49 protein-coding genes and 1 rRNA gene (1 of these 50 running past the window's edge) are annotated in these 57,671 nt (G+C 42.3%); 27 read left to right on the top strand and 23 right to left on the bottom strand.

What is annotated here, in order from left to right; translation table 11 throughout:
- Window positions 1-1,473: the 3' portion of a T9SS type A sorting domain-containing protein gene (locus ACILP5_RS01585; RefSeq protein WP_395616896.1), read on the top strand. It extends 714 nt beyond the left edge of the window; only the last 1,473 of its 2,187 coding nucleotides appear in the window; the start codon falls outside the window, past its left edge; it ends in the stop codon at window positions 1,471-1,473.
- Here ACILP5_RS01585 and ACILP5_RS01580 read toward each other — a convergent pair.
- The 8 genes from ACILP5_RS01580 to ACILP5_RS01545 all read right to left on the bottom strand — a co-directional run bounded on the left by ACILP5_RS01580 (window position 1,454) and on the right by ACILP5_RS01545 (window position 8,238).
- Entirely contained in the window at window positions 1,454-2,227 is a 774-nt protein-coding gene (locus tag ACILP5_RS01580; protein ID WP_395616895.1) for an SDR family NAD(P)-dependent oxidoreductase, read from the bottom strand. The two genes, ACILP5_RS01585 and ACILP5_RS01580, sit on opposite strands and share 20 nt — an antisense overlap.
- A 62-nt stretch (window positions 2,228-2,289) precedes the next feature.
- Window positions 2,290-3,981, bottom strand: a complete 1,692-nt coding sequence (locus ACILP5_RS01575) for a tetratricopeptide repeat protein (RefSeq protein ID WP_395616894.1) — start codon at window positions 3,979-3,981, stop codon at window positions 2,290-2,292.
- A 157-nt stretch (window positions 3,982-4,138) separates the two neighbouring features.
- A complete protein-coding gene (locus ACILP5_RS01570; RefSeq protein ID WP_395616893.1) occupies window positions 4,139-5,044 on the bottom strand; it encodes a PstS family phosphate ABC transporter substrate-binding protein in 906 nt (301 codons plus the stop codon).
- On the bottom strand, window positions 5,019-5,261 hold the full coding sequence (locus ACILP5_RS01565; protein WP_395616892.1) for a hypothetical protein: 243 nt from the start codon (window positions 5,259-5,261) through the stop codon (window positions 5,019-5,021). Before ACILP5_RS01565 ends, ACILP5_RS01570 begins: the two co-directional genes overlap by 26 nt.
- Window positions 5,262-5,329: 68 nt before the next feature.
- On the bottom strand, window positions 5,330-6,148 hold the full coding sequence (locus ACILP5_RS01560; protein WP_395616891.1) for a TonB family protein: 819 nt from the start codon (window positions 6,146-6,148) through the stop codon (window positions 5,330-5,332).
- A gap of 34 nt (window positions 6,149-6,182) precedes the next feature.
- Window positions 6,183-6,701 (bottom strand): ExbD/TolR family protein, encoded by a 519-nt coding sequence (locus ACILP5_RS01555; RefSeq protein WP_395616890.1) that lies wholly within the window; start codon window positions 6,699-6,701, stop codon window positions 6,183-6,185.
- A gap of 32 nt (window positions 6,702-6,733) precedes the next feature.
- Window positions 6,734-7,333 carry an ExbD/TolR family protein gene (locus ACILP5_RS01550; protein ID WP_395616889.1) on the bottom strand — a complete coding sequence of 200 codons (600 nt, stop codon included), beginning with the start codon at window positions 7,331-7,333 and terminating at the stop codon, window positions 6,734-6,736.
- Window positions 7,334-7,401: 68 nt separating this feature from the next.
- A complete protein-coding gene (locus tag ACILP5_RS01545) occupies window positions 7,402-8,238 on the bottom strand; it encodes a MotA/TolQ/ExbB proton channel family protein (RefSeq protein WP_395616888.1) in 837 nt (278 codons plus the stop codon).
- A gap of 346 nt (window positions 8,239-8,584) precedes the next feature.
- Here ACILP5_RS01545 and ACILP5_RS01540 point away from each other — a divergent pair, with 346 nt between their 5' ends.
- The 5 genes from ACILP5_RS01540 to ftsZ all read left to right on the top strand — a co-directional run bounded on the left by ACILP5_RS01540 (window position 8,585) and on the right by ftsZ (window position 14,471).
- Window positions 8,585-8,917, top strand: coding sequence for a DUF721 domain-containing protein (locus tag ACILP5_RS01540; protein ID WP_395616887.1), 333 nt, complete (start codon window positions 8,585-8,587; stop codon window positions 8,915-8,917).
- Window positions 8,918-9,134: 217 nt separating this feature from the next.
- Window positions 9,135-10,040 carry an LD-carboxypeptidase gene (locus tag ACILP5_RS01535; protein ID WP_395616886.1) on the top strand — a complete coding sequence of 302 codons (906 nt, stop codon included), beginning with the start codon at window positions 9,135-9,137 and terminating at the stop codon, window positions 10,038-10,040.
- Window positions 10,041-10,081: 41 nt separating this feature from the next.
- Window positions 10,082-11,605 (top strand): YifB family Mg chelatase-like AAA ATPase, encoded by a 1,524-nt coding sequence (locus ACILP5_RS01530; protein ID WP_395616885.1) that lies wholly within the window; start codon window positions 10,082-10,084, stop codon window positions 11,603-11,605.
- A 53-nt stretch (window positions 11,606-11,658) separates the two neighbouring features.
- Window positions 11,659-13,140 (top strand): M20/M25/M40 family metallo-hydrolase, encoded by a 1,482-nt coding sequence (locus ACILP5_RS01525; RefSeq protein WP_395616884.1) that lies wholly within the window; start codon window positions 11,659-11,661, stop codon window positions 13,138-13,140.
- Between the two features lie 53 nt (window positions 13,141-13,193).
- Window positions 13,194-14,471: a cell division protein FtsZ gene (gene ftsZ / locus ACILP5_RS01520; protein WP_395616883.1), complete on the top strand. Its 1,278-nt coding sequence runs from the start codon at window positions 13,194-13,196 to the stop codon at window positions 14,469-14,471.
- On the opposite strand, the gene ACILP5_RS01515 is transcribed toward ftsZ, so the two are convergent.
- On the bottom strand, window positions 14,457-15,221 hold the full coding sequence (locus ACILP5_RS01515) for a copper homeostasis protein CutC (protein WP_395616882.1): 765 nt from the start codon (window positions 15,219-15,221) through the stop codon (window positions 14,457-14,459). The two genes, ftsZ and ACILP5_RS01515, sit on opposite strands and share 15 nt — an antisense overlap.
- A 151-nt stretch (window positions 15,222-15,372) precedes the next feature.
- Here ACILP5_RS01515 and ACILP5_RS01510 point away from each other — a divergent pair, with 151 nt between their 5' ends.
- Window positions 15,373-15,594 (top strand): DUF2795 domain-containing protein, encoded by a 222-nt coding sequence (locus tag ACILP5_RS01510; protein WP_130895915.1) that lies wholly within the window; start codon window positions 15,373-15,375, stop codon window positions 15,592-15,594.
- Window positions 15,595-15,596: 2 nt separating this feature from the next.
- On the opposite strand, the gene ACILP5_RS01505 is transcribed toward ACILP5_RS01510, so the two are convergent.
- On the bottom strand, window positions 15,597-17,123 hold the full coding sequence (locus ACILP5_RS01505) for a glycerol-3-phosphate dehydrogenase/oxidase (RefSeq protein ID WP_395616881.1): 1,527 nt from the start codon (window positions 17,121-17,123) through the stop codon (window positions 15,597-15,599).
- 133 nt (window positions 17,124-17,256) lie between these two features.
- Between ACILP5_RS01505 and ACILP5_RS01500 the strand changes: the two genes are divergently transcribed.
- The 4 genes from ACILP5_RS01500 to serS all read left to right on the top strand — a co-directional run bounded on the left by ACILP5_RS01500 (window position 17,257) and on the right by serS (window position 21,096).
- Window positions 17,257-17,934, top strand: coding sequence for a tetratricopeptide repeat protein (locus ACILP5_RS01500; RefSeq protein WP_395616880.1), 678 nt, complete (start codon window positions 17,257-17,259; stop codon window positions 17,932-17,934).
- A gap of 70 nt (window positions 17,935-18,004) precedes the next feature.
- On the top strand, window positions 18,005-18,481 hold the full coding sequence (ribH, locus tag ACILP5_RS01495; RefSeq protein ID WP_395616879.1) for a 6,7-dimethyl-8-ribityllumazine synthase: 477 nt from the start codon (window positions 18,005-18,007) through the stop codon (window positions 18,479-18,481).
- Between the two features lie 11 nt (window positions 18,482-18,492).
- Window positions 18,493-19,812 (top strand): aspartate kinase, encoded by a 1,320-nt coding sequence (locus tag ACILP5_RS01490; RefSeq protein ID WP_395616878.1) that lies wholly within the window; start codon window positions 18,493-18,495, stop codon window positions 19,810-19,812.
- Between the two features lie 12 nt (window positions 19,813-19,824).
- On the top strand, window positions 19,825-21,096 hold the full coding sequence (gene serS, locus ACILP5_RS01485; RefSeq protein WP_395616877.1) for a serine--tRNA ligase: 1,272 nt from the start codon (window positions 19,825-19,827) through the stop codon (window positions 21,094-21,096).
- On the opposite strand, the gene ACILP5_RS01480 is transcribed toward serS, so the two are convergent.
- Complete coding sequence (locus tag ACILP5_RS01480) at window positions 21,093-21,794, bottom strand: response regulator transcription factor (RefSeq protein WP_395616876.1); 702 nt, start codon at window positions 21,792-21,794, stop codon at window positions 21,093-21,095. The genes serS and ACILP5_RS01480 overlap by 4 nt on opposite strands.
- Window positions 21,778-23,472, bottom strand: coding sequence for a sensor histidine kinase (locus tag ACILP5_RS01475; RefSeq protein ID WP_395616875.1), 1,695 nt, complete (start codon window positions 23,470-23,472; stop codon window positions 21,778-21,780). Before ACILP5_RS01475 ends, ACILP5_RS01480 begins: the two co-directional genes overlap by 17 nt.
- Window positions 23,473-23,595: 123 nt before the next feature.
- Between ACILP5_RS01475 and ACILP5_RS01470 the strand changes: the two genes are divergently transcribed.
- The gene (locus tag ACILP5_RS01470; RefSeq protein ID WP_395616874.1) at window positions 23,596-24,375 is read left to right on the top strand and encodes a T9SS type A sorting domain-containing protein; all 780 of its coding nucleotides are present in this window, start codon (window positions 23,596-23,598) and stop codon (window positions 24,373-24,375) included.
- A 61-nt stretch (window positions 24,376-24,436) separates the two neighbouring features.
- Here the strand turns inward: ACILP5_RS01470 and ACILP5_RS01465 are convergent, their stop codons facing one another.
- Together ACILP5_RS01465 and ruvB are read right to left on the bottom strand one after the other, a co-directional pair.
- Window positions 24,437-26,539: a prolyl oligopeptidase family protein gene (locus tag ACILP5_RS01465; protein WP_395616873.1), complete on the bottom strand. Its 2,103-nt coding sequence runs from the start codon at window positions 26,537-26,539 to the stop codon at window positions 24,437-24,439.
- 9 nt (window positions 26,540-26,548) lie between these two features.
- Complete coding sequence (gene ruvB / locus ACILP5_RS01460) at window positions 26,549-27,574, bottom strand: Holliday junction branch migration DNA helicase RuvB (RefSeq protein WP_395616872.1); 1,026 nt, start codon at window positions 27,572-27,574, stop codon at window positions 26,549-26,551.
- Window positions 27,575-27,662: 88 nt separating this feature from the next.
- On the opposite strand from ruvB, the gene ACILP5_RS01455 reads away from it, so the two are divergent.
- Together ACILP5_RS01455 and glpK are read left to right on the top strand one after the other, a co-directional pair.
- Window positions 27,663-28,364 carry an MIP/aquaporin family protein gene (locus tag ACILP5_RS01455; protein WP_395616871.1) on the top strand — a complete coding sequence of 234 codons (702 nt, stop codon included), beginning with the start codon at window positions 27,663-27,665 and terminating at the stop codon, window positions 28,362-28,364.
- Window positions 28,365-29,861, top strand: a complete 1,497-nt coding sequence (gene glpK / locus ACILP5_RS01450) for a glycerol kinase GlpK (protein WP_395616870.1) — start codon at window positions 28,365-28,367, stop codon at window positions 29,859-29,861.
- 98 nt (window positions 29,862-29,959) lie between these two features.
- On the opposite strand, the gene ACILP5_RS01445 is transcribed toward glpK, so the two are convergent.
- A complete protein-coding gene (locus ACILP5_RS01445; RefSeq protein WP_395616869.1) occupies window positions 29,960-31,414 on the bottom strand; it encodes an arginine decarboxylase in 1,455 nt (484 codons plus the stop codon).
- 103 nt (window positions 31,415-31,517) lie between these two features.
- Here ACILP5_RS01445 and murC point away from each other — a divergent pair, with 103 nt between their 5' ends.
- Complete coding sequence (gene murC / locus ACILP5_RS01440) at window positions 31,518-32,888, top strand: UDP-N-acetylmuramate--L-alanine ligase (RefSeq protein ID WP_395616868.1); 1,371 nt, start codon at window positions 31,518-31,520, stop codon at window positions 32,886-32,888.
- On the opposite strand, the gene ACILP5_RS01435 is transcribed toward murC, so the two are convergent.
- The gene (locus ACILP5_RS01435; protein WP_395616867.1) at window positions 32,874-34,148 is read right to left on the bottom strand and encodes a DUF349 domain-containing protein; all 1,275 of its coding nucleotides are present in this window, start codon (window positions 34,146-34,148) and stop codon (window positions 32,874-32,876) included. The two genes, murC and ACILP5_RS01435, sit on opposite strands and share 15 nt — an antisense overlap.
- A gap of 120 nt (window positions 34,149-34,268) precedes the next feature.
- On the opposite strand from ACILP5_RS01435, the gene ettA reads away from it, so the two are divergent.
- Genes ettA through ACILP5_RS01415 form a run of 4 tightly spaced genes read left to right on the top strand, consistent with a single transcriptional unit; the run spans window position 34,269 to window position 39,582 of the window.
- A complete protein-coding gene (gene ettA / locus ACILP5_RS01430) occupies window positions 34,269-35,933 on the top strand; it encodes an energy-dependent translational throttle protein EttA (protein WP_395616866.1) in 1,665 nt (554 codons plus the stop codon).
- A gap of 1 nt (window position 35,934) precedes the next feature.
- Entirely contained in the window at window positions 35,935-36,894 is a 960-nt protein-coding gene (locus ACILP5_RS01425; protein WP_395616865.1) for an AAA family ATPase, read from the top strand.
- 53 nt (window positions 36,895-36,947) lie between these two features.
- On the top strand, window positions 36,948-39,125 hold the full coding sequence (locus ACILP5_RS01420; protein ID WP_395616864.1) for a glycosyl hydrolase family 28 protein: 2,178 nt from the start codon (window positions 36,948-36,950) through the stop codon (window positions 39,123-39,125).
- 1 nt (window position 39,126) lies between these two features.
- Window positions 39,127-39,582 (top strand): DUF1569 domain-containing protein, encoded by a 456-nt coding sequence (locus tag ACILP5_RS01415; RefSeq protein ID WP_395616863.1) that lies wholly within the window; start codon window positions 39,127-39,129, stop codon window positions 39,580-39,582.
- A 1-nt stretch (window position 39,583) separates the two neighbouring features.
- Here ACILP5_RS01415 and ACILP5_RS01410 read toward each other — a convergent pair whose 3' ends face one another.
- Window positions 39,584-42,274, bottom strand: a complete 2,691-nt coding sequence (locus ACILP5_RS01410) for a glycoside hydrolase family 2 TIM barrel-domain containing protein (RefSeq protein WP_395616862.1) — start codon at window positions 42,272-42,274, stop codon at window positions 39,584-39,586.
- 86 nt (window positions 42,275-42,360) lie between these two features.
- Here ACILP5_RS01410 and ACILP5_RS01405 point away from each other — a divergent pair, with 86 nt between their 5' ends.
- Window positions 42,361-43,386, top strand: coding sequence for an NAD(P)H-dependent glycerol-3-phosphate dehydrogenase (locus ACILP5_RS01405; protein WP_395616861.1), 1,026 nt, complete (start codon window positions 42,361-42,363; stop codon window positions 43,384-43,386).
- On the opposite strand, the gene ACILP5_RS01400 is transcribed toward ACILP5_RS01405, so the two are convergent.
- The 4 genes from ACILP5_RS01400 to ACILP5_RS01385 all read right to left on the bottom strand — a co-directional run bounded on the left by ACILP5_RS01400 (window position 43,378) and on the right by ACILP5_RS01385 (window position 47,990).
- Window positions 43,378-43,773: an HIT family protein gene (locus ACILP5_RS01400; RefSeq protein WP_395616860.1), complete on the bottom strand. Its 396-nt coding sequence runs from the start codon at window positions 43,771-43,773 to the stop codon at window positions 43,378-43,380. The two genes, ACILP5_RS01405 and ACILP5_RS01400, sit on opposite strands and share 9 nt — an antisense overlap.
- Window position 43,774: 1 nt before the next feature.
- On the bottom strand, window positions 43,775-45,736 hold the full coding sequence (locus tag ACILP5_RS01395; protein WP_395616859.1) for a KUP/HAK/KT family potassium transporter: 1,962 nt from the start codon (window positions 45,734-45,736) through the stop codon (window positions 43,775-43,777).
- A gap of 197 nt (window positions 45,737-45,933) precedes the next feature.
- Window positions 45,934-47,298, bottom strand: coding sequence for a hypothetical protein (locus tag ACILP5_RS01390; protein ID WP_395616858.1), 1,365 nt, complete (start codon window positions 47,296-47,298; stop codon window positions 45,934-45,936).
- Window positions 47,295-47,990: a helix-turn-helix domain-containing protein gene (locus tag ACILP5_RS01385; RefSeq protein ID WP_395616857.1), complete on the bottom strand. Its 696-nt coding sequence runs from the start codon at window positions 47,988-47,990 to the stop codon at window positions 47,295-47,297. The genes ACILP5_RS01390 and ACILP5_RS01385 overlap by 4 nt, the downstream gene beginning before the upstream one ends.
- 85 nt (window positions 47,991-48,075) lie before the next feature.
- Here ACILP5_RS01385 and ACILP5_RS01380 point away from each other — a divergent pair, with 85 nt between their 5' ends.
- The 3 genes from ACILP5_RS01380 to ACILP5_RS01370 are packed head-to-tail and all read left to right on the top strand — an operon-like array spanning window position 48,076 to window position 50,958.
- Window positions 48,076-48,768, top strand: a complete 693-nt coding sequence (locus ACILP5_RS01380; protein ID WP_395616856.1) for a phosphoadenylyl-sulfate reductase — start codon at window positions 48,076-48,078, stop codon at window positions 48,766-48,768.
- 3 nt (window positions 48,769-48,771) lie between these two features.
- On the top strand, window positions 48,772-49,686 hold the full coding sequence (gene cysD, locus ACILP5_RS01375) for a sulfate adenylyltransferase subunit CysD (RefSeq protein ID WP_395616855.1): 915 nt from the start codon (window positions 48,772-48,774) through the stop codon (window positions 49,684-49,686).
- Window positions 49,687-49,707: 21 nt separating this feature from the next.
- Window positions 49,708-50,958: a sulfate adenylyltransferase subunit 1 gene (locus tag ACILP5_RS01370; protein WP_395616854.1), complete on the top strand. Its 1,251-nt coding sequence runs from the start codon at window positions 49,708-49,710 to the stop codon at window positions 50,956-50,958.
- A 1-nt stretch (window position 50,959) separates the two neighbouring features.
- Here the strand turns inward: ACILP5_RS01370 and ACILP5_RS01365 are convergent, their stop codons facing one another.
- Window positions 50,960-51,397: a sterol desaturase family protein gene (locus ACILP5_RS01365; RefSeq protein WP_395616970.1), complete on the bottom strand. Its 438-nt coding sequence runs from the start codon at window positions 51,395-51,397 to the stop codon at window positions 50,960-50,962.
- Between the two features lie 97 nt (window positions 51,398-51,494).
- Here ACILP5_RS01365 and ACILP5_RS01360 point away from each other — a divergent pair, with 97 nt between their 5' ends.
- Genes ACILP5_RS01360 through ACILP5_RS01345 form a run of 4 tightly spaced genes read left to right on the top strand, consistent with a single transcriptional unit; the run spans window position 51,495 to window position 57,359 of the window.
- Window positions 51,495-54,119, top strand: coding sequence for a valine--tRNA ligase (locus ACILP5_RS01360; protein WP_395616853.1), 2,625 nt, complete (start codon window positions 51,495-51,497; stop codon window positions 54,117-54,119).
- On the top strand, window positions 54,119-55,132 hold the full coding sequence (locus ACILP5_RS01355; protein WP_395616852.1) for a hypothetical protein: 1,014 nt from the start codon (window positions 54,119-54,121) through the stop codon (window positions 55,130-55,132). Before ACILP5_RS01360 ends, ACILP5_RS01355 begins: the two co-directional genes overlap by 1 nt.
- Window position 55,133: 1 nt before the next feature.
- Window positions 55,134-56,942 (top strand): ABC transporter ATP-binding protein, encoded by a 1,809-nt coding sequence (locus ACILP5_RS01350; protein ID WP_395616851.1) that lies wholly within the window; start codon window positions 55,134-55,136, stop codon window positions 56,940-56,942.
- Window positions 56,943-57,359: a Fur family transcriptional regulator gene (locus ACILP5_RS01345; RefSeq protein ID WP_395616850.1), complete on the top strand. Its 417-nt coding sequence runs from the start codon at window positions 56,943-56,945 to the stop codon at window positions 57,357-57,359.
- 189 nt (window positions 57,360-57,548) lie between these two features.
- On the opposite strand, the gene rrf is transcribed toward ACILP5_RS01345, so the two are convergent.
- Window positions 57,549-57,660: ribosomal RNA gene (gene rrf, locus ACILP5_RS01340) — 5S ribosomal RNA — on the bottom strand.
- Window positions 57,661-57,671 lie beyond the last annotated feature (11 nt).

The raw sequence follows: 57,671 nt of genomic DNA, 5'->3' as shown, positions 1-57,671 counted from the left end.
TGTGTCAAATCAGGCTGCGAGGGACCTTTGTCCACAGGCGTAAAAACAGTCCTATTCGCTATACCGTCCCCACCCATCAACACCTCAGCTACTTATTTTTGCTCAGGTATCAACTTTATATTACAAGCCAGTGGAGGGCTTAATAACATATGGTATGCATCTGAAACTGCCAAATCGAGCCTAAGTACGGCAACAGCATTCGTGATAAATGCAATTCATAATAGGAGCGCAAAAGATTCCATCCTAGTACGGTTCGCTTCCGTTAAAATTAATGACTGTGAGAGCGACCGCATACCCATTACCGCTCGGATTAAACCACATTTGAAACTCCTACCCCTTTCGCCTATTTCGCTAACGGGTGAAAGAACACTAACTGTACCTGAAGCCCAAACCATAAATGGTACACCACCCTATAAAATCTCCTACAATTCAACAGCTAAAAGTCTTTTTGGTCCATTTACCACCAATGGATTCTTTTTTAGAACCGTTACCGATTCACTCGGCTGTAATACAAAAGATACAACTCTGGTAAATTATGTACGAAATGGCCCTATCATATATCATTTAACGGCTCAATCTGAAACCAATTGTCTAAAAAACAACTACCAAATTCGAATTACAGGCTGCCAATTAAAAACCTCTGCCACCGCAGGAAGCAAACGTTTCGAATCCCCCTTAGCAGAGTTCATCCTGTCTGGCGGAAACTACACTTTCTTCTGCAACGATGGTGAGACGGACACGCTCCTTTTAAACCTACCTGTTTTAAAGCAACCTAGTTCACTACTTTACAAATCATTCACTGGTCAAATTTGTGAGGCGGATAGTGTGACACTTAGCCTCTCAATTGACTCAACTGTGCGCTTTGTTGGCTGGGAGAAAGACAGCCATCTTTTTTCTCAAGACAAGACAATTACAGGCTTATTGCCAGCTGGAGAGTATCAACCTATTTTGGAAGAAAATGGCTGCTTTTATCGTTCAGATAAAACAATTCTGGAGAGAAGACCCAATCCTCCAACCCCTAAACTAGAAAAAATGGGAGCCTATTTTATCAAGTCACATTCCCTAGGCATATCCGAATGGCTCATCGACAAAAGTCGATCGACAGATAGTATGTCTATTCGAAAGATTACAGATGGACGCGAATTCTATGTTCGGGCAAAATGGATGTATAAGAGTCTTAACTGCTATTCTCCCTTCTCAAATGTGTATTATGTGGAACAACCTGCTACTTACGAATTTACTACTTACCCCAATCCTTTATCGGGTATTTTGACTATCGAAATAGCTTATGAAATTGAAAATGCCTTGCTTTATTTATTCGATTTAAAAGGGGAATTAGTTGCTTCAACTGAAATAAAAAATTCCAGCAGGATAATGAATTGGGATATTTCCCGATTCCCCGCTGGAACTTATATTCTAAAGCTATTATCCGATGGAGTTAGCCAAGAAAAAACTATTCGTAAATCCCCTTAGCTATCTTTTCAGAAATAGCCTTAGGTGCTAACCAAGCTAGAAAAGCGCCTAACTTGTTTACGAAACCGGTAATCACTTCTTGCTTTTTAGCAAACATGCCATCCACAGCCATTTTCGCTACTACCTCAGGGGTCATCGTGATCTTCTCCGCTGCTTTACTCGCTTTTGCCGGCAAGTTTGCTCGATCGTTAAAATTCGTCGTAGTAGCGCCTGGGCTAACGGCTGTAACGGTAATTCCTTTAGCTTTCCATTCGTGAAACAAGCCACGAGAGAAGTTCAAAACGAATACTTTAGAGGCTGCGTAAACACTCATCAAAGGAATCGCCTGATAAGCAGTCGAACTGGCAATATTTAGTACATAAGCTTGTCCTTTGCCAGAAAGCATCGGATAGAATCGGAAACAAGATTCCACTAAGGCATTCATGTTAACTTGCATCATTTTTTGAGTTTCCTCGTAGGAATAACTCTCAAACTCCCCCACTAAGCCATATCCGGCATTGTTAACCAAAATACGAAGATCTATCTGCTTAGCTAACACCCACTCATACAGCGTATTTACAGCTGTAGGATCTGCTAAATCTGCTACTAAGTAATCAACCTCCAGCGAATACTTTTTCTGAATTTCTTCTTTTACCTGCTGAAGCTCATAAGAATTACGTGCAACTAAGAATAGATTATACCCTCTCTGCGCTAATTGTAAGGCAATCTCTTTGCCAATTCCTTTACTTCCTCCTGTAATAATTGCGTATGACATAGTAGTATTGTAAATGAAAAAAGCCGCCCGATGAGCAGCTTTTTTCGATGATAATTTTTTATTTATTTTTTAGGAGCCGCGGCTGCTGGAGCTGCTGGATTCAAATAATCATTGATATCCTTGTCATCCGCCTTAATCTCCTGAGCCTTTACGAAATAATCTTTCACCTTAGCCTCATCTTTGGTTACGGTTAAATGATATCCGCCTAGAAATTTATAGGCCTCGAATAATTGATTCTTATCCTCCTTAAATGCCGTAGATTTTTCTTCTTTCAACTTAGCCGCTATTTCTAAGAACTTCTCATAATAAGGTACTCCTAACCACTTCGTACCCGTGTAATCAATTAAGTTGTTCGTACGAGCACGGTTAAGGTAGAATGGAGGCCATTTATCATTTACAGTGATCGCCTTTGCAAACAACGTATCAGACTTCATTGCGATTAATGGACGATTTAAGGTATCTGCTTTCGGTGTAAATGCAGCCACAAAGTAATAATCCATCGCAGCTTTAAAATAATCACCTGAACCTACCGCTTGATTTTTCTTTTGTTTCCACTCAATACTTTTCAAAGCCGCCGCAGCTGCATCATTATAACGCTTTTGCTTGTAGCGAATATCATGAATAATATTATATACGTTGTTATTTGTGTCAAGAGGTGCAGCACGCTCCAAGTAATTTAAAGCAACAGAATCTTTACCTAGACCTTGATATCCCTTTCCGAAATACAAATCATCCATGTAATAAGGCTTCACACCTGAACGAACCATGCCTTCTAGGTTATCAATACCCTGCTGGTAATTCTTCATTTCTACGTTTGAATAACCACGCATACGGAAAATGTCATTATCCTTAACACCCTTCTTATCTGCCTCATCCGTGTATTTCATCGCACCCTCATAATCTTGAGATAAGAACAACAACTTAGCTGTTTCTAAGGTAACTTCAGGAGTAGCTTCAGCTTTCTCTAAATACTTTCTAAAATAACGAGATGCATTTTTGTATTGGCTTCCTACAATCAAATACTCACCATAACGCTTGTGTGCTGGCGCAAAGTTTGAATCCAAATCAATAGCCTCTTTGTAACGAGCTTGAGTCTCACGGTAGTTTTTACCACGTAAAAATACAGTACCGATTTTTACCTTAGCTTTCACGTTTCTAGGATCTTGCAATAAAGCTTGCTCATAAGATGAAACGGCATTACCACCATCATTTTTAATTAAGAAAGCGTCTCCACGAACGATCATCTGCTCTGCGTTTGGACCTTTCTTCGTCTTTTCTAACATCAAGTCAATTAAACGAATTGCCTCTGCCGGGTCGTTATTATTCGCATTAAACTCAGCATCACGACCTAATTTATAGAACATAGAATAGGCTTCTGCAATACGATGAATAACATCGCCATTTTTGTATTTTGTTTCCTGTAGGATACGGTCAAAATCTACTTTCGCTTCATTGACTTTGTTTTGGCCTACTTTGATAGAGGCAAGACCTACTTGATTCAAATAGTTTTTAGGATCTGCTGTCAAGCCTTTCTTGAAAGCATCTTCAGCTGCTGCCCAATCTCTACGAGATAAATGGTAGTAACCTAAATAATAATAGTTTTCCCCGGTAGGAGAAGCTGACACTAAATTTTCAAAAACTTGTTTTGCTCTGCTTGGTTGATCGCGATCGATTAAGTGTAATCCGTCTGCGATAGTTTGTCCCATTGCCATATTGGTGATCAATAAACAGATTGCCAATATCCACGATTTCATTTTCTTCATTTTGTTGTTTAATTAATAGCTTTCAATCTTTTTCCTAGGCCTGGAACACCGAAATGTCCAATTTTATACACTTAACTTTAAATTCGTTAGAACAACAAAAATAAAAACAATCTTCTATTTTCCCTACATTACACAAAATAAAAATACACTATTGATTGATTTGATAGGTACGAATCGTGATAGGTCGGGTCAGCGGAATTAATCCTGCCTTCAATACAATGAGCTGTCCTAGATCTCCTGATACATAATTCAGGAAGCCTGTTCCTAAGCCTTGATGAGCCTCCTTCAATATATATTTGATTTCGCGACGTAGAGGGTATTTTTTCAAGGCTAAATTATAGCCGAAAGGCTGCGTGTAGGGCATACCCTTACCTTCAGCCACTGACATCACATTCACTGAACGTATAAAACCCAGTGAAGTGGGATTATCTCCATCACTAATCCAATTAGACCCTACAATACCAATCGATCGAGCATCATTTTTTACCTGCTTGATCACTTCTGGATTAGAACCAGCTGCCACCACATGCAATTTCTCAGCACTTGAAATCTTTAATTTATCTAATAAAAATTTCAAATTACTTGAGTTCGCTTTGTCCACCACTAGCGTATACTTAGTCGAAGTTCCTACAATTAAATCTTTCAAATCAGCTAGGGTAATGAGCGTATCTGAATTGGATTTATTGGCTAATAACGCGATTCCGTCTGCTGCTATATTGAAACTGCGGTAAGTAATGGCCTTGCGAGTGAAAATTTCCTTTTCTTTGGCCGTCAAATCCCGTGTCACCACCACCCCACGAATCTTGTCATTCAGCATATCAGCGATAACTTCATTCTCCGGACTGAACTTATACTTGATCTTAGCGTATTTATATTGCTCCTCGAATGCCGTCTTCTCGGCCTTCATTAACGGCTCAAAAGACTCATCCACGCCAAGGGTAATTTCTCCAACTGTGGCTGAATCTGTAGGTGTCTCCTTTTTATCTTTAGAGCATTGGAAAAAACTTAGCCCAATAAGTAGAGCTAAACTAATATTTCTGATATTCTTCATCATCTTCATCTGTTGAGTTAAAGTAGGCATAGGCTCTCCAAATTCGAAAAAGTCCATAGGCCATAAAAAGTAAACCAAATAAAACGATGGTAGGTACACCAAAATTAGTACCTAAATCAAACTCCGAATAAAAAGCCACATACAAGCCTAGCAGAAAATAGGCGAAGGCAACGATTAATCGAAATCCGACATTAATCCAAACAGCAATAGGTCTTTTCATATTCATTTAAAAAAACAGACCTGCTAAATTACATTCAGCAGGTCTGTCTATGTTTAATCAATTCTATCTTATTCAGATAAAACGAACGTAATCGGTTGAGTAAAACGAGATCTAACCGCTCTTCCAGACTGCTTACCAGGATTCCATCTTGGCATAGACTTGATTACGCGAATAGCTTCCTCATCACATCCGAAACCAACACCTTTCAAAACTTGTACGTCTTGAACGGTACCATCCGTGTTAACAACGAAAGATACGAATACTCTACCACCTACGTTCGCACGCTGAGCAGCAGAAGGGTATTTCAACGTTTTCTGTAAGAAACGTCCCCATGCACCAGGTCCTCCAGGGAATTCTGCTTGTTGCTCAACCGCCGTAAAGATTTCATCTTCAGCAGGCTTAGGTGGCTCAACAGGCTCAGCTCCCTTAGCATCTGGGTCAACTGGTGGCTCATACGATTCCGTTTCCCCTTTCACAGTTTCAGATGCCGTATTACCTCTTACCTCTTCAGGTGGAGGCTCTGGCTTCGTTACTTCCTCATCATGCTTGATCTCAGGAGGTAAGAATTTCGTCGTTGTCACCTTAGGGATTTCCTTGGGTGGTGGCGGTGGCGGCGGTGGAGGCAACTCTACCTTTTTAGGTGGAGCAGGCTTGTCCAATTTCATTACTTCAGCAGTCACCTCAGTCTTATCTTCCGCAGCGGCAGTTAACTGTTTCCAGAAAGCTGCTAACAAAAGAGCACCGACAAAGAGTGCAGAGCCTAGTAATACGGACCGCTTCATTACTTTAGGATACGTCTTTCTTAAAACGAAGGCACCGAATTCACGATTCTTGTTTTTGAAGATAATATCGTCCAAAGTAGCATCTTGGCTTATTACTTGTGACATAATATTCGTTTAATTTAAAATTAATTTAATAAGCTTATTTTCCTGATCGTTTAATCAATGCCTCCGTATCCGGATCGATCTCTAACAGAGCATAACGCTTGTTGTTAGTTATCGCGCATTCATCAAGCATGTCAATCATGTTGCGATACTTCGCACCTTTGGTTGGCTTGATCACGATAGTAAAATTATTACCCACTTTCGCTTTCAGATCCGCGATAACCTTGCGAATTCCTGTCTCCGAATAGTTAGTAACTTGCATTACTGTACCTGCTTCAGTAGGGATACCTTGGTAGTAATACACCTTTTTCTCATCTGGACACACGGTAAGTGTTTCAGATAATTTTACAGGTGATGTTTCCTTTGTATCCGTTTTATCAGGCATGTTTAATTGCATGGTAACGGGCTTTGCTAACGTTGTAGTTAACATAAAGAAAGTAATCAAAAGGAAGCCTAAGTCCACCATAGGTGTCATGTCGATTTTGGTCGACATTTTCTTACTGCGCTTCTTTCCTCCGCCTTTCTTCCCGCCACCGGAGCTATCTATTTCTGCCATTTCTTTTCGTAATTAATAATTAAAATGAAAACTTATCTCGGTTTATTTTCCGGTCCAGTTACTAATTGGAAGATATTGATATTCTGAGCCTGCAAAGTACCGATGATATCGGCAAAAACTTTGTAGTTAGAATTTTGATCTCCTTTAATAGCAACTTTCAACTCTGGATTAGACAATTTCGCATAACCCACCCAATACGAAAGTTCGTTATTAGTTGAATCAATTGGAATCCCCTTGCTTAGCTTTTTAGCTTCTGAAGGTTTCATATTTAACACCTGACGCATTGCTCCTAGAGGATAGCCTACGATTTCTGAAGCCATAAAGTTCTTCTTCATCTCGGCTGTTACAGCGACACCATAGCGATTAGCCATGCGCTCTAACATAAACTCACGTGCCATTTGATCATCAGTTGCCAAATAAACGCCTCCTTCTGGTGAAACACTAACCATCAGCATACCATCTTTAATGTTCAGAGGTTTCTCTGAGATAGAAGATGGAGGAGTGATCGTAACTGCCTCTTCTGGACGGAACTTCGCGGTTAACATGAAGAACGTCAAAAGAAGGAAAGCCACATCACACATCGCTGTCATGTCGAGTGAGACACTTTGTCGTTTAGCTTTAACTTTTGGCATAACAATTATTTTTTTGAACGGTGAATAAAATTGAATGAAAGGGCAAGGCCCCTAAATCAGTTCAAATATTAATTGTGATGTGTAGCGTAGTTTTGGTTAACGCTTAAGCCGATTTCGTCAATGCTATAAGTTAACTCATCAATTTTCGCTGTGAACACGTTGTATGCAATGATACAGATCGCTGAAGTACCGATACCTAATGCTGTGTTGATTAGGGCTTCAGAGATACCATTTGCTAAAGCGGATGAATCAGTTGATCCACCTGAGTTACCTAATGACGCGAAGGCCTTAATCATACCGATTACCGTTCCTAATAGACCGATCAAAGTTGAAACGGATGCTAAAGTTGCGATGATAGTTAAGTTTTTCTCTAACATTGGCAATTCTAATGAAGTAGCTTCTTCCACTTCTTTGCTCAATGCAGCTAATTTTTGCTCTTTGTCTAAAGATTTCTCCGTAGTCAAAGCTTTGTATTTTTTGATGGCAGCTAAGGTAACGTTACCTACAGATCCTTTTTGCTTATCACAAGCTTTCAAAGCACCGTCTACGTCATCCTTGTCTAAGGAAGCTTGAATTGAGCGAACAAAAGCATTCACATCACCAGTTCCTTTTGCTTTACCGATTGTGAACATACGCTCGATTGAGAATGTTAATGCAGTTAAGAAACAAGTCATCAAAACTGGCACGATAACTCCACCTTTATAAACTACACCAAAGTAGTCGCCTGGTAGTGGGTGTCCTTCATTAGTACCGCCTTCAAAGTGAGAGCCATCACCCATTACAAGTGAATAAATCGCTACCGCAATGGCAAAAAGGACAATTAGAATTAAACCTGCAGAAATACCGCCAGATTTTTTTTCGGTTGCAGCTGGCTTAGCAGCTGGCTTTGGTTGTTGTGTACTCATTAGTTTGGTAATTTGGGGTTAAAGAATTATTTTTTAATAAAACTTGTAGAAAATGCGGCGATCGTAGTTTTCATAGTATAGACTTTCGCTTTCTTTTCGATAAAGGCAAAAGTAATAGAATTCTAATATAATTTTCATCCTTTAAATAATCATTATAGGGTTCTGAGCAGGTCACAGATTTTGGACTATTGTACTAATCCGATATTTTCTACTAATAACGGATAATTTCAGGGTACTATTTTGGGATTATTGAATTATAAAAAAATTAAAAAAAAATTAAATTTTGTTGAGAATTTCCCGGTTAAACCTATTTAATACCTTAATTTTGGAAGTCAAAAACAAGCTAATGATCGATTCCCCATTCAATCCTAAAGGCCCTCGAGCTTCTACACGAAGTAAGGATAATATGAGCTTGAAAGAAGCAATTGAATCCCTTTTACGAGTCTATAAGTTGCAGAATAAATTCGACGAGACCTATATCGTGGCACACTGGGAGGAAATTATGGGAAAACCAATCGCAGCTAGGACTACCAAGGTCTATATAAAGGATAAACAACTATTTTTAGGGATCGATTCCGCGCCTTTAAAGAAAGAGTTATTGATGGCCAAACAGAAAATGATTGAGCTTTTAAATAAAACGGCTCAGCAAGATATCATTACTGAGGTTGTTTTTCTTTAAAAAGATCCCATACTAGAGAAAGCCCCTATACGGTAAGTCGACAGACCATATTTGAATCCCCCAATAACCATAGGGCTACAATTCTTCCGCCCTGCCAGGATGCGGGTTTTAAATCGGGTGTACAAGATTTAAATCTGCAGGTGCGATGGGAAAGGATTTTTACACTATTACGAAATTTAGCCCTTGAGGATCCTAAAAAAAAGCAGATATTTACGCTATGAATCGGATTATACCACCGTATTTAAATCCAGGCGACGAAGTCGCCATTTTGTCTCCAGCCTCGTTTCCTCCTACGGAAAACTGGAAGCAGGGCGTACAGGTGTTAGAAAACTGGGGGCTTCGGGTGCGAAATGCGCCTAATTACTTGTCTCGTCATTTTGGCTTAGGTGGCACGGATGCCGAACGTTTATCCGATTTACAGCAAATGTTGGACGACCCCTCGATTAAGGCCATATTCCCGATTCGGGGTGGATATGGGTCCTCTCGTTTATTGGATTCGTTGGATTTTTCAAGGTTTATTTCGTGTCCCAAATGGATCGTTGGTTTCTCGGACATCACCGCCCTTTTGTGTGAGGTAGACCGATTAGGTATTGCCAGTATTCACGGACCTATGCCCCATAATTTTTGCCAAAAAGGAGGTGAATCTGCCTTGCAAAACTTGAATTCTCTTTTGTTCGAGGGAAAGATTTCCGTTGCTGCTCCTGCACATTCGTTGAACCGCTCTGGAGAGGCCTCCGCAGAAATTGTTGGAGGAAACCTGTCCCTTTTATGTCATTTAGTAGGTAGCTCCACTTTCGCTTCAGCTGAAGGTAAAATCTTATTCATAGAAGAAGTGGGAGAACGCCTATACCATGTGGATCGGATGCTTTTACAATTAAAGCGAGCAGGATATTTCCAAAATCTAGCCGGACTAATCGTAGGGGGATTCACCGATTGCAATGAGGCTAGTTTGGCGATTGGAAAAACGGCTTTTGAATTAGTCGCAGAACATACATCGTCCTACTCCTACCCTATTGCTTTTGATTTCCCAGCTGGGCATATTCCGAATAACCAGCCTTTAGTTTTTGGCGTGAAATCCAAGATGTTGGTTAATTCTAATGAAATCCAATTAACTGTTATTTAATCCCTCCACTTTACGCTAACCTTGTGTCTTAATAGACCACTATGTTAGCGAAAACATTTGGCAGTGCCCTCGTGGGCATACATGCCTCCATTATCACCATTGAAACCCACGTAGGTCAAGGATCTAAATGTTACCTGGTGGGCCTACCCGATTCCACCATTAAGGAATCCATTCAACGCGTCGAATCAGCCATCAAACAAATCGGCTATTTTTTCCCACGTCGTAAAGTAGTCATCAACCTTGCCCCCGCTGACATTCGCAAAGAAGGTTCCGGCTACGACCTCCCTATCGCATTAGGCTTATTGCAAGCGTCTGAACAAACCAAAATGAATGGGCTATCTGACTATTTAATTATGGGAGAACTCTCATTAACGGGGGAAATTCGCCCGATTAAAGGTGCCCTTTCGATGGCGATTGAGGCCAAAAAACAAGGCATCAAATCCCTAATTTTACCCTGTGAAAATGCAGTAGAGGCCGCTTTAATCGACGGTTTGGATATTTATGGAATGGCTAACTTACGTGATACGATTCGATTCTTGCATGGAAGAAAACAAGCCCCCGTGAAAGCCCCTAATATTTTAGAAGTTAGCCTAAAATACGAAGACGATTTCTCCCAAATAAAAGGACAAGAAAAAGCTAAACGAGCCATTGAAATTGCGGTGGCGGGCGGGCACAACCTGATTCTGGTGGGCCCTCCTGGTTCAGGAAAAACAATGATGGCAAAACGTATTCCATCCATTATGCCTCCGATGAACCTCCGCGAGATCATCGAAACAACCCAAATTCACTCGATCGTGGGAAAGCTAAGTACAGAAAATCCACTCATCACCGAAAGACCCTTTCGAGCCTTGCACCACAGTATATCGGCTCCCGCATTGATTGGTGGGCGAACCAATCCGCAACCCGGAGAAATTTCTTTGGCACACCAAGGAGTATTATTCCTTGATGAACTTCCAGAATTTCAACGGCACGTTTTGGAGCTATTAAGACAGCCTCTAGAAGAACGAAAAGTTCCCATCTCCCGCGCACATGGAACGGTGGAATTCCCAGCAAATTTCCTGTTGATCTCCGCCATGAACCCCTGTCCCTGCGGCTATTTTCATCATCCCGAAAAACCGTGTACGTGTAAACCGTTCCAGATAGAACGCTACTTGCATCGAATATCAGGGCCCTTACTCGATCGAATCGATATGCATTTAGAAGTATTTCCCTTATCGTATTCAGAAATGTTTCAATCTACTGAGAGTGAATCAAGTCCACCTATTAGAGAACGAGTGAAAAAGGCTAGAGATATTCAAACGCAAAGATTTAATAGGAGTTTTATCCGTACTAATGCGGAAATGAATTCCGATCAAGTAAAATCGATTTGTCTACTGGATACAAACTCCGAAGCCTTACTGCAGACCGCCATAGAAAAACTACAATTGTCCGCGCGAGCTCATGATCGAATTTTAAAAATGGCTAGAACCATTGCAGACCTAGCTAATTCTTCCACAATACAAGCAAAACATGTAGCTGAGGCCATCACCTACCGAAATTTAGATCGCGAAAATTGGTCCGGCTAATTGCGTTTTTCTTCGAAAAGGCCTACATTTAAAGTGATAATTCAAAATTACGTATGAGAAAATTGACCCTTGGGATTTTAGCACTATTAGTGACCCTTTTCGCTAGTTCATTTACTCCTGTAGAAGGAGAGGAAGACTGGAAAGTGGTTTTCAAAAAAATTAAAGAGGAAGTAGAGCTGCACTCTAAAGCATACAGCACGTTGGGAGATGCATGTAAGACCATAGGACATCGATTAACCGGAAGTGAAAAGGGGAAAAAAGCGGAGGAATATGCTTTTCGTTTATTAAAAGAATACGGCTTTAAGGACACAAAGTTTCAAGGATTTCAAGTTGAAGCTTGGGCTCGCGATACAGTCACTTTATCTATCGCCCCTCCTAAATCAGATGATTTCAGAGAAGTACCTGTGGTATCGTTAGCAATGACACCCGTTGATGCTAACATACAAGGAACGATAGTAGATCTAGGCAATGGACTAGATGCCGATTACGCGGGCAAAGAGGTGAAAGGGAAAGTCGTATTAGCAAACATCGGACTCTTAGATGCTGCCGCAGGAACAAAAAATTTGCACCGCTCTGAAAAGACCGCTTTAGCCATTCAACACGGAGCCATCGGAGTCATTTTCGTAAATACCGTCAAAGGTCAGGTATTATTAACCGGTACAGCTTCTGTTACGGGAAATTTAATCTCCATTCCAGCGGTGTGTATTTCATTAGAAAATGGAACAGAGATCAGGAAATGGATGAAAGACCAACCAGGCCTTTTGAGTTTAATTGAAATGCACAATGTAAGCAAACCAATTAAGGCACGTAACGTAGTTGCGACATTAAAAGGAACAAGCTCGAAATTAAGAAATGAGAAAATTATCATCGGAGGTCACCTGGATTCGTGGGATCTGGCGACAGGTGCCATCGATAACGGTATTGGCTCATTCTCTGTTTTAGATGTGGCTCGAACTTTTAAAGCATTGGGATTAAGCAGCAAACGCACCATCGAATTTGTGGCTTTTATGGGTGAAGAGGAAGGACTACTTGGTTCTAAGGCTTATGTGGAGCGTGCTAAAAAACTTGGAGAACTAGATCAAATCGTATATATGATTAATCTGGATATGACCAATAATGTATATGGATTTAATGCAGGTGGTCGTGACGAAATGCTTTCTGTCTTAAAGTCTATCGGTGATCAAATTAAGGCTATCGATGGAGAATTTGGCAATTCACTAGTTAATTCCCCTGGTCTACATTCAGACAACCAGACTTTTTTAATGGAAGGAATACCGGCTGCTGATCCTATGGGGAGATTAACCCGTAGTGTTTTGGATTGTTACCATGCAAACTGTGATGATTTTAGTTTAGTTAATAAAAAGGAAATGGAGAATACCGTAAAGTATACCACTATGCTCCTGTATGGCTTAGCTAACATGGATCAAATTCCAGCTAAAAAATTAGACTTTTATTCTACTAAAGAATTTTTTATCAAACATAACCTCCGCCACGAACTTGAATTAGGGAATGAGTGGCGCTGGGGGAATGACTAAATAATTTGCAAAATTCTGTTATTTTTACACTTTAGAAAATTTGAATTGACACAATGAGTAGCCAAAACCCTTCCTTTTTTGACCATCAAATCGAAGTAGTACCTGAAACATCATTTAAATCCATTATTAAAGTAATTGGAATTGGGGGTGGCGGATCCAATGCGGTGAAGCACATGGATAATCTGAAGATTAAAGGAGCTGATTTAATTATCTGTAATACAGATTCACAAGCTTTAGCTTCCAATTCGGTCCGCACAAAAATCAAATTAGGAGAACAAGGCTTAGGGGCTGGCACAGACCCTGAAGTGGGAAAACAAGCTGCTCAGGAGAGTCAAGAAAAGATCAAAGCCGTTCTTTCGAATGAAACGAAAATGGTCTTCATTACAGCCGGAATGGGTGGAGGAACCGGTACCGGAGCTGCACCAGTGGTAGCTGAAATCGCTCGAGATCGCGATTTATTAACGGTGGCTGTGGTTTCATTTCCGTATAACTGGGAAGGAAAAGAGAAAATTCAATACGCAAGAGACGGGATTGAAGAACTAAAAACGTATTGCGATACGGTTTTAGTAATCATGAACGATAAAATATCTGAGCATTACAAAGATTTAGCCGTAAAGCACGCCTTTGCAAAAGCAGATGACGTATTAGCAAAAGCAGTTAAATCAGTCGTAGACGTTATTGCGAAACCAGGAGATATCAACACGGACTTCATGGACGTTAAGAAGGTATTGACGAATGCGGGTCAAGCGATGATGAGTTCTGCGCTAGGTAAAGGAGAAGAAAGAGCGAAGGCGGCTATCGTGGAAGCTTTGAACTCTCCTCTATTAAATTCACAAGAAATTAAAGGGGCGAAACGTATCTTAGTAACAGTTTCTACGAGCAGCTCGAAAGATTTATTGATTTGGGAAAAAGATGCCATCATCGAATACTTAAACGAACGAATTGATGCGCAAGCGGATATGGTCAAGTTTGGTTTCTCTACCGATGAGGATTTAGGAGAAGACCTCTATTTAACTGTTATCGCTGCTGGTTATGAGCAAGATTCTAGTGGAATGGATGGCGGTATGCGTAAAGTAGTCAGAAAAGCAGCTCCTGTATTCTTAAATCCAGGCGACAGCGTGGAATTAGATGGCGAATTAGAAACGGCGTCTCCTGTTTCAGCTGATTCGGAGGAAGCTAGATTTGCTCAAATGATTGAGAAATTCAAAAATGGCTCTATGTCAGATGCTGAATTCAAAATACCTACCTACAAGCGGACCGAGGTAGGATTATATGATATTACGACTATGCCTGAGAAGGCATGGCAAACAACGGATTTATTCGCTGAATAATTCCTGAATTTTGGAGATAGCTGCTCGGATGATTTCTTCACTCGAGTAGGCTACCTCGAATTCCGAGATTGCCTCTACTCCACCCATCGATATTCCTGGACGTCTATATTCCATTTTAGAATTACGCGTTGTTCTCGCACTTAAGTGGATCGCATCCACACCTATCTGCACAAAATCTAAGCAATTCACCGGCTTTACTCCACTTCCTGCCATAATTTGGATTCGGCCTTTAGCTGCTGCTACCAATTCTGCTATGTTTTCAATGCCATCTAGGGCCTTATCTTTGCAGCCCGAAGTTAGTATACGGTTAAAGCCGATAGCGATTAATTGTTCCATCACTTCCAAAGGTTCACGAGAAACATCAATGGCCCGATGGCAAGTCAATTCACGACCAGCGGCTATCGTCTTAAATTCCAGCATAAACTCAACATCTAAATCTCCATTGGGTTTCAGCGCACCCACCACAATTCCATGCACACCTTGAGCCAATAGGGACCTAGCTTCAGCGAGCATCGTCTGTTTTTCCGTTTCATCATAGACAAAATCTCCACCGCGAGGTCTAACCATCGCATGAATCTCCAACGATGTAGATTTCAAAGCTTGTTCCACGAGGCCTGCGCTGGGTGTTGTTCCACCTTCCCAGGGGGAAGCACATAATTCAACCCGCTGCGCTCCCGCCCGGTCTGCGGCGATACAGGAGAATAAAGAATAGGCACAAACTTCGACAGAAACGGGACTAGATAGAGTCATAAAAGAGGGAAAAAATCAGGGTTTTGATAATTAATGAAAATTTAAAAAATAAATCTTTCATAAATACATTTTTATTTTACTTTTGCAATTAGGTAGGGTTTACGTTTAAGAAAACCCCTTTTATTTTTGAAATAAAAATTAGCTATAAATTATGTATTGGACACTAGAACTTGCCTCCTATTTAGAAGACGCGCCATGGCCAGCGTCGAAAGATGAATTAATTGACTTCGCTATCCGTACAGGATCTCCATTAGAAGTAGTAGAAAATCTACAAGAGCTGGAGGACGATGGTCAACCATTCGAGAGTATTGAAGAAATTTGGCCGGATTATCCGACAAAAGACGACTTCTTCTTTAACGAGGACGAATATTAATATTAAGAGGCGAAAGCCTCTTTTTTTATGGCCTTTAGTTTTTCTGCTAAAGCTTCATCTCTAATGGCAATTCCCCATCGGCGCGATAAGACGTCATCCCAGGTAATGGCCATTTCATGCTCTTTTAAGTAATTCAACTCGCCTACTAGGTAGGGTTGGTTTGGTAGTATTCGATCAGCTCCATACCCATACACTTCCCCAGCAGAAGGACCATAGATTTCTTCCAGGTGGGTACGAATATCCGATTCAACATCAGACGGTAAGGCCACAGGAGAAGCAGGAACTAATAGATGATCCTTCGTCAAACAAGGCTTTAAAGGCACCTTTAGCACCTCTTTTTCTAACACATCTAGCGTATCAGAGGCCATAACGCGGTAGGTCGTCCACTTGCCACCCATGATACTAACTAGTTTAGATCGGCCATCTACTTCCACCTCATGATCCCGAACTAAGGATTTTGTATCGGTATTTAGTGTTGAGTCAAGCTGAGCTTGGAGTAACGGTCTTTGGCCTACAAACGTAGCACTAATGTCCTCTAATGTCGCTTTCTTCGAGGAATAGCGATTAAAATAAGAAATAAGGTATTCTTTCTCCGTAGCTAAAATGACCGGGGATTCAGATAAGGTATCCGGATCATCCGTGGTTCCCACTAAGACATAGTCCCGCCAGGGTATCACAAAAATCACTCGACCATCATCCGTTTTAGGAATTAAAAGTGCCGTTTCTCCTTGCCAAAACTCCGCCGGTAAGACCACGTGCGCTCCACGACTGACCTTCATGCGAGGCTTCATCCGCGGATTAGCAAGTGCTCGGATTTTATCTGTATAAGGCCCAGTAGCATTAACAACGGCCTTAACTGGGATGGTATATGATTCCTTCGCCAGCAGATCTGAGAATACGACTTTCTTAATCTTTAGACTTTTTGCCCCTAATTCGAAGGATGCTAGACTCGCATAGTTTAAGACACAAGCACCTAAGCGTTCCGCCTCCTTTAATATGGCTAAGGCATAACGCGCATCATTCAATTGCCCATCATAATACAAAACGCCACCTCTCAAATGATGGGATTCAATGGACGGAAATTCCGATTGTATCTCTTTCTTGCTCAAGCCACGACTTGATTTCAAATTCGTGCTCCCTGAAATTTTATCATAGAGCCACATGCCTATGCGGTAGTACAAACGTTCCCAGCGTGTGTAGCAAGGTGTTAATAAACCTAAAGGATAAGCTAGATGTGGCGCATTTTGAAGTAAGGTTTTACGTTCGTGTAAGGCCTTGTAGACCATTTTGAATTGATGCCAATCTAGTTTTTTAACGGCTTGTTCGAGATAACGAACCCCACCGTGTACTAACTTAGTCGATTTCGAGGAAGTCTGGCAAGCAAAATCCCCTTTTTCGATCAGGAGCACTTTGTACCCTCTTAACGTTGCATCTAAGGCAACTCCCGCACCTGAAGCCCCTCCACCAATGATACATAGATCAAAAGACTCGGTGAGTTTACGGAGTTGGTCAGGGCGATTAAAGGACATACAGGTTTATTTACCTCAAATTTGAAAAATAAAATGCAAAAGATTCCACTAATGTGGATAAAAATGAAAGAGATTTTATAATTTTGCAGTCCTTTGGCACCTATAATAATCTGCCAACCGAATTAATGACCTTATGGCAAAGAAAGAAAAAGTAGAATCAATTGAAATTATTGAGAGCCCAGAAGCTCTTCAACAAGAAGTTTCTAAAGTAACTGAATTAGTTGAAAAGAATAAATCTAGTGTTGCGACGATCTTAGGGATTTTAGTTGTAGCTGTAGCTGCCTATTTTGGTTACCAATGGTATTCCACTACCCAAGATGCAGAAGGCGAGAAGAAATTATACAAAGCTGTTTATGCTTTCGAATCGGATTCTTTAGCTGCTGCAGCGAAGGATTTATCGAAAGTTTCTGATGAGTTTGGTGGTAATACACAAAACTTAGCAGACTTATATTTAGGAATTACTTTGTTAAAGCAAGGTAAATTCGATCAGTCTATTGAGAAATTGAAAAACTTCTCTAGCTCTGATTTATTAGTTCAAGCGCGTGCGTATTCGTTAATCGGAGATGCGTACTCAGAAAAGAAATCTTTCGCTGACGCGATTGATTACTACAAAAAAGCAGCTGATCACAAGCCGAATAAATTCTTCACTCCTACCTATTTGTTAAAGTTAGCGAATGCTTACGAAGCGAATAAACAAGTGAAAGAGGCTGTTGATACCTATTCGATTATTGTAGAGAAATACGGACAATCGGCAGAGTCGATCCCAGCGAAGAAATACAAAGCGATCTTAGAAAGCTCTATCTCTGAATAATTTTTAGAACAGATTATAGGATGAGGGATAAGAGCTTGAGCTTTTATCCCTTGTTTTTTTAACCCCTATTATGGCTTCAGCACTTAAAAACCTGAGTGATTTTACCACCGAAAATTTGCCGGACGTTTCAGGCAAAACCTTCGCCATCGTTGTTTCCGAGTGGAACACGGAGGTGACGCATGCCTTGTATTCAGGCGCGTATGATACCTTGTTAAAATACGGTGCGAAGGAAGATAATATTATAAGCACTAAGGTTCCAGGTAGCTTCGAATTAAGTTTAGGAGCTCAAAAAATGGCTCAGCAATCGAATATCGATGCCGTCATTTGCCTAGGCTGTGTGATTCAAGGTGAGACACGACACTTCGACTTTATCTGCCAGGCAGTGGCGGATGGGATTACGAATGTGAGTTTGAAGTATGACAAACCAGTTATTTTTGGGGTTTTAACGCCTAATTCACAAGAACAAGCGATGGATCGCGCAGGTGGAAAACACGGAAATAAGGGCGATGAGGCGGCCATAACAGCCATCAAAATGTTAGGAATATAATACGAGAATATATGCAAGTTTGGAAATTTGGAGGTACCTCCGTCGGAAAACCAGAACGAATGAAGTCTATCCGCTCCTTAATCACGGAAGACGGACAACCAAAAATTGTAGTGCTTTCTGCCCTTTCCGGTAGCACGAATACCTTACTATCGATTTCAGAATCATTAAATGCAGGAAATACTTCGGAAGCGAAAGCGAAGGCGAATGAATTACGTGCGCATTATGATCAATTCTTAACTGAATTATATTCGACTCCTGCTGGCCTAGGAAAAGGACAAGCTATTGTTGAAAAAGAATTTAATTTCATCGATAGCCTGATTGCTACGGCTCCATACACCGTGAAGCAAGAGAAGGAAATGGTCGCATTAGGCGAATTGCTTTCTACTCAAATTTTCGAAGCTTTCTTGCAAGAGGAAGGCGTTAGTTCTGCCTTATTGCCAGCTTTAGATTTTATGGTCATTGACGAAGATAATGAGCCTATTTTATCCGTCATCGAACAAAAATTAGCAGCCGTATTATCTCCGGTTAAAGGAAAGCAAATTTTCGTTACACAAGGATTCATCTGCCGTAATCCGGCTGGTGAAGTAGATAATTTAAAACGTGGTGGATCCGATTACACGGCGTCCTTAATCGGTGGGGCCATTCAAGCGGAGGAAGTTCAGATCTGGACGGACATCGACGGAATGCACAATAACGATCCGCGTATCGTGAAGAATACCTTCCCGATTCGTGAGCTTTCGTTCGCTGAGGCGGCGGAGTTGGCTTATTTTGGGGCCAAAATCTTGCACCCAAGCACCATCACACCGGCGAAATTAAAAGGGGTTCCGGTTCGTTTGAAAAACACCATGGAACCGAGCGCTTTTGGAACCTTAATCTCAGAAAAATCAACTGATATAGAGATTAAAGCCATCGCTGCAAAAGATAATATTACCGCCATTTACATTCACTCAACACGCATGTTGAATGCTTATGGCTTCTTAAAACGTGTGTTTGAGGTGTTTGAAAAATACAAAACACCGGTCGATATGATTACGACTTCAGAGGTTTCTGTGAGTGTAACCATCGACCAAACGACGCATTTAGATGCGATTATGAGTGAATTGCGCGAGTTTGCGGAGCTAGAAGATCCAGACATGAACCAAGTGATTATTTGTATCGTGGGTAATTTCTGGGCAGATAAAGAAGGAATTGCTATTAAAGTTATAAATGCAGTCAAAAGCATTCCTATTCGCATGATTTCATACGGTGCATCCGAACACAATATTTCTTTATTAGTCGATGCTTCCCACAAGAATGATGCATTAAATGCATTAAACGAAGGACTTTTCTAAAAAAACCGAGCTATGTTAACCTTACCCTTTATTCGCGCGAATCAAGAAACTACGATCGCTGGTTTACAAAAGAAGCATGTTGCGGATGCGGCTGAAATCGTAGCGAAATTGATCGCACAAGACGATCAACGCAAAGCACTTTTACAGCAGGCGGAAGCAGCTTTAGAGAAATCTAACGCGGCAGCAAAAGAGATTGGTGCATTAATGCAATCCGGCCAAAAAGAATTAGCCGAAGGCAAGCGTGCAGAAACAGCTGCCCTTAAAGCATCGATTAAGGAAATGGAAGAGGCTGCGAAAGCCGCCGAAAAGGAGTTAACTGATTTGTTAGTGACCTTACCAAACCTTCCTCATAGCTCAGTTCCGCAAGGGAAAACGGCTGATGACAATGAGGTAGTTTTAACGTGGGGATCTGTACCTGAGTTACCTGCGGATGCACAACCACACTGGGATTTGATCAAGAAATACGATATCATCGATTTCGATTTAGGGAATAAAATTACGGGGGCTGGCTTCCCAGTTTACAAAGGAAAAGGCGCGCGTTTACAACGGGCGCTAATTAACTTCTTCCTAGACGAAGCTATTAAAGCGGGTTATTATGAGATTCAACCTCCTATTTTGATTAATGAAGAGTCGGGTTTTGGGACAGGACAATTGCCGGATAAAGAAGGCCAAATGTATGTAACGAAAGAAGAGGGTTTATTCTTAATTCCTACAGCAGAGGTACCTATAACAAACTTATACCGCGATGTGATCGTGAATGAGAAAGAATTACCAATCAAAAACGTGGGCCACACGCCCTGTTTCCGCCGTGAAGCAGGTTCTTGGGGAGCTCACGTGCGTGGTTTAAATCGTTTGCACCAATTTGACAAGATTGAAATTGTTCAGATACACAAACCAGAGAATTCTTATGCGGCTTTAGAGGAAATGTCACTACACGTGCAAGGATTACTTCAGAAATTAGGATTGCATTACCGCGTGCTTCGCCTTTGTGGCGGCGATATGGGTTTTGCTTCAGCTTTAACTTATGATATGGAAGCATGGTCAGGTGCTCAAAATCGTTGGTTAGAAGTTAGCTCGGTGAGTAATTTCGAAACCTTCCAAGCAAATCGATTGAAGTTGAGAACGAAAATCGATGGAAAATCGATCTTGTGCCATACGTTAAATGGATCGGCTTTGGCCTTACCACGCATCGTAGCATCCATTTTAGAAAATAATCAAGGGCCGGATGGAATCAAGATTCCAGAAGTTCTAGTCCCTTATACAGGCTTTACGCACATTAACTAAAGCCCTTCTACACTCAATCGGAAACCCTCGCCGTGCAGATTCAAAAGCTGGACGCGAGGGTCTTCTTTTAGCATCTTGCGCAACTTCGTCATGTATACATCCATACTGCGCGCATTGAAATAGGTATCATCTCCCCAAATCAATTTCAAGGCGTAACTACGGCTCACTGGACGACCTAAATTCTCACACAAAAGTTTCATTAATTCGTTCTCCTTCGGGGTGAACTTTAATTCGGTATCTCCGATGCTTAGACGCATTTTCGCTGGAATATACGTGTAATTACCTAAGGTAATTTCATCTGCTAAACTAGGCACCGATTTATCGGAATGACTTCTGCGAAGAATAGCTTCCATTCTTGCCACAAGAACCTCCATCGAGAAAGGCTTAGTTAAATAATCATCGGCTCCCACCTTAAAGCCGTGAAGTGTATCTTCCTCCATCGACTTCGCTGTTAAGAAAATGATGGGCACCTGTTGGTGATTTGCTCGGATGTCTTTGGCCAAAGAAAAACCGTCTTTCTTAGGCATCATCACGTCTAATAGACATAAATCGAAAGAACCTTTTACAAAAAGATCCAATGCTTCGTCCCCGTTCTGAGCCCAAGACACTTTATATCCCTTCTTTTTCAAGAATTCTGTTAACAATAACCCTAAATTCGGGTCATCCTCAGCGACTAAAATTTCAGGCGTCTTTGACATAGGGCAAATAGATTTCAAATGTACTTCCTTCTCCTAATTTACTTTTTACGGTCACTTTCCCTTCGTGGGCTTCCACGATTTTCCGCACATAGCTTAGTCCTAAACCGAAGCCCTTCACATTGTGTACATTCCCAGTAGGCACCCGGTAAAAGGCATCAAAAATGTTGTTTAGCGCTTCTTTCGGCATTCCCATTCCTTGGTCTCTTACAGCTATTAAAATACCTTGATCCTGTGGACGGGCAACGATTTCGACTTGAGGATTGGAGGGGCTATACTTCACCGCGTTATCCAATAAATTATTTAATACATTGGAAATATGTACCTCATCAAGTAAAATAGAGGCGGGCAAATCCGCTAAGTTTAAGGTTAAGTTCCCGTTAACGGAATCAAGTAATGGCCCATTTATCTCTGCTACATGATGTATTAAGGCCGATAAATCAACAGACTTGCGTTTGAGCGTGATTTCCTCTTTCTCCATTTGGGCGGTTTGCAAAACGCGCTCCACCTGCTGACCTAGGCGGGTATTTTCCTCTTTAATAATGCCTAAATAACGCAAAATAGAGTCATTTTTTCCTGGCTTCAATTCTTCTTGTAACAACTGTGTAGCTAGTGAAATCGAGGTTATAGGCGTCTTAAACTCGTGTGTCATGTTATTGATGAAATCATTTTTAACTGTTGCCAGTTTCTTTTGTCTCAAAATGGTCAAAACCGCAAAATAAAAGCAGCCGATCATCACGAGCAATAATAAACCTGAACCCGCTAAACTAAGGCCCATTGTTTGCCAAATAAAAGCGGCACTATCGGGAAAATAGATTTTTAATATATTTTTAGATGGATGCAGATCATTCGGGAATAAATCCGCTTCAAATACTTTCTTTTGGTTCTTAATTTCAGGGGATGAAGTGTAAATCCAGGATTTAGGAGAATTCTGAATGCCAAAAGAATAGTCTAGCGCAACACCTTTATCATGCAATTCTTTTTGAATTAAACTGTCTAAATAGGCTGGTTGAAGACGCTGCAGGATCGGTCTTTCCTTGAATAAAAAGTCAGAAAAAACCTCTTTCGCTAGCTGGGTTTTCTTCAAAACCTTTTCTAAATCCGCACGTTCAGATTTCTCTTTCTCCAGTTTTTTCAACGACTGGGAATTTCGATCTTCTTGACTCTGATTCTGACGATCAGGTCGACGTCGCATTTTAAGCAACGCTTTCATTTGTTCCCGCTTAAACATCCGATTCATCGCAGCCTGTGCTCTTAGCCGTTGGCGTGTTTCTTCCGGATCTTCATCTACGGTATATTCTTCCGTAACCTCAGCTAGTTGCCCATTCGGTAACATGAAAGATTTTTGCACAAATACAACTTGTTGCTGTGGAGGTAACAGAATAGGATGCTCTTCTGCTGAGGCGCTTTCTATTACTGGAGAGGGGATAGCCTTCTTTTTAGGTTTCACCGGAGGATTTGCAGCTATGGCATCCAGCCTTTTTTGACGCTCAGCAATAACCAAAATTTCCTGCTTCTCTAATTTTCTAACTACCTGCTCGAGGCTGTTACGGACGTCTTTGGCAAAATTTTCTTGTTTAGTCTCTAACATAAAACGCAACCAATAGGCCTGAAACCCAATCAATCCTAAAAGGGCAAAAGACATCAAGGCAATCAATAAGCGTATTTTACGTTTCGACATAAGGCCAAATAATTGAATGCAAATGTAAGAGATAAAAAGCAGCCGCTCATCACATTAACACTCTTTAACATTTTCAATTTAAAGGCTTTTCGTAAGTTTGCATCGGATCAAAAACCAAAATTTATGAAATATCTATTTATTACCGCTTTAGCCGTTTGCATGTCAACAACCGCTTTTGCACAAGAGAAACAAGAGGCTACCGTTAAAATCATGATTAACGAAAACGGTAAAGAACGTGTCATAGAGAAGAAATTCTCTGACTCAGATAAAGCTGACGCTGAAATCAAAAAATTAAATGATTCCCTAGATATCAACATTACTACGACCGGTGGCAAGAAAAAGATCGTTCGCGTCGATGTAAACAAATCTCATTCAACGATATCAGACCAGCCTAGTGGTATCATCATGGAGAAAATCGAAGGTGGTCCTGAGGGAGGTCCAGATAGGCGCATCATTATTCGCCGCGGCGGACCAGGAATGGCACCAGGTGCACATGGACAAGAACCTAAAGTAATGATCTTCCGTGGAGAAGGTGGGCCAGAAGGAATGCCGAAGGAATTTTCATTTGAAATGGATGGCCCAATGGGCAGACCTGGCATGCGTTTGAAAAAACTTAAGAAATGGGCTGAAGAAAATGGTCCTAAAACTATCCAAGGTCTTTCAGGAAAACAAAATCAACCATTTAATGGCAAATTAAATGTTCGCTTTAAGGCCCCTACAAAAGGAAATGTAACCATCGCCGTTTCAGATGTAAATGGAAAAGAGATTGCAACAGAAACAGTGAAGGATTTTCAAGGCGACTATTTAGGTCAAATTGACTTAAAGAAAGCTGGTGCTGGAATTTATTTCTTACGCGTTACGCAAGGAAATGACGGAGCTGTTAGAAGAGTAGAAGTAAAATAATCCGCTTAAGGTTTGAGAATGAAAAAGCCTGGAATGAATTTTCCAGGCTTTTTCTGTTTCATTATTTGCCCATGTTGTATAGAACAAAGGCATAAGAGTCAGCTGTTAGTTCAATTAACTTAGCAGTGTTCGAAGAACCGTGACCACTATTCGTATCAATTCGAATAATCATCGGCTTGGCAGCGGTATTCTTTTCTTGAAGTGTAGCCGCATATTTAAATGAATGTGCTGGTACGACACGGTCATCGTGATCTGAAGTGAAGACCATGGTGGCCGGATAGTTCACCGCCTTAATATTGTGCAATGGCGAGAAAGCATATAATGCTTTGAATTCATCTGCATTATCGCTACTACCATAATCCGCGACCCAATTCCATCCGATGGTGAATTTTTGGAAACGTAACATGTCCATTACGCCCACACCTGGAATCGCCGCCGCGAATAAATCTGGACGCTGGTTTATTGCCGCTCCGACCAATAGGCCACCGTTTGAACGACCTGATGCAGCTAAATAGGCAGTTGAAGTATATTTCTCGCGAATTAAAAATTCAGCACCAGCGATAAAATCGTCGAATACATTTTGCTTTTTCAATTTCATTCCCGCTTCGTGCCACTTCTCACCATACTCGCTACCACCGCGTAAATTAGCCACCACATAAATCCCACCCTTTTCTAACCAAGGGATCAAACTCGCTGAGAAGGAAGGCGTGGAGCTGATATTGAATCCGCCGTAACCATAAAGAATTGTCGGGTTTTTACCGTTCAGACTTAGGCCTTTTTTGCTCACAATAAACATGGGAACCTGGGTGCCATCTTTAGAAGGGTAAAACTTTTGCACGACCGTGTAATCTGATGGATCGAAGGCCAAAGTTGGTTTTTGGAATACCGTAGACGTATTTGTCGCTAAGTCGTAGCGGTAAATCGTAGGTGGAAAATTAAAAGAAGAATAGGTATAGAACGTAAATTTATCCTCTTTCTCACCACCGAAACCACCTGCATTTCCTAAGCCGGGCAGGGCTACTGTTCCTAGAGCTTTGCCTGTGTAATCGTAGATAGACACGCGAGAAGTCACATCTTTTAAATAATTCAAGAACAACCGTTTGCCCACCGTATTTACCCCTTGTAAAGGCTCATATCTCTCAGTAACGATGGTTTTCCAATTTTCCTTCGAAGGATTCGCTGGATCCACACGAACGATTTTCTTATTGGGAGCTCCTTCATTCGTTTCCAAAATCAAGATGTCGCCATCGTTATCCACGATGCTGAAATCGTATTTCCCCGGTTCAGCCACAACAGGCTTAAATTTTGTTTCTTTTTTAGAAGCATCTAACACCCAAAGGGCGTTTCCATCCAAACCTTTACCACGATCCGAAATCGTTAAGAACGCAAAACGCTCATCATCCGACGTGCTCACTGTGTGGAAACGCTGCGGATTTTTAGGGTCCTCATAGATTAATTTATCCTGAGATTGAGACGTTCCTACCGTGTGGAACCATACTTGGTGGTTCTCATTTTTTGTACTCAATTCTTTTCCTTTACCTGGATCTGGATAGCGAGAATAGTAGAAGCCGTTCCCTTTCCAAGCCACGCCACTGACTTTCACCCAGCTCAATTCATCGGCTAGGTTTTTACCCGTTTCCATATCGCGAACATAATAGGTTTGCCAGTCGCTTCCGCTTAGGCTCAAGCCTACGCAGGCATATTTCCCTGTTTTGTTCAAAGAGAAAGCGGTTAAACGAGTCGTTCCATCCTTCGATAAAGTGTTCGGATCGATGACTTGCTCAGGTTTTCCATTGAGCCCTTTTTGGCGGTATAAAACGGATTGATTTTGCAAACCAGAATTCTTATAGAAATAATACCATTCTCCTTTGCGAGAAGGCGCAGAGATTTTCTCGTAATTACTGAGTGCTTCGATGCGTTTTTTGAATTCTTCGCGAAGCGGGATTTGGTTTAAATAACCGAAACTGACTTCGTTCTGCGCTTTCACCCAGGCTTTTGTTTCTTCGCTATTATCGTCTTCTAACCAGCGATAAGGATCCGCGACTTGGGTTCCGTGGTAATTATCGATATGATCGATTTTCTTAGTTACTGGGTATTTCATTTGGGCCAAAGTGGACGCAGAAACAAGCATCATCGCTGCGATTAAGTGTTTAGATGTTGACATAGGTTTGATTTAAAATAAAGATCCTGTCTCGGCTCTAGGCGCTATCCCCACATGGCGATACGCTTTTTCCGTAGCCTCGCGACCTCGAGAGGTTCGTTTCAAGAATCCCTCTTGAATTAAAAAAGGTTCATATACTTCTTCGATGGTTTCAGCCTCCTCGCCACAAGCCGTCGCGATAGTGGTAAGACCGACTGGACCACCTTTAAATTTCTCAATAATGGTCAATAGAATACGGTTATCCATTTCGTCTAGGCCGTTTTGATCTACATCCAAGGCGTTTAGGGCAATCTCTGCAATCTTTACATCGATGGAACCGTTGCCTTTCATTTGTGCAAAATCACGGGTACGGCGCAATAAATTATTCGCAATACGCGGTGTTCCACGGCTACGACGCGCAATTTCATATGCACCCGTTTCATCGATTGGCATATCTAATATTGCCGCCGAGCGTTTCACGATTTTCGTCAATAAAGCGGCATCGTAATACTCCAGACGGGCATTAATCCCAAAACGTGCCCGCAAAGGCGAGGTCAATAAACCGGCTCTAGTTGTCGCTCCGATAAGGGTAAATGGATTCAAACCGATCTGAATACTTCGAGCATTTGGCCCAGAATCCAACATGATATCAATCTTATAATCCTCCATTGCGGAATACAAATATTCCTCCACAATCGGGTTCAAGCGGTGAATTTCGTCAATAAATAAAACGTCGTATGGCTGCAAATTTGTTAACAAACCAGCTAAATCAGAGGGCTTGTCTAATACTGGGCCCGAAGATATTTTCAAGGCAGATCCTAATTCGTTCGCGATGATGTGGGATAAGGTCGTCTTTCCTAGACCCGGAGGCCCGTGCAATAAAACGTGATCTAAGGCCTCCTCGCGAGCTTTTGCCGCACCCACGAAGATCTGAAGATTGTCTACAATCTTTCCTTGTCCAGAAAAATCCGAGAAACTCAAAGGACGTAATGCTTTGTCAAACTCCTTCTCTTGCGGGTTCAACGCCTCGGAATCCCCAGTTAAATAATCTTCACGCATCGTCGAAATAGTAAATTGAAATCAAAGATAATTTTTTTATTGAGAAGATTTTATAGTTTTGGAAAACCAAAAATCTGAACCTAAACTTATGTCATCCATTTTCATCGGCGAATTAGCCGGAACTGCTACCCTATTATACCTTGGAAACGGCGTTGTTGCTAATATGCTTTTAAAAGACACGAAAGGAAACGGCACGGGATTATTAGCCATAGCAGCTGCCTGGGCATTTGCTGTAACGATCGCCATTTTTGTTTCTACCTATTTCGGAAGCTCAGGGGCTCACCTAAATCCCATCGTAACCATCGCAGGATGTGTGAAATCAGGGGATTGGAGTCTATTCCCTACTTTCATTGGAGCACAATTACTAGGTGCGATGTTAGGCCAATTATTAGTTTGGTTACATTACAAGCCACATTACGATGCGACGACAGATAAAGGAGCCATTCGTGCCTCTTTCTGTACAGATCCAGCGATAAAAAATACGCCCTTCAACTTTATTTCCGAAGCCTTTGCTTCTGCTTTAGCGGTGGTGGCTTTAGGCACTTTTTCAACGATAGAAACGGGATTAGGACCATTTATGGTCGGAATCTTGGTCTGGGCTGTTGGCCTTGGATTAGGGGGAACAACAGGTTATGCCATTAATCCAGCACGTGATTTAGGGCCGCGCATTATGCACGCTATTTTACCCATTCCCAATAAAGGGGATTCTGGCTGGGACTATGCCTGGATTCCGGTGTTAGGACCGGCGGCAGGTGCCGTATTAGGTGCCTTTATTTTGACTCTCAACTAATTGACTATGTACGTAGGATCCATTGATCAGGGCACAACAAGTTCCCGTTTTATCATCTTTAACAAGGCTGGAGAGATAATTTCTGTAGGCCAAAAAGAGCACAAGCAAATCTACCCCCAAGCGGGCTGGGTGGAGCATGACTCGGATGAGATTTGGAAAAATACACAAGAGGTCATCGGACTTGCGCTAGGCAAAGCGAACCTTTCAGCAAAAGATTTAGCCGCAGTAGGAATCACGAATCAACGGGAGACTACCGTGGTTTGGAACAAGAAAACGGGCAAGGCTTATTATAATGCGCTTGTTTGGCAAGATACTCGTGTGGGATCCGAACTAGCTGAATTAGCGAAGGATGGCGGAATGGACCGATTCAGAGCAAAAACAGGACTTCCTTTAGCGACTTATTTCAGCGGATTAAAGCTTCGCTGGTTATTAAATAACATCGACGGATTGCGAGCAGACGCAGAAAAAGGGGATGCCTTATTCGGCACCATGGACTCCTTCATTGCCTGGCATTTAACGGGTGGCGTTGAGGGCGGAATCCACATTACGGATGTGACTAATGCCAGCCGCACCCAATTAATGGACTTGCAAACCTGCGCCTGGGATGACGAAATTCTGAAGGTATTAAGCATCCCGAAAGCGATGTTACCAGAAATCAAATCCAGCTCATTGGTTTACGCCAAAGCGAAAGGAGTTCTAGGCGGTGTTCCTTTAGCAGGCATTCTAGGTGATCAGCAGGCGGCTTTAGTTGGCCAAACCTGTTTCGACCCAGGTCAAGGCAAAAACACCTACGGAACCGGCTGTTTCCTTTTGATGAATACGGGAACGAAGGCGATTCCTTCCCAATTTGGACTATTAACTACAGTGGCCTATCAATTGGGTAACGAGCCAGTTCATTATGCATTAGAGGGTTCTGTGGCAATCACAGGTGCATTAGTTCAATGGTTGCGCGATAATTTAGGGATTATCAAACATAGCCCAGATATCGAGAAATTAGCGAAACAAGTAGACGACAATGGCGGATGTTATTTCGTACCCGCCTTCTCCGGATTGTATGCCCCCTATTGGAAACAAGATGCTCGTGGCGCCTTGGTCGGATTAACCCGTTATATTAATAAATCACACATTGCACGTGCCGCTCTGGAGGCCACCGCTTTCCAAACTTGGGAAGTTTTAGAGGCCATGGAAAAAGATGCAGGAATTCCGATTGCCTCGCTGCGAGTAGATGGTGGGATGGTTGTGAATCAGCTTCTGATGCAATTTCAGTCCGATATCATCGGAGAAGAGGTAATCTGCCCTAAAATAATCGAAACGACAGCGCTAGGAGCCGCCTATGCAGCTGGACTTGCGGTAGGATATTGGGAAAACTTGGATGATCTACGAAAAAACTGGGGTATTGCGCATACTTGGAAACCAGCAATGGATCCCGATAAAAGAAAACTTTATCGCAAGCAATGGAAGAAAGCCGTGACTAAAACCTTTGACTGGGAGGAGTAGTATTCGCACGGGTCATTCCGTAAGCAGCGCAATTAGCTTGTCTTGAGCACGAGATAATTGTGCTAGCCATTGCTAATAATAGAACCCATTTTTTCATATTAGACAGAAGTTAATTTATTTTTTAAAGCTACTTCTTTTTTTTCTTTTTTCACAACTTGTTGATAACCAAGTATGTCTAACATGGGTTCACTCTTTTGCTCCTCGGAAAATAGGCGAGTGGTAATCGTGCCGTCTTCTAGGCGATCTATGATCACGTGTTTAGGCGCTGGTATCAAGCAATGTTGAATTCCGCCATAACCCCCTAATGATTCTTGATAGGCTCCTGTGTGGAAAAATCCTACATATTGACGCTCTGACTCCTCCTCAAAAATAGGCAAGTACAAGTCGGAGCTATGTGCTTCGGTATTATAGAAATCCATTGAATCACAGGTTAATCCTCCAAGGTTTACCTTTTGGTAAGGCATTCCCCAGTTATTCACTGGAAGCATAATGTATTTCTGATTCATTCCCCACGAGTCAGGCAATTGCGTAATAAATGAGCCATCAATCATATACCAAAGCTCCTTATCGTTCTGCAGTTTTTGGTCAATGATCTCATATAAAACGGCTCCACTTTCACCTACAGTGTAAGATCCAAACTCGGTAAAGATATTCGGAACTGGAATATTATTTTTATTGCAAATCCACGAGATTGACTCGACGATTTCATCCACCATCGCTTGGTAATCGTAATTGAATTGCAAAGAGGTTTGGATAGGTAAGCCTCCGCCTAAGTCGATCGAATCCAATTCTGGACAAATCTTCTTCATTTCGCAATACTTGTAAACGAATCGGCTTAATTCAGACCAATAATACGCAGAATCCTTAATTCCTGTGTTGATGAAGAAGTGTAACATCTTCAAGTTAAAACGTGGATTAGGCTTAATTTTTTCGTTATAAAGCGTATTTACATCGGAATAACGTACCCCTAAACGAGAGGTGTAGAAAGCGAAATCAGGCTCCTCATCTGTCGCGATTCGAATGGCGATATTTACCTTTTCAGCGGTCACCGATTTTTCGTAGAAATCGATTTCTTTCAAGTTATCTAGAACGGGTATACAATTAAAGCCATCATTGATTAACTCCGAAATGTATTGGGTATATAATGGCTGTTTGTAGCCATTACAAAGAATATACGTCGATTTTGAGATTTTCCCCTGGTTGTACATATCGCGAATAATCGGGATATCGAACGCACTAGACGTCTCTAAGTGTACATTTTGCTTCAAAACTTCTTCTAAAATGAAAGAGAAATGAGACGATTTCGTGCAATAGCAATAGGTATAATTTCCTTTGTAATTGTACTTTTTGATCGCATTTCTAAAGAGAAGCTTCGCATTCTCGATGTGTTCAGAAATTTTAGGCAAATACGAAACCTTTAAAGGCGTACCGTATTGCTTAATGATTTCCATTAAAGGCACATTGTTAAACAACAATTCATTGTTCTCATTGATATTGAACTCACGAGTAGGAAACTCGATGGTTTGGTCAATTAGATCGATGTAATTTTTCATCCTAATGTTTAAATGCACCCGAGTTCACCTCGAGTTTGTGGAAAAACGTGCAAAACTGCAATAAAAGTATGTACTTTGCAAGCTAAATACATATTAAGTTATTATGTCCAAAATTCATTTTATCGCCATCGGTGGTGCTGCGATGCACAACTTAGCCTTAGCTCTCCTATCCCAAGGACACGAAATAACGGGCTCAGACGATGAAATATACGAACCTTCTAAAAGTCTATTAGAAAAGCATGGCCTACTCCCAGCTGAATTTGGATGGTTCCCAGAGAAGATTAACCAAGACATTGATACCATTGTTTTAGGAATGCACGCACGCGCGGACAATCCTGAACTCTTAAAAGCGCAGGATTTAGGATTGAAAATCGAATCCTATCCTTCCTTCATCTACGAACAAAGCAAAAACAAGCAACGCATTGTCATCGCCGGAAGTCATGGAAAAACGAGTATTACCTCGATGATTTTGCACGTGTTAAAGACTTTAAACAGGAAATTCGACTATTTAGTAGGAGCACGTATCGAGGGTTTTGACTTGATGGCATCCATTTCAGATGCACCCATCATGATTATCGAAGGGGACGAATATTTAGCCTCCCCTATCGATCGCCGAGCAAAATTCCTACTATATCAACCGCATATCGCTTTGATTTCAGGCATCGCCTGGGATCACATAAATGTGTACCCAACTTTCGAATCCTATACGCAAGCCTTCGAAAATCTGGTGAAAGAGATGCCTAAAGCAGGTCATTTATTCTTCGATAAAACAGATAAAACCCTAGAAGCCATTGCTGAGGCTTGCCCAGCACACTGCCAATCAGAGGGATATGAAGCACACGATTCCGTGATTAGAAATGGCCAAACTTTCTTGAAAGGAAACGATGGAAAGGAATATGGCTTACAGGTTTTTGGAGAACATACCTTAAAGAATCTACAGGGTGCCTTGCACATCTGCACTCAATTAGGAGTGAGCGAAACTGAATTTTATACGGCGATTCAGTCCTTCAAAGGGGCTGCTAAACGCCTGGAGTGGGTAGGCGAATCAGCTACGCAATTATTGTACAAAGATTTTGCACATGCCCCATCGAAAGTAAAAGCGACTACGCAGGCATTAAAAGCACAATTCCCGCAGCGAAAATTAGTAGCCGCTTTAGAATTACATACCTTCAGCAGTTTAAATCCGGCATTTTTACCTGAATACAAGGGTACTTTAGCGGATGCAGATGTGGCGATTATCTATCTAAGTGAACATGCTCGCGCCATTAAACAGATGGATAAAATAGAAGCGGAAACGGTCCAGACGTATTTTAATCACCCGAATTTAATCGTATTACGAGAGCAAGCTGAACTGAAAGAATACCTGTTAAAACAAAATCAGGAAAACCAAAACCTATTGATGATGTCTTCTGGCACCTTCGATGGTCTCGATTTTCCTGGATTAGCTACCGAACTCGGATTACGAATTCAATAATTGATCTAATTCTTCTTTAAATCCATTCAATAAAATCTCCTTCATAGAAATTTTACGTTTCTGGGTATTGATTTTACTCATGGTGACTTTGTCCTCCATCATACGCGTAGCTTCTGCTTCTGCAATGGCCGACTCTAATTCACTTCGCTCCTTCTTCGCCATATAATCCATCTGGTTGATCATAATCTTCAACTGCTCGATGCGTGGCTTTTCATTCAAATTTGCGTGGCGATACGAAATCACACGCAGCAAATAATTCATCTCAAAAATCTTATCACAAATCGTGCGGAAACGCTCTGCAAGTGAGCGGTCCATGTTCTTCACTTGTGAGGAAATTTCTTTCCATTTCACTAGGTTGGCTTTGGCTAAATCGGCCGTAGCAACGATATTCACTTGATCTTTTAATCTTAATTCCAAATCGCCCGTCATGGCCGTCAACTCTAATACGCGTGGATCTACACGTGGCTTGTAGTCGATTCCTTTAATTCGGTTATATTTCTCGAAGAACATATCGTTTGCCTTCTTGAAGTTCTTCCAAAGCATCGACTGCTTCTTAGGTGGAAGCCCTAATACATTCTTCCATTCCTTCTGTATTTCCTTCACCTTAACCACCGAATCATCTATATCCTCCGCCTTGCGTAATTGGTGGACTTGATCTATATATCCCTGTAAAATCAGGATTTTTTCGTCTATCTGACGGTTTTTCTCTTCAAAATAGCTACGACGCTTCAAGAAAAAGGCATCTAATACCTCTTGGAATTCAGCCGTCAATTCGTCTTGAAATTGTTTGTCAACAGGACCCGTCTTCACCCACTTCATCTTGACCTCCATCAACTTATCTGTTGCTTCCACTACATCCTCTTCCTCCGATATTTCCTTCGCATCTTGAATCAAAGCACGCTTAATTTCCAAGTTTTTTACTTGATTAGCCTGAATTAATTCTTTCAAATAAGCTTCATGCTTCTCTAATTCGGCTAACAAGGGCTCGAAATCTCCTAATCCATCGAACTCGATGAGGTAGGTTTGCATTTGCAAAACTTTAGTTAAAAAGGAGCCTTTGTTTTGCGCCGCTTCGATTTCAGCAGACAAACCTTTCACCTTGCTAACGGCAAGATCAAAACGTTTCACAAAATAGGCTAATGCTTCCTCTTCTGAATTACGCACGAATCCGATTTCGCGCTCTGGGTAGCTTAAATAGGCGTTGATGAAAACTTTGCCGTCGCGGCAAAATCCAAATTTGTTTGAAGTGGGCTGGCTCATATGTTTTAAAGAAAGAGCTTCAAGCAGTTGCTTTGGCTCAAATGTTAATCGTAATTCTTATTTCTCCTCTAATTTATTTAAAAAATTGCGATATTTGTGGGTTGTACAAAATAAAATTTCATGAGTAACGAAACCATCATCTTTTCGATGGAGCGTGTGTCGAAAGTCATACCTCCTCAAAAGACCATTATAAAAAACATTTATCTGTCGTTTTTCTACGGCGCTAAAATCGGAGTTTTGGGTCTTAACGGGTCAGGAAAGTCCACTTTATTGCGCATAATCGCTGGAATCGACAAATCATATACGGGTGATGTCGTATTTTCGCCAGGTTATACGGTAGGTTTATTAGAGCAAGAGCCGCAATTAGATCCGAACAAAACGGTCATCGAAGTCGTGGAAGAGGCGGTAGAAGAAATCAAGAACCTGTTAAAAGAGTTCGACGAAATCAACGAAGCATTCGCTGATCCAGATGCAGATTTTGACAAATTATTAGCGCGCCAAGGCGAAGTTCAAGAGAAATTAGACCACTTCAATGCGTGGGAATTAGATACGCGTTTAGAAAAGGCGATGGATGCTTTGCGTTGTCCTCCATCTGATGCCCTAGTTAGCACGCTTTCTGGTGGTGAAAAACGCCGTGTGGCGCTTTGTCGTCTATTATTACAAGAACCCGATGTCTTGTTATTAGATGAGCCTACTAACCACTTGGATGCAGAATCCGTAGACTGGTTAGAGCAACATTTACGTCAATACAAAGGTACCGTGATCGCCGTAACCCACGATAGATACTTCCTAGATAACGTGGCAGGTTGGATTTTAGAATTAGACCGGGGCGAAGGAATTCCTTGGAAAGGAAATTATTCGTCTTGGTTAGAGCAAAAGCAAAATCGCTTAGCACAAGAAGAGAAGACCGAATCGCGACGTCAGAAGACCTTGCAACGCGAATTAGAATGGGTACGTATGGCGCCAAAAGCACGCCAGGCGAAGTCCAAAGCGCGTATTGGGGCGTACGAAAAACTCCTTTCAGAAGAGAACAGACAGAAAGAAGACAAGTTGGAATTATTTATTCCAGCGGGTCCTCGTTTAGGTAATAAAGTAATCGAGGTACAGGGTGTTTCGAAATCATTTGGCGACAAATTATTGTACGAAAACCTAAGTTTCTCTTTACCTCCAGCTGGAATCGTCGGTATTATTGGACCAAACGGTGCCGGTAAAACGACCCTATTCAATCTGATTACAGGAAAGATTCAGCCAGATGCGGGAACTTTTGAAGTAGGTGAAACGGTGAAACTGGCTTATGTCGACCAAGAGCACAATCAATTAAAATCCGAGAAATCAGTTTTCGAAACGGTTTCTGATGGTAATGATTGGGTGATGTTAGGTGGAAAACAAGCGAATGCACGTGCCTATGTCAGCAAATTCAACTTTAACGGAGCAGATCAAGAGAAGAAAATCAGCATGTTATCTGGCGGAGAACGTAACCGCGTTCACTTAGCGATGATGTTGAAGGAAGGCGCGAACGTCTTATTGCTCGATGAGCCTACCAATGATTTGGATGTGAACACACTTCGTGCACTGGAAGAAGGTTTAGAAAACTTTGCAGGTTGTGCGGTAGTCATCTCCCACGACCGTTGGTTCTTAGACCGTATTGCGACGCATATTTTAGCGTTTGAAGGCGATTCGCAGGTAGTTTGGTTTGAAGGTAATTATTCAGAATACGAAGAATCACGTAAGAAACGTTTAGGGGACACAACACCGAAGCGTATTCGTTACAAGAAATTACAGTAATATGACATCAAGAGAGAAAATTCAGGCAGTCATTGACGAAATGGGCAAGGTGGTCATAGGCCAAGAGCGCCTGATTAACCGCCTATTAGTCGGTCTTTTTACCGGCGGACACGTCTTATTAGAAGGGGTGCCTGGATTAGCTAAGACATTGACAATTAATACCTTAGCTAAAATTCTCGACTTGCATTTCCACCGTATTCAGTTCACGCCGGATTTATTGCCAGCGGACTTAGTGGGGACGATGATTTATAATCCGAAAAAATCGGAATTTGAAGTAAAAAAAGGGCCTATTTTCGCTCAAATCATCCTCGCAGATGAGATTAACCGTGCCCCTGCTAAAGTGCAATCTGCCCTGCTAGAGGCGATGGCCGAGAAGCAAGTGACGATCGGAGATACGACCTATCCTTTAGATAAACCCTTCTTAGTATTAGCCACTCAAAACCCCGTAGAGCAAGAGGGTACTTTCCCGCTTCCAGAGGCACAGGTGGATCGTTTCATGCTGAAGGTATTCTTGAATTACTTAGATAAAGATCAAGAGTTAGCCGTAATGCGCCAAAAGTCCAACATGGACTTCAACTACGAGCCTAAAACCGTATTAAACGCGGAAGATATCGCTAAAATTCGCAAAGAAATCAATGAAATTACGATTTCGGAGACTTTGGAAAAATACATCATTGAGCTCGTATTTGCGACGAGAAATCCGGCCGAATATGGTTTGACGCAAGAGGCGGGTTATATCCAATTCGGAGCTTCACCGCGTGCGAGTATTCAGTTGAATTTAGCTGCGAAAGTGATGGCTTACTTAGAGGGACGCGATTATGTGCTTCCGGAAGACATCAAGGAAATGGCTCCAGATATCTTGAATCACCGCATCATTTTGAATTATGTGGCGGAAGCGGATAACATCACGACCTTGCAAATCATCCAATCGATTTTAAGTAGCGTCGCAATTAATCGCTAATTTTTTTGGGTAAAATTGGGGTATTTATTGCTTTTAGAGCAAAATAGATCCTTATGAAATACCTTGTTATCCTGTGCCTTTTCTTTTTTAGTTTCACTGCGACCGAGCCCATGCGCGTTTTCCTGATCGGGGATTCGACGATGGCAGACAAGGTTTCGGCAGACTTTCCAGAGACAGGTTGGGGGATGCCTTTTTCACAGTTGTTTAACGAAGCTGTGGAAGTTCAAAATCACGCCTACAATGGCCGTAGTACGAAAAGCTTCCGTAGAGAAGGCCGTTGGGCGAAGGTATATAATCAGATCAAAAAGGGGGATTATGTGTTGATTCAGTTTGGCCATAATGACGCCAAAGTCTCCGACACAAGTCGTTACGCTCCTGCACAAACCGACTTCCGCGAGAACCTCATTCGCTATGTTCGCGAGACACGCTCTAAAGGCGGAATTCCTATCTTATTAACGCCTACACAACGTAGAAAATTCGATTCCACAGGTGTATTTGTGGATCAACATGCGGATTATCCAAGTGTAGTTCGCGAAGTAGCCTCCGCAGAAAAAGTGCTTTTAATCGACGTAGAGAAAGAAAGTAAAAAATACATCAGCGCCGAAGGGCCTGAGGGGGCTAAAAAAATGTTCCTACATTACCCTGCCGGCATTTTCAAAAAATTTAGCAAAGGGGTGGTGGACGATACACACTTCTCTCCTTTTGGGGCCAGAAAAATTGCATCAATCGTCGCTGAGGCTGTTTTAGCTTCGAATGAACACCTGCGCAGCTTCTTAAAGAAGTCTAGCTTCTCTCAGAAATATGCTTTTGAATTGCCTAATGTAGCAGAGACCGCCTTTAAAAAGGACACGTTAAATATCGTTTCATACGGAGCCGTTTCATCCGCAAGTGCCTTGAATACGTCGGCGATTCAACAGGCCATCGACATCGCGGCAAAACAAGGCGGTGGCGTGGTGCGGGTGCCTGCTGGTTTTTGGGTGACGGGTGCGATCACTTTGCGCTCGAATATTAATTTCCATTTAGACGCTGGTGCGGTCTTGCAATTCAGTGCAGATGCAGCACAATATCCCTTAGTTCGAACAAACTGGGAAGGTGTTGATGCGATTAGAGCACAGTCTCCGATTACTGCCGTAGGCGAGCGCAACATTGCGATTACGGGTTCAGGTATCATCGATGGAAATGGCGAGGCCTGGAGACCGGTGAAGAAAGGGAAATTAACGCCGGGCGAATGGGACAAATTGGTTCGTTCGGGTGGCGTTTTAGATGACAAGAAAGATACTTGGTATCCGACTCTTCGCGCCTTAAAAGGATCAACAATGGATCGACCAGGTGTCATAGCGGCAGGATTTACAGAGGCCAAAGCCGAGGAAATCAAAGAATTCCTTCGTCCTAATATGATCTCAATTCGCGAGTGTGAGCAGATTTTATTAGAGGGCGTTACCTTTCAAAACTCCCCCGCCTGGAACATCCATCCACTTCTTTCTAAACACCTTACGGTAGAAAACATCACAGTTAAAAACCCTTGGTTCGCTCAAAACGGCGACGGCATCGACATCGAATCTTGTGAATATGTGTCAGTCCGCAACTCCCGCTTCGATGTAGGGGATGACGGAATCTGTTTAAAATCAGGCAAAGATGCGGAAGGCCGTAAACGAGGCCGTCCAAGCGCACACATCACCATCGATAATTGTGTCGTATTCCATGGCCACGGCGGTGTCGTAGTCGGGAGTGAGATGTCAGGTGGTGTGCATGACTTATTTGTTTCAAACTGCCAATTCTTAGGAACGGACGTAGGTTTACGCTTCAAGACAGCGCGCGGTCGCGGTGGTGTAGTAGAAAATGTATACATCCAAGATATCAGCATGAAGAACATCGCAGGCGAGGCCATCTTGTTCGATATGTACTACCAAGGGAAAGATCCTGTGGCGACATTCGGGAATGGAGACGAAACTCCTAAAATCGAAAGCAAACCTGTCGATGCCGGAACGCCACAATTCAAGAATATCTATGTGGATCGTGTGGTGGCGAAAGGTGCAGAAACCGGATTGTTAATTCGTGGACTTCCAGAAATGCCGATTCACCACATTAATCTATCCAATTTAGATATCGAGGCTAAACAAACCTACCGCGTGATTGAAGCCACGGATATTCAATTAACAAATGCTAATTTTACGCAAACCGGAGAAAAAATACCGGAGTTAATTAATGTGAAACGCTGGAAATTGAACTAATATGGCTTATCCTTCTATTTACCTTGCTTCCACTACGGAAGAACTTTTCAGACGAATCGATCAATTGAATCCGGAGAGCCAGGCGCTTTGGGGTAAAATGTCTGTAGATCAAATGCTCTCTCATTGCGCCGTTCCTTATGAACAGATTCTGGGAATAAATACGGATCGACCACCTTTGTACATGCGAATCATTCTTAAAGCATACAAGGATTCTATGGTAAACGAAGTCCCTTACAAACAAAATTTACCTACATCACCCACGTTTATTAGAGCTGATTCTTACCATTTCTCAAAAGTGAGGGATCGCCTAAAAGAATTAATTAAAACCATTCAAGAAATGGGTGCTGAACAATTATCCAACACCCCTTCTTTAAGCCTGGGCAAACTGAGCGCCATCGAGTGGAACAACTTGCTTTACAAGCACATTGACCACCATTTGGCTCAATTTGGCGTTTAGTTTATTTCTCGATAATGATACTCGGATCAATCACATAACGCCCCGATTGATCTCCATACAGGGATAATCCGCCTTCTGTGGCCTCGAAACGCAAGATCAATTTTCCTGTTTTTGCTGCTTGCTGCCAAGCAGACGATGGAATCACCCCTTGGACTAAATAACCATAAGTTCCGGCCTCATCTAATTTTTTATTGCGCGCCTGGTAATGCCAAGACAAGATTCCTTGGTGATCCGCTGGGTCGTCTACTAAAATGGTTTCAGACGCAAAAACCCCATTCGCACTCACTTTCAATTTAGCAGGTGTGGTGTAGCGATCGGTTTGTGGATAAGCATTAGGATTAACGCCCGGGTCAAACGTCCCCTTCCCTAACATGTAGTCGCCATCCATTTTACCAGCATCATCGCGGTCCTTACCTAAAATTGGTTTAGCGGATGCCTCCACTAGGAAACGAACTTGCTTGATGTCTGCCGTCCCGGATGTAGGGAAAGGGATTTCATATTCGAAATATCCTGCTCCCGCACCGTTTAATTTATGACCTAAAACGCCTGCCCACTGTTTCTTTGGCCAGCTAGATGAACTGTAGCGTTCTACTGGCACGGAGATTAATTGACCTTTCGAAGGTTGGATAGAACCATCTTCAACAATCAAATGCACGAAATTACGATGCACCACTTTTCCGAATACATCAAATAATTCAAAAGCCAAGGTATTGATGGATTTGTCTGCTGGCAAGTTAATGATTAGGGAATCCAACGCCTTCACGTCCCAGGCAGCATAAGTTAAAATGGAGATTTTAGTCCAGCGATTCAATTTTTCGCCCGCCGCATTGGTTCCAGATAAAGTCATTTTTAAGTTAAGTGAACCGGCCGAATTGGTCATGGAAGAAAGATGCAATGGAATCTTGATTTTTTGGCCAGCTTTCCCTGCAAAGGTGATTTCCTGGCCTGTCGAAAGATAGAAAGGACTATGAAAATCGAGCAGCGACATACCTGGGACAATGGCATTTAAGCCGGTTTCCTTTTCGGTTCGATCGAATTTATAATAGCCATTCCACTCGTTAATCACATCGTGGTGCTCGGTATATAACCAACCCGCCATCTTCGGGTGATTCCGGAAAGAATTCATCGCCTTGTGGTAATCGAAAGTATAATCCACATCACCCGTGCTTCCCTGGTAACCCCAGACGTTGCCAAACTCTGAATTAATCATCGGTTGTGCTCCTTGTTGGTATCCTTTCTCGAAATTCCAGGTGCTTCCTGGATACGTTTTATCGGAATAATCCACCATCAACTTATCCCATTCATAACCTGCTTGATAGGCATGCCAAGAGTTGATATCGGTTTCGGTATGACCTCTGCCACAGCAAACAGAATTGTCTTCGACGAGGCGAGTGGGGTCTAGTTTTTTGGCCAAATGATACACCGACGCTACCCACTTCTGAGTCTCTGGCGTATAGATGGCCTTTTTATCTTTGTGAGTGAACAAACCCCAGGTTTCATTAAAGGTTATCCAGGAGAAAATTGCTGGGTGATTGTAGTCGCGCTTGATCATCTCATGCAGCGTATATTCAGACTCCTTTTGCATATCCGCCTCCGGATCGCCCCAAGAATTAGGCAAGTCAGACATCACCAAAAGGCCTAATTTATCCGCCCAATACAACTTACGGGGCACATCCACCTTGATGTGAGTTCGAATCCCATTCAAACCAATGCGCTTAGAACGTACAATCTCATCCTTCATAAATTGATCGGACGGAAAAGTATAAAAACCCGTCGGATGGTAACTTTGATCTAAGGCCAATTGCACATAAATAGGCTTATTATTCAATCCGATATACGGAATCTTCGATCCCGGTAAGTTCACCACGGAGATCTTCCGCATCCCAAAATACCCCTTCACCACATCATTCCCCGAGGTCATCGTTAATCCATATAAGTAGGGATCCTCTAAGGACCACAGATGCATCGCCATTATAGGAATGTCAACGCTCCCTTCTTGTTTTCCAGCAGGTATCTTCAGCACGGCTGATTGGCCATTGGAAAGCTTCACTTGAACAGATTGTTCCTTTGAAACAGGTGCTCCTAAATAGACCTTCACCTGCGCTTTTTTAGCATCAATATCCGGATTAACCGCATAATGATCAATGAAATTAGCGCCTCTAGCCTCTAGATAAACGGTCTGCCAAATCCCCCGCGCATTGCCATAACCCTGCTTTCCATACAGCGTGAACATGCGACGTTTGTCATCCGCTCTGATGGCAATATGGTGCGTGGAACCCGGTTTTACACCTGCTAACTCTGCATCAAAAGGCGTGTATCCACCTTGATGGTTTCCTATTTTAACCCCATCTAAATAGATCGATGTTTCCCAATCCGAGGCCCCAATGTTCAGGAAAATACGCTTCTCCGTCCAAGTGGCAGGGATTTTAATTTCCTTGTGGTACCAAGCCACATCCGCCTCATCTTTCACTTCTGAAAGCGGGGATCCCCAGGGGAAAGGCACTAAAATTTTCTTATCGTAACGTGACGGAGCTGTCAAAGAGGAATCAAAGGTAAAGTCCCAATAGCCATTCAAATTCACCCATTGCGTCCTCTCTAGGTCTGGACGTGGATGTTCTGGAAGGGGTTGTGACTTCTGTGCAAGCACACAAAAAGATAGTCCTGTGAGCAGGAATAAGGCGATTTTTTTCATAGGTTTAGATGTCAGCTATAAAAAGCTACGGTCACAAATTTGGCAAAAAATCCGGGATATTTATCAAATAAGCGTAATTTTACGGCATGAGTGAATTAGCTGAGTTAAAGAAAAAGATCCCCACCCAGGTGGCGGTCTTGGGTGGAGGAAGCTGGGCTACGGCTTTAGTGAAAATCCTTTCGGAGAATAATGTGAAAATTAAGTGGTGGATCCGCCGGAAGTCGGACGTGGAATTCATCCGTAAATACAATCACAATCCCAGCTATTTGACGGATGTGGCCATCAATCCACGTAAGGTGAAGACCTACAGCAAGATGGTGGATGCCCTAGCAGGTGTGGAATACATCATTCTTGCGGTTCCTGCCGCTTTCATTCCGAGTACTTTAAAGGACTTAAATAAGAAACATTTCGAGGGCAAAAAAGTGGTTTCTGCCATCAAGGGTATGATTCCAGACGAAAATCTGTTGGTAACAGATTGGATGGAGCGCGCCTTTAATTTGCCATTAGGCCAAACCTGTGTCATCGCTGGCCCTTGCCACGCGGAAGAGGTGGCCCTGGAAAAACAGTCGTATTTAACGATTGCTTCGCCAGATTTGAGCTTAGCTCAGTCCTTCTCGAACCTATTGAATAGCCGTTTTTTGCAAGCGCATGCCATCCAGGATTTGTATGGAGTGGAATATTGTGCCGTTATCAAGAACATCGTGGCGATGGCTTGCGGAATAACGCGGGGGTTGGGTTTTGGGGATAACTTCCAGGCTGTACTCGTGAGTAATGCAATGCAAGAGATTAAGATCTTCTTGGATGTCGTTTATCCGGAGAAAAACCGCGATTTGAATAGCTCTGGTTACCTAGGTGATTTACTGGTGACGGCCTATTCGCAGTTTTCGAGAAATAGAACCTTTGGAAATATGATCGGTCGCGGGTATTCCGTGAAGTCCGCTCAGATCGAGATGAACATGATCGCAGAGGGCTATTATGCCGTGCGAAGTATCTACAGCATCTCGCGTCAGCACAACATCAAGTTGCCAATTATCGAGGCGGTTTATAATATCGTGTACGAAAAAGCGAATCCGATGTTAGAAATGAGTAAACTGAAGGGCTTCTTAAAGTAAGAAAGAGCGAATTAATTCGGCTGTTTTTGCCAAAGATTCCGCTGACGGCTTCATCTTCTCCTGCGAGAAATTAATATCCAACATCCGATTCAAGGGTACCAAATGCACGTGTGCATGCGGCACCTCTAAACCAATCACCGCCACTCCTACGCGTTTGCACGGAATCGCCTTCTTGATAGCAGGCGCAATCGTCTGTGCAAACTTCATCAAATCACCTAGTAATTCAGGCTCTAGATCGAAGATGTAATCCACCTCCTGTTTTGGGATCACTAATACGTGACCCTCCACTAAGGGCATCACATCTAAAAAAGCTAGAAAGCAATCGTCCTCTTTGATGAGGTGACAAGGGATTTCTTTGTTGACAATTTTGGTAAATATCGTGCTCATATTAGTCGATGCGTTTCAAATTACATTTCGTGATCGGCTTAATGATCATAGGCACTTTCTCTAATTTTACTGCATCAGAATCAAGGCCAAAGTACTTGTCCTCCGAATGCGTAAACTGCTTCACGAAGAAATAAGCCTTCATCACCATTCGATCTAACAACGGTAATTCATTGTCAAATGAAAGGAATTTCTCCAACACCACGAAACGGAAATCACCGATCACATTTTGCTCGTTCAGGGACTTGTAACGTGACGTAATATCCACCTCTCCACGTGCCACCATTTCCTCTACCACCTTACGGAAGTACAAGTTAATGCGTTGCTCCACTTTAAAACCTAATTTAAAGTTCACCTTGATGATATCATCCGGTTCGATCACGGTCACTTTATATTCCATTGCATACGGATCATCCAAGGTATCTACGTGTACGAACCAGTAGATGTCGGCGCGCTTGGGACGTCTTTGGAAAATGGAATAGATAATCTTGGATTCAATATCGGAAACACGCCCCGCATTCGACATGAAGACTAAGTGCGTCGCATATTTCGGAATCGTTTCGTCCTTACTTAACTCTTTTAATGGCTCGATATAATCAGATAACTTCTCGTATTCGGTTAATTTCTTTTTAATGCGCGTTGCTCTGAACCATATCCACATAATCAAAATAATGACCCCAGCAATAAACAAGGAAACATAACCTCCATGCCAGAACTTCTGTAAGTTCGCTACTAAGAAGGAGACTTCTAGAGAAATATAAACGACAAGGAATAAGACTATCCACCACATGTCTATTTTTCGCATATGTAAATAATAGGCCATCAAGGAAGTCGTCATTAACATGGTCATCGTGATGGCAAGTCCGTACGCCGCTTCCATATTAGCGGATTCTTTAAACCAAAGAACTACACCCACACAACCCATCCATAATAAAATATTGATGGAGGGAACATATAACTGGCCTTTTTGATCCGATGGATAAACCAAACGAACGCGAGGCCATAAGTTCAACCGAATCGCCTCTGAAATCAAAGTGAAAGAACCTGAGATTAAAGCTTGAGAAGCGATAACCGCTGCCGCCGTCGCAATCATAATCCCGGTAAATAAGAATTCGCGAGGCAACAACTCAAAGATAGGTTTGCGTACACCTAACAAATCTCCTTGATGAGCTAACAACCAAGCTCCTTGTCCAAAATACTGCAAAACCAAAGCAATCTTTACAAAAATCCAGCTAACTCTAATATTCTCTTTTCCACAGTGACCTAAGTCAGAATACAAAGCCTCAGCTCCTGTTGTACACAAAAATACCGCTCCAAGGGTCCAGAATCCGGCCGTTCCTGATTGATGAGTAGTCAACAGCTCCCAAGCATACATCGGTGAAAGAGCTCTAAATATAGACCAATCTTGGCCGATCCAAATCAGTCCAGTCAAGGCTAACATCGAAAACCAAACGAGCATGATTGGTCCAAAAAGCTTCCCTACTACTTTCGTTCCAAAGATTTGGAAGATGAAAAGTACTGTCAAAATAACAATCACAATAGGTACCGTATCCGTCACAAAGGGTGTTCCGTCCGCGTGATGCAACATCTTTAATCCTTCAATGGCAGAGGAAACCGAAATGGGTGGTGTAATAATACCATCTGCTAAAAGCGTCGCTCCACCGATGATGGCAGGAAAAGTCAACCACTTCGCATGGCGTCTAACTAACGCAAAAAGGGCAAAGATCCCGCCTTCACCCTTATTATCTGCACGTAAAATTAAAATCACATATTTTAAGGTCGTTTGCAAGGTCAACGTCCAAAAAATACAAGATAAACCACCTAAAACAGTTAATGAATTGATTGGATTATCTCCGATGATTGACTGCATTACATACAAAGGAGAAGTTCCAATGTCCCCGTAAATGATTCCCATTGCTACTAATAAACCGGCAGCAGTGGCTTTACTTTTGTGTTTGTGTTCCATTATTAATCTCTAGGGAGTAAAAGTCTTATCAAACGGCTTTGTTTTGGTTACTAATTAAATGCAAAAAATGCTTAAAATTGTACTATTTCTATCTGTTTTCTTGAAATATTCCAAGAAACGGACGCAAATATAGTTCAATGTTTTAGATATCAAATAGCTTTAGAAAACTTTTCGCGAAAACGCTGACTGCGTGCGAATTAACGCTCATAATAATACCCAAAAATGATATTCATTTCATCTTCTGAGGTCAGACCAAATCCAATATCTTTATTCGTATCATTTACATAGGTTGCAACAGAGGTTAAACCCTCCCCAGCTTGCAACAGGATTGGAGTATCGTAATTAATGACTTTCGGGTGTTCCCAATCCGTATTTTCATAAATAACTTCTCCATCACGAGCGCCACCTTTAATTTTAATTTGGAATAATTTTCCTCTTGCGTGGTAATGAGAAGTCAACGAAACTACTGCCACAGGCTTATCAAATTTAAAATCGCGTGTGATGGTGGTTGTTTTATTCGCAGGTAAATTGAAACCAGTCGCATTAAAATCAATCATTTGTACGACCTGCTTCACCTGATTGGCAGGTACTGTGTAGAGGTTTACATAATTTTCCCCGTACAAATTATCTTTAGTCTTGTTAAAATAATGTGGATTCAAATCAATGGAGGCATTACTTGGGAGTTCAAGCGCCATACCGGCAGGAAATGTGTAATCCGAATTAGGATCGGTGCCTCCACCTAAAAAAATATGATTTGACATTTGAATCACCGTCGTCAGATTCAAGGAGTTGTTTAAATTCCTTAAATCACGAACTTCATTCAGTGCCGGTAAGGAAGTCTTTGATCTAAAGTCATACAGCACCATGTGGTGGCTATTAGCCCTAGATTTCAATTTTATGCGGTTAACATAGATGGGTGCAGCGTTATTAAGTGGCCGACGAACAAAAAGTTCTCTTTCAAAATTAGGCGGTACCACAAAACGGTCGACTTTTAATTGGACTCCTGTTTTACCCTCCTCCGCTGGTGAGGCCAATGGAGCGAAATTCGCATCCTCCACAAAACTTGGCGTTGTATCATCTAGCAAACTAGCATCAGCAACTACACCGGTGGAAGGTGCGCCGGCATCAATCCATCTTTGGACAAATGCTAAGGCTCCTTTACTTAGCGGCTTACCTCCTAAAGGCATTGGCGCACCATAATTAGCTAATCCATGATGACTAATGTCCCAATTTAATTTGTGAAATAATAAACTTTCAATGGAGGCAAATTTTTTAACGCGCAAGATGGAATTCTTAAGTGCAACCGGATTAACGGAGGCAACTCCCACTAAATTTGCGTAGGAACTACCTTTCGCGAGCACTAAACCGTGCTGAGCAAAACCGGCATCTTTATTAGATAAGTGGCATCCCGAAGTAGCGCAACTGGGCGTCAATAATTTGTCTTGTAACAGATCAAAAGAAGAGATAGCCGTTGTTTGTGGCGCAGGTGTAATGGCTGGATCATTTGCCTCTTTCGTACAGGCAAAGGGTAAAGCAGCTAACAATACGATCCATTTTTTCATTGCAAGGAATATTGATCTTGGTTTTCACCTGGTTCGATTTTCAGTACTCTACTTAAAACGAGCAACACTAATTTACGAGATGCTAACCAAATGGGCAAATTACATTTTAGGGCAAATTCAGAAAGGGAAATTTGTTGATTTGCCCGCAAATATTCCATTAACCAGCGTTCTATCTCTCCATAGGCAAAAGAAAGCCCTTCCTCATTCTCTCTCCTCAGAATTTGCTTCATTTCCTTACTCGCTTGTATGGTGCGATCTTTCGCCCGAACATAGCAAATGGGATGCGGAACCGTTTCGAGTTGGACAAAGTGGGGTTTATCCACGCTTTCATATATTTGGTAGACCAAAACTTCCCGACCATTATCTAAGCGAATTCGATAGGTCCGATACGTAAAAGCAGGAAAACAATAGTTGGAGATCGCACGCTCTAATAAGAATTGCTCTTCTTCAGCGAACTTTACTCCCTCAATTACCCCCGCATCGCTAACCCCTACAAAGAGGTGGCCGCCTTCCGTATTTGCAAAAGCGACTAATTCCTTCACGATCTTCTCCGGAAATTTCACCTTCATCTTGAATTCCAGTCGTAGACCTTCACCGTGACGCACTAGATTCTTTAGATTGCGAACATCTAACAAGCTTTCTTCTTCGTCTCCAGAAGGCAAATCCAATAAAATTTCTGAACCAATTCGCATGACACTCGAAGATAGCTAATTATTTTTTTATTTATTAGTATAGTTATTCAATAGACAATGTGTACCTTTGTGTAAATATCGCTTTATGGCACCCGCAAACCTCGAAAAAGAGCTCCTTTCTAGAAACCTCCCGGAACGCATTCAGTTCATTGCTGACTATTTTGCGGGAGAAAAAATCGTCTTTTCTAGCTCTTTCGGGCAAGAAGATCAAGCGATAACGCAGGCCATAGCGAGCACAAAATCGAACATCGAAATCTTTACCCTCGATACCGGTCGTCAATTCCAAGAGTCCTACGAGTTGATGGATTTAACGATAAAAAAATATGGTATCTCCATTCAAACCTTTTTCCCTTCTACACCTGCCGTTGAAAAACTTGTGGCCGAAAAAGGGTTTAACTCCTTCTATACTTCAGTAGAGAACCGAAAAGAGTGCTGTTTTGTTCGAAAAATGGAGCCTTTATCGCGTGCACTACAAGGAGCGAAGGTTTGGATCACCGGATTACGCTCCGAACAATCAGAAAACAGAGCGGACATGCCTATCCTCGAATGGGATGAGAGCCGTCAATTATTCAAGATCAATCCACTGATTGATTGGGATTTTAGCACTTTAGAAAAATACTTAACGGATCACAAGATTCCCCAAAACCCCTTGCACAAAAAAGGGTTCATTTCTATCGGATGCGCGCCGTGTACGCGGGCGATTTCGGAGGGTGAACATCCGCGTGCAGGACGTTGGTGGTGGGAGAATTCACAAAAAGAATGTGGTTTACACGCCTAAGATATGCAGACAATACAAGACAAAATCGGTCATTTTCCTCGCCAGCTAGAGGATGAATCCATTTATATTCTTCGCGAAGTAGCGGCACAATTTGAACGCCCTGCCCTACTTTTCTCGGGAGGAAAGGATTCAATTACCCTTGTTCGTTTAGCCCAAAAGGCTTTCTTCCCAGGTAAAATCCCCTTTCCTTTAGTGCACATCGACACGGGACACAATTTTCCTGAGACGATTGAATTTAGAGATTGGTTAGCGAAAGAAACGGGTGCAGAATTAATCGTGCGCTATGTGCAGGATTCCATCAACCAAGGAAAAGCGAAAGAGGAGTCTGGTAAATATGCTTCACGCAATGTATTGCAAACGGTTACTTTATTAGATACCATCGAGGAATTCAAATTTGATGCCTGTATCGGAGGAGCGAGACGCGATGAGGAGAAGGCGAGAGCGAAGGAGCGGATTTTTTCGGTGCGCGATGATTTTGGACAATGGGATGCGAAACGCCAAAGACCTGAATTATTTGATATGCTCAACGGCCGCATCGCAGTAGGTGAAAACGTACGTGTTTTCCCGATCTCGAACTGGACGGAACTGGATGTTTGGAACTACATCAAAGAAGAAAAAATGGAGATTCCGAGCATCTATTATTCACATCAACGCCAGGTGATTGAGCGGGATGGAATGCTTTGGGCAGATTCTGAATACCTGAATAAGGAGGCAGATGAGATTCCTTTCGAGGCTACCGTACGCTTTAGAACAGTGGGTGATATGACCTGTACAGCGGCGGTTTCTTCAGATGCTACCGATATCGATGTCATCATCGAAGAGATTCTTTCTGCCGAAATATCCGAAAGAGGGGCGCGTATTGACGACAAACGTTCAGAGGCGGCCATGGAAAAGAGAAAGCAACAAGGTTATTTTTAATTCAATCAGAGACAAGAACACATGGATATTTTACGCATAGCTACCGCAGGTTCCGTTGATGATGGAAAAAGCACCTTAATCGGCCGCTTGTTATACGAGACTAATTCGATTACCAAAGATAAAATTGAGGCCCTCGAAAGTGCCTCTAAACGCAAGGGCTTAGACTTTTTAGACCTATCCCTTTTAACCGATGGCTTGATCGCCGAACGCGAGCAAGGAATCACCATCGATGTGGCGCACATTTATTTCTCCACACCTACCCGCAAATACATCATTGCGGATACTCCGGGTCACGTGGAATACACGCGTAACATGGTGACGGGTGCCTCGAACGCGAAGGTTTCCTTAATCCTAGTGGATGCCCGCCAAGGTGTGGTTGAACAAACGGCACGACACTTGTCGATCGCCGCGATGCTACGCATCCCGAAAGTGATCATCTGTGTAAACAAGATGGACCTGGTACAATACCAGGAATCGACATTTAATGCCATCAAAGAAAGTCTATCCGAGTTAGTCGCTCAAACGACTTTCGAAGGACAAGAAATCAGCTTCTTGCCTATTTCTTCTTTGTACGGCCAAAACATCACCCAAAAGGCCAGCGAAATGCCTTGGTTTAGCGGCAATACACTCTTAGGCGAATTAGAGGCCTTCGAATACGCCTCTACTCTAGCGCAGGCGTTAGCTCGTTTCCAGGTTCAATTTGTCGTGAGACCGATGACTGAAGCTTATCACGATTACAGGGGTTATGCAGGAAAAATCAGCTCAGGCGCCTTCAAAGTGGGCGACAGCATTCGCGTCTTGCCTACGGGTCAAGAGAGTAAGATTGCGACGATTGAGAAATTTGACAACAAACTATCGCAGGCTATCGCAGGGGATTCTGTGACTATTACCTTGACGACAGATGTGGATATCTCTCGTGGAAATACGCTTGTATTAGCTTCAGAAGATCAGGCTCCACAATTAAAAGATTTTTCAGCGCAAGTTTGCTGGTTAGATCACACGGCATTGACTCCCGGTAAAACGTATTTATTGCAACACGGAATTAATACAACGAAGGCGAAAATTTCGCAAATCACCGAACGCCTAGACGTGGCGACTCAAACAGCTACAGAAGGTGTCTCGAGTTTGCAACTTAACGAAATTGGTACCATTGCCTTGCGCACGGCACAGCCGATTGCTGCCGATCAATATGCGGCAAATCCGGCCAATGGAGCCTTTATCCTGATCGATGAATTCTCAAATTCAACGGTAGGAGTCGGTTTCGTGAAATAAACTATTGGTATTTTTTAGGGGCGTAGAGGAAGCCAAAAGCCTCTGCGCCTTTTTTTGTATGCACCTCATGGTGCACATAATGCGCTTTCATAATGCGCTTCATGTAGGCTGATCCCGCCTTGTATTTAATCTTGATTCGGCGGTGCACAATGATATCGTGAAAAATAAAATAGAAAATACCGTAGGTTGCGATGCCTAATCCAATCCAAAAAAGCGGCCAATACGCTGGAATTTCAGCTCCCACAATGATGGTTAAAGTAGAGGAGATTCCAAAAACAACCGAAAACAGGTCGTTTTTCTCTAGTTTATTCTTGTGATGTACATGGTGTGACTCGTGCCAATTCCACATAATGCCGTGCATAATGTATTTATGGGTGAACCAAGCCACGCCTTCCATTCCTAAAAAAGTCCCTAACCAAAGTAAAATTCCGACTACCATCATAACGTTATTTGAACCAAAATTACGGCGAATTGTTTTAAAAACCACCCTCACCTTTGGCCTAAATCAATTATCTTTGTAGGCTTATAGAACACATATGATAGATAAGAATTACGCCCCGCAGGAAATTGAGCAAAAATGGTATGCTTACTGGTTAGAAAACAAGCTTTTCGCTTCGAAACCGAACCCAGAGAAAGAGGCATATACGATTGTTATACCTCCTCCTAACGTCACTGGGGTGCTACATATGGGCCATATGCTGAACAATACGATTCAAGATGTCTTGATTCGGAAGGCGCGTATGGAGGGCAAAGAAGCTTGCTGGGTTCCAGGAACGGACCACGCGTCGATTGCCACAGAAGCAAAAGTAGTCGCGATGCTGAAAGAAAAAGGCATAGCTAAGGCCGATATTACTCGCGAGGAATTCCTGAAATATGCCTTCGAATGGAAGGATAAATACGGCGGAATCATTCTCGATCAATTGAAAAAAATAGGCGCCTCATGTGATTGGGATCGTACCCGATTCACCATGGAGCCTTCTCTATATCAAGCGGTTATCGATACGTTTGTTCGTTTATACAACAAAGGTTTAATCTACCGCGGAGTGCGAATGGTGAACTGGGATCCGCAAGGAAAAACGGCTGTATCAGACGAAGAAGTGATTTATAAGGATGTTCAGGCCAAATTATTCCACATCCAATATCCCCTGGTAGATGGCAGCGGTTCAGTAACAATAGCCACGACGCGTCCAGAAAGCATTATGGCGGATGCCGCGATTTGTGTGAATCCAGCGGATGAACGCTACACACATTTACACGGCAAAAAAGTTCGTATCCCGTTAATCGACCGCGAAATCAGCATTATTCCAGATGAATATGTGAGCTTGGATTTTGGAACGGGTTGCTTAAAGGTGACACCTGCTCACGATTTGAATGACTACGAATTAGGTCTAAAACATAAGTTACCCGTTATCGACATCTTGAATGACGATGGAACGTTAAATGAAAAAGCGGTATTATTCGTGGGCGTTGATCGCTTCGAAGCACGCAAACGCATTGTGAAGCAATTAACCGAGGAAGGGTATTTGACTAAAACAGACGAATACAAATCGACCGTGGGAACTTCTGAAAGAACGGGTGCGGTGATCGAACCGAAATTGTCTTTACAATGGTTCATGAAAATGGAGGAGATGGCGAAACCTGCGCTAGACAACGTAATGAATGATAACATCCAATTGCATCCGGCGAAATTTAAGAACACCTACCGTTCTTGGATGGAAAACGTGAGAGATTGGTGTATTTCCCGTCAATTATGGTGGGGCCAACAAATCCCTGCCTTCTATTTAGAAGACGGCACGCTGATTGTAGCGAAAGATAAAAAAGAGGCTCTTCGCATCGCCAGAGACAAATACCAGCTTTATGCCTTAGTAGAGGATGATTTGACACAAGATCCAGATGTTTTGGATACCTGGTTTTCGTCTTGGTTATGGCCTATCTCTGTTTTTGATGGCATCGAAAACCCTGATAATGAAGATATCAAGTACTATTACCCTACAAACGACTTAGTCACGGGACCCGATATTTTATTCTTCTGGGTAGCTCGCATGATCATGGCGGGTTACGAATGGAGAGATGAATTGCCGTTCAAGAATGTGTATTTAACAGGTATTGTTCGCGATAAGCAAGGTCGTAAGATGTCCAAATCGCTAGGCAACTCGCCTGATCCTTTGGAATTAATCGAGCGATTCGGCGCTGATGGCGTCCGCTCTGGTTTATTGTTCTCCGCTCCAGCTGGAAACGACTTATTGTTCGATGAAAAGTTGTGCGAACAAGGACGTAACTTCTCAAATAAAATTTGGAATGCGTTCCGTTTATTGCGCGGTTTAGAAGTAGTTCCAGGTGCCTCCTTACCAGAACACGTGTTAGCGACGGCTTGGTTTGAGTCAAAGTTAAACCAAACCATTATCGACGTTCAAGATCATTTCAGTAAATTCAGAATTTCAGATGCCTTATTAAGCATTTATGAATTAGTATGGGATGATTTCTGCGGTAAATACCTTGAGATCATCAAGCCAGCCTATCAAAGCCCGATTCACGTGGACACCTTACAAGATGCATTAGCTTTATTCGATTCCCTAATGCGATTGATGCATCCATATATGCCATTTATTACGGAAGAAATCTGGCAGGTAATCGATGAGCGTGCGAAGGGAGAGTCGATCTGTAAGGCAGAATTCCCTAGAGCGGGTGTCGTGAACGCTTCATTAATCGCTCAATTCGATGTAGTTTTCGAAGTAGTAACGAAAGTTCGTGAAATCCGTAATTCGAAACAATTATCACCTAAATTAGCTTTATCGCTAAATATCAAAGCCGAAAATAAAGCAGCCTATGCGCCTGTAGAGGCGATTATGATAAAGCTAGCGAATTTAGAATCCATCACTTTTGTGTCTGATGCGGTAGCTGATGCGCAAACCTTCGTGGTGAAAGCAGATCAATTCTTCGTCCCTCTGGCGGATGATGAAGATCCAGCTGTCGTGAAAGCGGAGTCGGAGAAAGAATTAGTGTATCTGTTAGGATTCAAAAAATCAGTCGAAGCAAAATTAGCGAACGAGAAATTCGTGGCGAACGCGAAAGCAGATTTAGTGGAGCGCGAAAGACAGAAATTAGCCGATGCAGAAACGAAGATTCAGTCGCTGCAAGAATTACTAGCTCGTTTAGGATAATGAAGTTTCTATATGCCTTTTTCGTCGGGTTGGCTCTTTTCTCTTGTTCTTCAGAAAAGTCGGAGAGAAGTGCACCAGAGATTCAATGGGATTTCCAAAGAATCGATCGGGATATGGCAGCTGCAAAATCGGAGACTGAAATGGCAGCTTTATTATCGAAGCACCCCGAGATCAGTGTTGGCTATTTCGGTGCAAGTCCTTCAAAGACTCCCTATTTAGCGCAGGATTTGTTTCGACTGTATGCAAACCCGGCCTTGCGAAAGTTCTATGACCAAAGCCAGGAGGCTGGTTTTTTCGGGGGTGATGCCTTGGAAAAAGAATTGAAGCAGGCTTTTACCAAGATTCAACAAGAGTTTCCAGGTGTAAAAACACCTAAGATTAGAACGGTTTTTTCTGGATTTGGCGGTGTAGGTGGAGGAGAATTTACGGCTCAAAATTTGGTCGTTTCTGACTCCTTGATCATCGTGGGTTTGGACTACTTTATGGGGTCTCGCGGTCTATACAAGGCACCTAATGTATATGCATACCAAATGCGCCGTTTGGAACCTAAAGCTTTGGTCGCACAAGTCATCTTACAATATTCTGCTTTTTTAATCAAACAAACGGAGAATGATGCGAGTTTATTAAGCGATATGATTTGGTATGGGAAAGGTTACGTTTTTGCGAAAACGATTTTGCCTAGCGTACCAGATAGTCTCATTTTTGGTTATACGCAGCAGGAAATTGCGGAGACGAATGCCTTCCAAAAAGAAGTTTGGGAACATTTTATCGATCGCAAATTGTTATTCAGTACTGACAAAACGATTAAGGCAAAATACCTGGACGATCGACCAAAAACCACTGAAATCGGTCCCGCCTGCCCAGGCGGCATCGGTCGCTGGTTAGGCTGGCGAATTGTGGATTCCTATTGGAAACAAAAGCCTAAAACAACCTTAGCAAAGATAGTGACCGACCCGGAGGCAAATCGATTATTTCTCGATTCAGGCTACCGCGGCGAAGCAGACAAACAATAAGATGGCAAAAAAACAACACGGTGATATAGGCGGAGGAGTAGATCCAAAAGATGCTGTCAAAGTCAGTAAACAAGGCTTAACCAAGGCTGTGAAAATATTCCGCTTTGTGATTCCTTACAAGTGGACCTTCATAGTAGGAATGGCGTTCTTATTGCTTTCTAACCTAACAACCCTAAGTTTCCCTTTATTGATAGGTGAGATGACGAAGGTCATCGAGGGCAAATCGACTTACAAAATCAACGAAGTTACCCTGTTCTTTTTCGCGGTTTTAATCGTGCAAGCCATCCTCTCTTTCTTCCGCATCTATACATTTGCGCAAGTCTCAGAGAAAGCCATGCGTGATGTGCGTCAGACTTTATACGCTAAAATCATCACCCTTCCCATTTTCCATTTCGAGAAAAGACGCGTAGGAGAATTGATGAGCCGCATTACGTCAGATATTACACAATTGCAAGACGTTTTATCGATTACCCTAGCTGAATTCTTCCGCCAGGTTTTCACCCTTGTTGGTGGTGTGGCATTGATTACCTACATCTCCTGGAAGCTGACTTTGTTCATGTTAGCCACCTTCCCGGTCTTGGTAATTTCAGCAATCGTCTTCGGCAAGTTCATTCGGAAGATTTCCAAAAAAGCCCAGGACGAACTCGCTAATACCAACATTATCGTCGAAGAAACATTGACCTCTATTCAAGCAGTCAAAGCTTTCACAAACGAAAAATACGAGGTAGATCGCTATACCACTTCCTTAAATAAAGTACTAGGAGAGGCTCTAAAAGCAGCTACGCTACGCGGCGGATTTGTCAGTTTTGTGATCTTCGCCTTATTCGGTGGCATCGTGGGAGTCGTTTGGTATGGCGCCGCTTTAGTCGCTCAAGGTGATTTAATCTTAGCAGATCTATTAACCTTCATTTTCTATACGGCGTTCATTGGAGGTTCCGTGGGTGGTTTAGGCGATATTTATGCCCAATTACAGAAGACCATAGGGGCATCTGATCGCATTCTTGAAATTTTAGGTGATCCTTCAGAAATTGATTTAACACATGATTCCTCTACATCTGCGGTCTCCTTCGGGCAAATAAAAGTACAAGATCTCGAGTTCTCCTACCCCTCCCGTCCATCAGTTCAAATCATTAAAGGAATCAACTTTACCATTGAACCCGGCCAAAAAGTAGCCATCGTAGGTACTTCCGGAACAGGTAAATCGACCTTAGCGCAACTATTCATGCGTTTCTACGAACCAAATGCAGGATCCATATCCTTAGGGGATCGTACCATCGCAGACATCGACATCACCGAATGGCGTAAAATGGTCGCCCTTGTACCACAAGAAGTACTTTTATTTGGTGGTACCATCCGCGAAAATATTGCCTATGGTAAACCCGGAGCTACTAAAGAAGAAATAGAATCCGCTGCTGAATTAGCCTACGCCAAAGAATTCGTCGAATCCTTCCCGGAGAAATGGGATACCATGGTAGGTGAACGGGGCGTAAAATTATCAGGTGGCCAAAGACAGCGCATCGCCATCGCTCGTGCCATTCTTAAAAATCCCAAGTTCTTATTATTGGACGAAGCGACCAGTGCCCTTGATTCAGAATCAGAAAAGTGGGTTCAATCAGCTCTAGAAGAACTAATGAAAAACAGAACGAGTTTGATCATCGCACACCGATTATCCACCATTCGTTCTGCTGATTTAATCATTGTGATGGAAGAAGGCAAGATTGTGGAGTCTGGCTCACACGAAGTTTTAATGAAGAAGAAATCCGGCATTTACCAAAACATGGTCAAATTACAAACTGAACACTTAGGCTAAATGAGTTCAAACTATTCTCTTACTGATTTTGATCTACGATCAACCCCTTGCAGAATCGACGTATTGTCTTCTTTTCAAGCCGTTGATTTTGCCTTAAGTCAGGGAGATATCGAACAAAAACTAAGTTCTCAATATGACCGCGTAACCATTTACCGCACACTCAAGACTTTCCTTTCATCAGGATTACTTCACAAAGTTTTAGATGATAACGGAGGAGTAAAATACGCCTTATGTAAAGAATTGTGTCATCAAGGTGATCACAATCACCAGCACGACCACGTACATTTTAAGTGCCATAAATGTGGTCAAACTACTTGCCTGGAGACTGTACACATTCCAACGATTGTTCTTCCTGCTGGATTTGTAAAGCAGGAAAGTAATTTGTTGATTCAGGGGGTGTGTGACAGTTGTCGGTAGTCGGTATCCAGTAATCAGTAGTCAGTAGTCAGTAACCAGTAGTCGGTAGTCAGTGTCTGGTAGTCCTATCTTTACTCTATACTCTCTAATCTCTACTCTATTCCCTGTTTACTGACTACTGATTACTGACTACTGATTACTGTTATGCAAAAAAAAACCGCTCTCCTAGGAGGCGGTTGTTTTTAAATAACTTGGAGCTTACTTACTTTCCCGGGTTTGATCCCAGTATCATCAGCGGTGCGGGGCTTAACTTCTCTGTTCGAGATGGGAAGAGGTGAACACCCGTCCTATCGGCTCCATACTTTTTACAAG

The organism is Aquirufa sp. (genome assembly GCF_044239315.1).
Classification (GTDB): domain Bacteria; phylum Bacteroidota; class Bacteroidia; order Cytophagales; family Spirosomataceae; genus Aquirufa.
Note: the sequence above shows the minus strand (reverse complement) of the source record. Positions and strands in the feature narration are given on the sequence as shown.

Coding starts and splice junctions, on each gene's coding strand:
- ACILP5_RS01420 (WP_395616864.1), top strand. CDS start 36,948: ATGAAATACCTTGTTATCCTGTGCCTTTTCTTTTTTAGTTTCACTGCG.
- ACILP5_RS01575 (WP_395616894.1), bottom strand. CDS start 3,981: ATGAAATCGTGGATATTGGCAATCTGTTTATTGATCACCAATATGGCA.
- ACILP5_RS01505 (WP_395616881.1), bottom strand. CDS start 17,123: ATGTCCTTTAATCGCCCTGACCAACTCCGTAAACTCACCGAGTCTTTT.
- ACILP5_RS01395 (WP_395616859.1), bottom strand. CDS start 45,736: ATGGAACACAAACACAAAAGTAAAGCCACTGCTGCCGGTTTATTAGTA.
- ACILP5_RS01555 (WP_395616890.1), bottom strand. CDS start 6,701: ATGGCAGAAATAGATAGCTCCGGTGGCGGGAAGAAAGGCGGAGGAAAG.
- ACILP5_RS01565 (WP_395616892.1), bottom strand. CDS start 5,261: ATGAAAAGACCTATTGCTGTTTGGATTAATGTCGGATTTCGATTAATC.
- ACILP5_RS01350 (WP_395616851.1), top strand. CDS start 55,134: ATGGCAAAAAAACAACACGGTGATATAGGCGGAGGAGTAGATCCAAAA.
- ACILP5_RS01510 (WP_130895915.1), top strand. CDS start 15,373: ATGTATTGGACACTAGAACTTGCCTCCTATTTAGAAGACGCGCCATGG.
- ACILP5_RS01550 (WP_395616889.1), bottom strand. CDS start 7,333: ATGCCAAAAGTTAAAGCTAAACGACAAAGTGTCTCACTCGACATGACA.
- ACILP5_RS01360 (WP_395616853.1), top strand. CDS start 51,495: ATGATAGATAAGAATTACGCCCCGCAGGAAATTGAGCAAAAATGGTAT.
- ACILP5_RS01455 (WP_395616871.1), top strand. CDS start 27,663: ATGTCATCCATTTTCATCGGCGAATTAGCCGGAACTGCTACCCTATTA.
- ACILP5_RS01580 (WP_395616895.1), bottom strand. CDS start 2,227: ATGTCATACGCAATTATTACAGGAGGAAGTAAAGGAATTGGCAAAGAG.
- ACILP5_RS01425 (WP_395616865.1), top strand. CDS start 35,935: ATGACATCAAGAGAGAAAATTCAGGCAGTCATTGACGAAATGGGCAAG.
- ACILP5_RS01400 (WP_395616860.1), bottom strand. CDS start 43,773: ATGAGCACGATATTTACCAAAATTGTCAACAAAGAAATCCCTTGTCAC.
- ruvB (WP_395616872.1), bottom strand. CDS start 27,574: ATGCGTGAAGATTATTTAACTGGGGATTCCGAGGCGTTGAACCCGCAA.
- ACILP5_RS01530 (WP_395616885.1), top strand. CDS start 10,082: ATGTTAGCGAAAACATTTGGCAGTGCCCTCGTGGGCATACATGCCTCC.
- ACILP5_RS01475 (WP_395616875.1), bottom strand. CDS start 23,472: ATGTCGAAACGTAAAATACGCTTATTGATTGCCTTGATGTCTTTTGCC.
- ribH (WP_395616879.1), top strand. CDS start 18,005: ATGGCTTCAGCACTTAAAAACCTGAGTGATTTTACCACCGAAAATTTG.
- ACILP5_RS01465 (WP_395616873.1), bottom strand. CDS start 26,539: ATGTCAACATCTAAACACTTAATCGCAGCGATGATGCTTGTTTCTGCG.
- ACILP5_RS01470 (WP_395616874.1), top strand. CDS start 23,596: ATGAAATATCTATTTATTACCGCTTTAGCCGTTTGCATGTCAACAACC.
- ettA (WP_395616866.1), top strand. CDS start 34,269: ATGAGTAACGAAACCATCATCTTTTCGATGGAGCGTGTGTCGAAAGTC.
- ACILP5_RS01385 (WP_395616857.1), bottom strand. CDS start 47,990: ATGCGAATTGGTTCAGAAATTTTATTGGATTTGCCTTCTGGAGACGAA.
- ACILP5_RS01545 (WP_395616888.1), bottom strand. CDS start 8,238: ATGAGTACACAACAACCAAAGCCAGCTGCTAAGCCAGCTGCAACCGAA.
- ACILP5_RS01435 (WP_395616867.1), bottom strand. CDS start 34,148: ATGAGCCAGCCCACTTCAAACAAATTTGGATTTTGCCGCGACGGCAAA.
- ACILP5_RS01540 (WP_395616887.1), top strand. CDS start 8,585: ATGATCGATTCCCCATTCAATCCTAAAGGCCCTCGAGCTTCTACACGA.
- ACILP5_RS01445 (WP_395616869.1), bottom strand. CDS start 31,414: ATGAAAAATTACATCGATCTAATTGACCAAACCATCGAGTTTCCTACT.
- ACILP5_RS01355 (WP_395616852.1), top strand. CDS start 54,119: ATGAAGTTTCTATATGCCTTTTTCGTCGGGTTGGCTCTTTTCTCTTGT.
- ACILP5_RS01370 (WP_395616854.1), top strand. CDS start 49,708: ATGGATATTTTACGCATAGCTACCGCAGGTTCCGTTGATGATGGAAAA.
- murC (WP_395616868.1), top strand. CDS start 31,518: ATGTCCAAAATTCATTTTATCGCCATCGGTGGTGCTGCGATGCACAAC.
- ACILP5_RS01345 (WP_395616850.1), top strand. CDS start 56,943: ATGAGTTCAAACTATTCTCTTACTGATTTTGATCTACGATCAACCCCT.
- ACILP5_RS01410 (WP_395616862.1), bottom strand. CDS start 42,274: ATGAAAAAAATCGCCTTATTCCTGCTCACAGGACTATCTTTTTGTGTG.
- serS (WP_395616877.1), top strand. CDS start 19,825: ATGTTAACCTTACCCTTTATTCGCGCGAATCAAGAAACTACGATCGCT.
- ACILP5_RS01405 (WP_395616861.1), top strand. CDS start 42,361: ATGAGTGAATTAGCTGAGTTAAAGAAAAAGATCCCCACCCAGGTGGCG.
- ACILP5_RS01525 (WP_395616884.1), top strand. CDS start 11,659: ATGAGAAAATTGACCCTTGGGATTTTAGCACTATTAGTGACCCTTTTC.
- ACILP5_RS01490 (WP_395616878.1), top strand. CDS start 18,493: ATGCAAGTTTGGAAATTTGGAGGTACCTCCGTCGGAAAACCAGAACGA.
- ACILP5_RS01535 (WP_395616886.1), top strand. CDS start 9,135: ATGAATCGGATTATACCACCGTATTTAAATCCAGGCGACGAAGTCGCC.
- ACILP5_RS01480 (WP_395616876.1), bottom strand. CDS start 21,794: ATGTCAAAGACGCCTGAAATTTTAGTCGCTGAGGATGACCCGAATTTA.
- ACILP5_RS01515 (WP_395616882.1), bottom strand. CDS start 15,221: ATGACTCTATCTAGTCCCGTTTCTGTCGAAGTTTGTGCCTATTCTTTA.
- ACILP5_RS01570 (WP_395616893.1), bottom strand. CDS start 5,044: ATGATGAAGAATATCAGAAATATTAGTTTAGCTCTACTTATTGGGCTA.
- cysD (WP_395616855.1), top strand. CDS start 48,772: ATGCAGACAATACAAGACAAAATCGGTCATTTTCCTCGCCAGCTAGAG.
- ACILP5_RS01390 (WP_395616858.1), bottom strand. CDS start 47,298: ATGAAAAAATGGATCGTATTGTTAGCTGCTTTACCCTTTGCCTGTACG.
- ACILP5_RS01560 (WP_395616891.1), bottom strand. CDS start 6,148: ATGTCACAAGTAATAAGCCAAGATGCTACTTTGGACGATATTATCTTC.
- ACILP5_RS01500 (WP_395616880.1), top strand. CDS start 17,257: ATGGCAAAGAAAGAAAAAGTAGAATCAATTGAAATTATTGAGAGCCCA.
- ftsZ (WP_395616883.1), top strand. CDS start 13,194: ATGAGTAGCCAAAACCCTTCCTTTTTTGACCATCAAATCGAAGTAGTA.
- ACILP5_RS01365 (WP_395616970.1), bottom strand. CDS start 51,397: ATGGTAGTCGGAATTTTACTTTGGTTAGGGACTTTTTTAGGAATGGAA.
- ACILP5_RS01380 (WP_395616856.1), top strand. CDS start 48,076: ATGGCACCCGCAAACCTCGAAAAAGAGCTCCTTTCTAGAAACCTCCCG.
- ACILP5_RS01415 (WP_395616863.1), top strand. CDS start 39,127: ATGGCTTATCCTTCTATTTACCTTGCTTCCACTACGGAAGAACTTTTC.